Source organism: Halorarum sp. SLYT50 (genome assembly GCF_059821265.1).
Map to the genome: position 1 here is coordinate 113654 of NZ_JCAMRW010000006.1, position 55288 is coordinate 168941.

Consider the following 55288-nt stretch of genomic DNA (forward strand, 5'->3'; position numbering starts at 1 on the left):
AACTGTCTGGCCCGGTCCCGTTGTGTGGCCGACCGCTGTGCGGCTCGGATCGCACGCTCGGTTCGGTCGATGAGTTCGTCGGTCATCTGTGCTGGTGGGTCCGAGAGCGCGATGTAATCGGTGACGCCGGCTTCGATGGCCTCGCTGGCGATGGCTTCGCTTCCAGCAGTAGTCCCGAGCAGGACCGGGAGCGCAGGCGATTCCTCGCGGATTTCTCGGAGGAGGTCGAGTCCGGTTGTCTCTTCGAGCACGTACTCGGTAATGAGGCAGTCCGTGGGGTGCGTCCGGATGGTGTCGATTGCCTCCGTTTTGGTTCGAACGTGTTGTACACTGGCATCAGTCCGTTTCTCGAGCGTCGTGGCGAATTGCGTGAGCCAGTCGTCTGTCCCGACGAGCAACACTGTCGACGAATCCAGAATGGGTGGGGAAGCGGTCATTATTCGCCCATTGAGGGACGGCGAATGGTCCTCTCGGTGCCGATGCGAACTCGCCTCCAGCTCCAGTACTGGTCCGGCTCGGAATGTGCGTCCATTGCTAGTTAACTATCTAACTGCCCCGAGCCAAAGACGTTTGTTGTTTAACCCCCTGAGATAGGGCGGCGCGATACGGAATATGGAAACGCGAGGCCTTGTTGAAACCTATCACCGGTTGAGGGTTTCAACAAGGCCCAGTATTCCGCTATCCGACCAAACTCTCGAGGAATGACTACCCGACCTCCCACCACGCATCCCGAAGACACCACGAGCAACGAATCGCAACAGCAGTGCCAGTCGGCGTGGAGACTCGTCGCTGGAGCGAGTCTTATCTCGACGGGGCTCGCTGCCTATGAGATCGTCCCGGCGAGTGTTACCCCGCTCATTCGTGACGCACTGAATATTGGGCCGACGATCGCAGGGTTCCTGGTCGGGGTCATGTTCGGCACCGCAGTGATCGCAAGCCTCCCAGCTGGAGCGGTGCTCGACCGGGCGGATTCCAGGACTGCGATGGCACTCGCAGTGCTGACACTCGTTGTCGCCGGGACGTGGGGATGGATCGCTGGGGGGCGAGGGGATTATCGGTCTGTGATTGCCTCACGAGCGCTTGGTGGGGTCGCCTACGTCGTCGTCTGGAACGCTGGCATCGACATCGTGAGTCGAGCAGCGACCCGCGAGAATCGAGCGACCGCTGTCGGCATCTTCACCGCGAGTGGCCCGATCGGATTCGCGCTCGGTCAGGGGACCGGGCCACTCATTGCGCATCAGTTCGGGTGGCCCGCCATCTTTGTCGCATTCACCGGCCTCACGGTCGTCGGGCTTGTCCTATTCTGGCCGGCCAGTCGCGGACTTGGAACGAGCCGGGGAGACGCTCCGTCTCTTGAGGCGTTCGGTGCGGTCCTCCGGAACCGGGATGTCTGGTCGGTCGGGCTGCTCGGCTTTCTCGGCTATTCATTATACCTGTTCGTGAATAGCTGGGGCGCGTCGTATCTCACCGCCAAACTTGGCCTATCACTCGCAGTGAGTGGCCTCTTGGTGGCAGTGTTCCCCGCAATCGGGGTGGTCTCCCGGATCAGTAGTGGCCTCCTGTCTGATCGTGTCTTCGGTGGCCGTCGCCAACCCATCGTCCTTGGATCCTTCGCAGTCGCGGCTCCGCTCGTGCTCGTCTTTACTCGGTTTCGGTCTCTACCCCTGCTCGTCGCGCTCCTACTCATTACTGGATTTGCGGTCCAGCTGACGCTCGGCCTGTCCTTTACGTACGTCCGTGAGGTGGTTGATTCGCGGGTCGCCGCGACAGCGGTCGCGTTCCAGACGAGTATTGGGTTGGCAGGCGCGTTCCTTGCCCCGATTGCAGGCGGCGCCGTTGTCGATCTGACCGGTTTCGATATGGCGTTTCTCCTCGCTGGACTCCTCGCTCTCTGCGGGATCGCAGTCGCGTGGCGAGCACCTGAGCCAGCGCGTTTGTAGCAAACTCCCCGCTATCGAACGGCGTCGACACCCGAGAGCACAAATACAGCTATGACGACGTGACCCAGTCGCTACTGAGGCATTCGACTCCTGCCAATTCTTGAGATTAACCATCGGCCTGCCGGTGCCGACGTACCTGCTCCGGATTCGGCACCTACGGATGGGCGTCCCAGCAATGGAGAGCGTGCTCTCGTGCTGTGTCGAACAGCGCCTCACACGACCTGCACTCGTATGTCGTCTCGGGCCAGCGTTCGGTGACGAACATCGCGGTCACCGTCGTTCTGACCGGGACTGGGGCGGTCGCCCGCCGAACGTAGTCGTACCCAATCACCGTCCGTCGACGTAACGCTGACCGCGCCAGCCGTTCGGGCTTGTCCGCCGGGAGATACACCCAGCGGACGAACGCTTCTTCTGACGCTTTCGCCGAGGGTTGTAGAATGAGCCATCGGTCGTGCTCGTCGCGGAAGAGATTCCGTTCTGTGCCTCGATTCTGGAGATAAAGCGGGTCACCACGACCGGGGATCAGCCGAAGTCCCACGGACGGCGAGATCGGGTTGCGAAGTCGCTCTTCCAGTGCGAGCGAGCTGGATTCACCGGACAACGTCTCCTCCTCGAATTCGTCGAGGGTCACTTCGTTGATCATGAGTCGCCGGGACTCGTCTCGTCTGAGCCTTCCGCCGCTGTTCGCTCGTGCCGGTCGTTGTATCGTTCGAGTTCCCGGCCGATGCACTCCAGTGCCTCAACAGCACGTTCGATCAGCTGGTAGGTCGTTCGGGAGAGGCGAAGACTGTCCATCAGGCATCCTCCTCGTCCGGCTTGACGAGGTCGTTGCTCTCAGCGACGAGTTCCTGCACGGCGGACGCAGGATCCGCTTCGACTGGCAGCGTTCGATGATCGAGCGGAGCGGGATACGCGCGGTCGCCCTGCGAACAGAGTATGAGCAGCCACTCCTCGCTCCCGTCGCCGAGGACGACGTAGTGGTCAATGTCCTGACGCTGGAAGACTGTTCGACCTGTCCGGCTGACAGCACTCCAATTCGCCGGCAACGACGCCGACGGGACGCCACCGTCCGGCGTGAGGGCGTGATGTTCGTTGAACTCGGCGAGTGCGGCCTTGATGTCGTCACCGGTGAGATGCCAGCAGTCGGCCGGGCCATCACACACCAGCTGACTCACGACCGCATTGCGGAACTGGATGTAGTGCTGGTGGGCGACGCTCTCGTCGTCGTAGTAATCGAGGAGGAGTGCACAGGCGAGTTGCGCCGGGCCGCTCCCCGTATAGCCCCAGTCGAATCCTCCCGGACTGTGTCGCACGAGTTCGAGGCTCCGATCCGGAGTGAGGCGCTCATGACCGGTGAGCTTCAGCACCAGCGACGTCCCGTCGACGCGCAGCCCGACGTATTCGACGTGATCTCGATTCGCCTGCGACCGCGTCTGAGAACCAGACGCGTCGCTACCGCTCTTGTTTAGTGGAGTTCCCGTCATAGGTCGAACGCAGGGAGTTCTGTCCCCCCGCACCCCTCTCAGGGGGTAACAAACGAGCACTCGGACCACTCGGTCCGGCAGGCTTTTGCGTCGGCTCACCGGATTTGGATCTGTCACGGCTTCTCGCAGTCCCGGATATCGCTGCCATTCGTGGACCGTTCGATACGAAAGTGACCAGTCGTGCGTATCTCGCTGAATCAGCGCTCCCGCGTGGCTGCGTGAGATCGAGACACGAGACAACCCATGCAATCAGACGACATCCCCCCGATGGAACCGCTCGCATCGATCGTCGACCAGATGCGAGAGCTCGCCCAAGACGAACTCCCGTCGCCGAGAACCTGTAACATTCGGCTCTGGGACGACGACACGTTCGACGTCGTCATCTACCACTCGATGGGCGCCGACGAGAGACAAGCGCTTCGATACGAACGGACGACGGGTGAGATCCTCTGGGAGCACGTGCAGGGCGCCGACTGGAACGCATACTCACTCTCGGGGAACGAAACTCTCTATGAACCCACGTGTGAGGCGTCCGAGGTCCGCGTCGTCGCCATGGTTGAACCTCCGTACTCGAAGGAGGAGTAAGAGGGGCACTTCGGTCACTCGTCGTAGAGACACTGGGCGGCCGCATTCTCCCCGCCGAGCGTTTGCTGGTCTTCGGCTGTATCGGCGAAGAGGGCTGACTGCTCTCCGTTGGATGCTTGGTCTGCTTCAGGCCGATCGTCGACGCCGAACTCACTGGCTTTAGGGCGATCGAGCCGTGAATCTCGGTCGCGATGATCGACGTCTGCGCCGAAGTCCTCGAGCGAGGTCTCGACGCTCGTCTCCGTGACTTCGAGCTCACCATCCTCTCCGAACGCGGTCTGTCGTTGAATCTCGATCTCGGGTCGGTCGCTCATCTATTTCGAGCCTCCACCCGTGACGGCGCCGACAAACAGCCAGCGAGCGTCCCGTCAGGTATCATCTGACCGAAGCTCGCTGGCCCGGTCTTCGAGCCGGCGAAGAATCTGGACGCGTTGCTGGTGGGTGTTCTCGTAGGCGACGCACGCTCGCAGCGTCTCCATGTCGTTAATCGTCGCGATGCCGGCGTTGATAAGTCGTGTATTCGGTGGGTCGAGGCGCTGTTCCGGGGATAGGTCGCTCGAATCTGGATCGTGCTCTCCTGTGTCGCTCACTGCGGTCGCCTCCACGCCTCCTGAGGCGATGAAAAACAGCACCCGCCTGCTACTCGTCGTCTCCTGGTTGGATCTGGCGAGCGTCCTCGGCGAGGTCGTGGATGTACTCCCGAAGCGTTTCCATGTCCTCACGCGCGTCTTCGAGCGTCTTGCCTTTCGCCTTCGCGATCACCTCATCCTGATCCCTGGTTCCGGTTCCGCGTTTGAGCTTCACCGTGAGGGAGACGCCGACGTCACTTCGCTCGACGTATTCAGTAGGAGTCTGTCGCGCACTGTTGTCGGTCGATTCTGCGTTCGTACGGGACTGCTGGGTGGGTTCTGACATAGATCGCTCTCTGTGAACGTTAGTTGACGGACGGTGCGACCGGTTCGTCGACTGTCTCACGAAGGGCTGCATCTATCTCACGCTCGGTGAGTCGCCAGCAGCCGTCGGAACCTGTACATTCCAGCTGGCTCACGACCTCGGTCTTGAACGCCATGTACTCCGCCAGTGCCACCTCCTCATTGTCAGTGTAATCGAGCAGGAGCGCGAGCGCAAGCTGCGCTGGACCACTCCCACCATATCCCCATTCGAATCCCGAGGGACTGTGGTTCGCTAGCTTGAGACTCCGATCGGGTGTGAGTTGTTCCTGACCGGGCTGTTTCTCGACGATGACGCAGCCTCGGCGACGGTAGCCGACGTAGACGACGTCGCCGTCATCTGAGGCGCCTCTCTGTACGTGCGAGTATGAGTCGTTGATTCCACTCATCGTTTTGTTCGTGGGATGCTCGTTTGAGCACCCCCGCACCCCTTTTTGGGGGTGAAAAACCGCTCACAATCACTAACCAGATGGTCGATGGAACGACGGTGAACTGTCTATCTCTCATAGCCGGTATCGTCGTTAGTTGGATCGACACGGGCGAACTACAAGCCTAATACGCTCATGGGCGGACTGGGAGCCCGCAACAGCTGGTATAACCCTTGGACTCGTAGTTCGTCTCGCCGAGATACTATCCAATACAGATGGCCTCGTCCCGATCGAATATCGTCGTATTAGCCACCCTGCTTGAGAGATGTCTCAAGGTTTCTACCCACATTGGAATGCGAGGAGCTCTCTTTGTTGGAAGCTGGTTTGCTCTATATCACTGCAGGTCTCATAGGGACTCTATTGGGCTGGTTTCGCCCTCCATTCGCCTTTCTTTCCCTTGACTCGGACCCCTTCTTCGTTTTTGGAAGCGCGCTTATTGGGCTGTTTATCGTCCAAGGTTCGAGCTCATTACTCCTCTATCACTTTCTCGTCGGCTTTGAGGATGAGAAGTCACAATTTGCTGTGTTGATGGGATTTGTCAGCCTCGGATTCGGTGGGTCGCTCCTCCGGACGACTCTTCCTACAGCGATTCAGATCTCTACGACTTATCTCTGATTTTGCCCTTGATTGTCGGACTGATGCCGAGACTTCCTGACCGCCACCAGCCATAGAAGACGACAAAGAGGGCCGCTGAAAGCTGGAACCCTGTTTGGAGAACTCCTGCTTGCCCGATCAGCCACTCTGGCCCCTGGACGGCCAAGGGGGCGATGGAGACAGATGGGTCTTGATCGAGGGGAAAGACGTATCCTGACACGAAATTGAATCCCGCGTGAATACCGACCGGGAGTGCAAGTTGACCTGTTATCAGATACGCAAGACCCAGTAATAATCCTGCCCCAAGGTAGTGAAACCCGACGAGGAGTGTCGGTGCCGGGTGCACTACTGCAAATAGGAATGCCGAGATTCCCCATGCTGAAGCGATCGTAACTGGCGAAGAGACCAATCGCAGGTCAAGGCCTTCGATGGCGTTCGTCAGGATATACCCCCGATAGACGAGCTCTTCAACAAGTGCGATACAGACAGTGACCACGATTGCTAATCCAATATTAGCTAACGTACTGGCCGTCAAGGTGAACGTAGCCTCGGAAACTGCGAGCCATCCCATAGCAAGCCCTAGGAGTACTGCAGCTGTTGGAATTGCACTCCCGATTAGAGCGCCAGCAACACTATCTGTCAACCAGTACTGATCAATACGCAGACCGAAGCGGTAAACTGGTCTCTTATCGACAAACAGAGCCGCCGCAAACAGCAGTCCGACCGTACAGAGTACCAACAGCAAGCGGAGCCCAGCAGCTCGCAAGAGTCCCGTTCCAGACGGATCGATAAGCGCCGGGATTGCGAGGAAGACGACTGCATAGACCATCCAGAAGAGATAGACTCGAACAAACGCGCGTGGTCGTTGCTCGGTCTCGTTCCATGCGAGGAGTCGAAGCCGGCGAAGATATTCGCGCAAATATGGATGCATGATACTCTGAATGTGACGGTTACTGAATCAACTCATCTGCTCATTGAATTTCTGAATTCCCGCATCTGTTCCGGCGATAATGAGCTCGTCGTCCAGTTCGATACGGAACTCGGGCCCAACATCCGTAATCACCTCATCATTACGCTCAACGCCAACGACAGTACACCCTGTTTTTGAGCGGACTAATGCCTCTCCGAGAGTCTGTCCGGTCAGCTTTGGTGCGGGGGTACGAATCACTTCGACTTGCTGATCCAGCGAAAGCACGTCTTCGTCTTCGAGGATGGTTGAGGCGATCATGCGACCGCTCACGGTCGCTAGTGATAACACGTAGTCTGCGCCGGCGCGATACATCTTTTGAATACTCTGGGCCTCTTCAACGCGAGCGATAACCTCTGTCTGTGGACTGAGGTCACGAATCACGAGGGTGGCGAACTCGGACGTTGTGTCGTCAGGAAGCGTCAAAATCACCGACCGAGCATCATTGATCTCCGCTTCTTCTAGTGTTTCGGGATCAGTTGCATCTCCAATAACGTCAACACCCTCCATCTCCGTCTGGTCAACGACCGTGTACGGGAGATTCGCTTCGGAAAGTGCATCAGTAATCGTCCGGCCGACTTGCCCATACCCCACTACAATCGTCTCACCGTGGTCAAACCGTCTGATCTCTGAGAGCGTGAGCTCTTTCAATCGCTCGAGTTGATCCTCACGGCCGGTCACGAGCAGTACGGTCCCGTTCGTAAGCGTCGCCGTCGGCGAAGGTGGACTCTCAAATTCACCTCGAAACCAGGCTCCGATAACGTTGACACCGGCTCGCTCTCGAATACCGCTCTCGGCTAACGTCGTCCCGATCAATCGACTACCACGATGAATCGGCAGTTCAGCGATTTCGATGTCTCCCCCGATTTCGATTGACCCATCCAAATCGCTGGTCACCGAGGTTGTGACTTTCGAGGCGAGACTCTTGCCAAGAAGTGGGCGTGGTGAAAGAACCTCATCAGCACCGGCGAGCCGGTGATAGGCCGTACGATTCGGTTCTTCGACGACGCTGACAATTGGGATCTCCTCGGCGACCTCCTGGGCCGTCAAGACGATGCTCGCATCGACCTGATCTGAGACGTCAGCAACGAGTGCCCGCGCTTCAGGGAGCCCTGCTTGCTCGAGTCCGTCGACCGACTCTGGATCCTCGTGGATAATTGTGTACTCGTTCTCGTAGAGATCAGTTGCTCGCTCCCGGTCTGGTTCAACGATGACGTACTCTACATCCCATGATTCGAGTTCGGCGATGAGGGCATCGGTTCGAGGAGTAAACGAACAGATCACTACGTGGTCAGAGAGTCCGTTCTCGATCGATTTCGGAACAGTCGTTGAGAGCACATCTTCCAGGAGAGGAAACACCAACACGGGGAGGGCCATGAAAATCAAGGCCACGCCTGTGAGGTCCATCACGATGACGAACGCGTTCATTTCCGGACTCTGCCATGGGGCATCCGATCCAAATCCGGTAGTCGTGAACGTCTCAACGACGACCTGCAACGAGTGAAGGAATGAGAGACTCTCTCCTTCATAAATACGCATCCCGTGGTGATAGAGGACAGCGTACAGGAGAATGAGCCCAGTCAAGAGAACCGAATAATAGACAGTTCGTCGCTGCCACTTATCCATAACTGAGCAGAGTCACTCAACCACACTAAACCATGTGGAGTCGCATACCCTTCAGTGGCTCTTACTCTTCGAGCGACGTAGTGAGCGTATATCCCACATCGGAAAGCGCGGCAACGATGTGGGACTCGTGTTCGGGTTCTATCTCACCTTGTAAGCGAATGGTAGCGTTCTGGATGTCCTCGAAGGTGAAGTGATACGAGACAATCGCGAACTCTCCCTGTTCGTCGGTTCCCATGACCTCGACGACGACCTCATTAGCCCATTCGTATGTTTTTGTATCAGTTACTTCCTCCATCGACACTCTCTATTAGAGTTCGTGGGTTCGGTATAAGAGAATCTCGGCAGTCCGTCCACTCGCAAGAATAACTTCACAAACGGACTCTGAACTCTCTGATTTGGATTGAGTGAATCGAGACCACACAATAGAACTGAGGAAACCCTACTCTTCTCAGGGTTACAGGATCTGGCGGCCACATTCCTCACAATTCTCTAGACGGGGGTCCACCTTCGCACCACAGCCAGGGCATACGAGATCTACGTTGGAAAAGAGGAGGGTGTTGTTCCTAAAGCGTTGATAGTATTTCTTCCAATCAACCATACCTCTCTCGTTATCTAGGTTCTTATGGGTCTTTTGGGACTCCGACGGAAATCATCGATAACACGCTCTATGACCAATCCTGAGCGAACCTCAACTCACACCCCTTTCTCAAGAGGAATAGCGGGGTTTATGGAATTTACCCGTCTTCGTCCGAGCATGGTCATTTACGAGGCGGATGTTCCGGGTGTCGGAAAACGCTATGAGGTGGAAACTGGTGATACTGAACGATTCGTAGTCATCGTCCACCACGATGGCAAACGAGAGATTTTCCGTCGTGATCACCCAGATGCCGATGCTGAGAAACTCTTCGAGTTCCCGGCTGGTGTGTCGCGAGAGATTGTAACTGCACTTCAGGGTGTAGACTTCCAACCGCTCGATCTCGATGATGTCGATATGCCACTCGGAAACGCAATTATGGAGTGGGTCGAGATCCCCGATGACTCTCCACTCGCTGGTGAGACTATTCAGGAGGCACAGCTCCGCCAGAAAACTGGCGCAACCGTTGCTGCCATCCAGCGAGGAGATGACACTCTCGCCAGCCCGAAAGCGGACACCGTTCTCCAGCCGGGTGATATCCTCGTTGTTATCGGAACTCGGCCCGAACAGAAATCGTTCGAATCCCTGATCAAGACTGGATCTACAGAGACATCGAACTGATTTCTCTCATGGCTGGTGCACTACTCTTAGAGGTCGGTATCGCGCTCATTACGCTTGCTCTCGTTGGGGGCCTCGCCCACCGATTCCGGCAGTCAGTCATCCCTGGCTACATCGCTGCTGGCATCCTCGTTGGGCCGTACGTACCGACAGAGATCGGCGGTATCTCGCTTCGACTGGTCGGGAATAGCGAATTCGTCAGCACTGTTGGCGAACTGGGGATTATTCTCCTCCTGTTCTTCTTAGGATTGGAGTTTAATGTGGGAACACTGGTCGCAAACAAGACTCGACTTGCAAAGCTCGGAGGGCTCGATCTCGTTCTCAACGGGATCGTGGGGGTCCTCATTGGGTACCTGTTCGGCTTTGGAGTGACCGGTATCATCCTTATCACGGGGATTGTCTACATCTCGTCGAGCGCGATTATCACGAAGTCGCTCACCGATGCCGGGTGGCTCGCGAATCCCGAAAGTGACGTTATTCTCAGTACGCTCGTTGTCGAAGACATCGTCATTGCCGTGTACCTCGCGGTCGTTTCTGCACTCGTGTTGGGTGGGGGGACGTTCGCCGAAGCAACGATGACGGTCGTCCAGGCGTTCGTCTTTTTGGCCGCGCTTGCCGCTGTTGCCTATCTCGGAACAGACTACATCGAACGGATCTTCGACGTCGGGCCGGACGAATTGTTCGTCCTTCGTATCGTCGGGGTTGCAGTGCTGATTGGTGCAATCGCCCTCTCGATCGGTGTGAGCGAAGCGGTGGCTGCCTTCTTTGTCGGCACTGCCTTCAGTGAAACTGACCTCATCGAACGAATCGAACATCTCGTTACGCCACTTCGAGATATTTTTGCAGCAGTGTTCTTCTTCTCTATTGGGTTGTCCACCGACCTCCGAGTCGTCGCTGGTGTAGCGCTTCTGTTACTCGTTGCCGTCATTCTGACAACTGGAACGAAACTGATCAGTGGCTATGCGAGCGGGAGAGTATATGGGCTGAGCACCCTCCGATCAACTCGTGTCGGAATGGGATTAGTTGCTCGCGGTGAGTTCTCACTCATCATCGCGACACTAGCGAGTACGAGTGCAATTCCCGTGATTAGGAACACAGTTCCTGCATTCGCTGTTGGATACGTCCTTGTGATGAGTCTTCTTGGAACGCTGTTGATTGAGTATGAGGATACCATCTCTTCGGTGCTCGGCATCTCTCCGTAAGGATTCTAGATCGAAATCAACGGTCACCTCCTCATGAAACCCTCTCCTGCACCAGAAGAATTAGGACGTCAGCTGGGTCTGAGAGTTGCTCAGAGGCGGTATCTGATGTAAAATCATTACGCCAAGTGTGAGACCTCCTCGGACTCGTCAACGTCGTCGAATTCACCGCGCTCGACCGGCTCCCAGCCGTCGCCGGGGTCGGGACTCCACCAGTCGACCTCGTAGGCACCCGGTGCGCCGAGGATCTTCATCCTCGCCGACCCGTCAGGCAGGTCGCGACGAAGTTTTTCGTCGACGTGGAGGTTCCAGGTCGTGCCGGTATCGAAGTAGACGAGGACAGCTTCCTCGTAGCCACGATCCTCTTGCGATTCTTGGAGTTCCACCTGTGTGTTACAGTGCTTGCAGAACACGCCCTCGAAGGGGATGTGGCTGAACACCTCGTGCCCGCAGACCGGACACCAGAGGAACTCGAACAGTGCCTCACTGTGTCGGTCAAGTACTTCAAGGGTCATTGGTTGACTAACCCGGCCGTCCCGGGTCACCACCTCGTGCCCGGCCGAAAAACAGCGCCCAGCGCTCACTCACCGTTCGGCGCCGTAGACGATGCGTGAGGGGGCTTCGTACCCACAGTCGGGACAGTCGTACCACCGCTGGACCTTCGCCCCGTCTGCTGCCTTCTCGCCGACGCGAACGTCGTCGTTCGGACACTCCGGACAGCTGAGGTCCGGAGCCGGTTGCTCCCGGAGCTCGTCACGGAACGACGTCGCGTCCTTCGTCTCATACCCCCGCGACCACACCGGGTAGCCGTCGACGAGGATTGCCCCGCGCCACTTGTACCGGTAGGAGTCCGGAGTTCGATGCAGGACAGCTCGCGCACTGGTCTCGGTGTTCCGATACGCGAGCGTCGGCGAGCGGCTCTCGCGTCGCCAGTTGGTGATACGGGGCATTATTCAGAAATGGACGTCAGCGGGCACGATCCAGAGCTCCTCACTCTCCTCGAGGAGTCGATCCAGCTGTCCACGGTGACGAATGCCGGTTCCGTGTTCGGTGTACAGGAAGATCGTCGGGCCGTCGTACGCACCGACCTGGTGGAAGGCGTGTCGGGCGAGGTCCTCGTCGCGCATGATCTCCTCGTCGGAGAGCTCGTCGATGGCCTCCTTCACCCGGTCGAGATTACGCTCGAATTCCTCCTTCGTCGCCTCCCAGCCACGCTCGAGCAGGTCCTGGCCGTCATCGGAGTCGACGGGGGCTGCCGTCGGCAACTCCCCCCATCGTGCCTTCCCCGCAACGGACGTGTCCTCCTCGTCGAAGGTCACATAGTAATCGAAGACGGCGCTGGCGTGTGGGTCCGCGCCGACCAGGCGGTCGAACACCGAATTTCCGGTGGCCAGTGCGTCGTCGTGGGTCGATTCTTCTACCAGAGCGTAAATTACCATGTGCATCTCGAACACCTCGAAACGCCGACGCACCGGGAGTGATTGCTCGCTCGCTCCAGCTGCGCCGGCACCCATCGCCGGCGCTCGAAAAACCTGATCTAGCGGTCGATTTTTAGGACTCGTTCGCTCGGTCGACTGTGATGGTTAGATCGCCCGACGCGTAGTCGGCCTCGAAGTCGACCGCGAACGCGTCCGCCTCGTAGGCGGCGTGGTAGGCGCGGTGGCGTTCGAGCGAGCCTGTCGCCTTGAAGTGGAAGAACGCAGCCGACGTGTAGGGCTTACTCTGCGTCTCGATTTGCGTTTCGACTGACGCCGGAAGTGCGATCTGTGGCGTGTCGGTGTCAACACTCGCAGCGAACTCCTTTGCCTCCTTGACGGTCGCCTGCGAATGGGCGGGCGTCTCACCGGTTAGCACGTTCATCGGCGTCTCCGTGTCGTCGGTGAACAGGACATCGTGGAAGGTGCGCGTCCCGAGGACTGCGTCAGGACCTAACTCGCAATCGTGGAATGGATCGTCGTCTGGATTCTCGGGCATCAAATCACGAGCCCACGGTGGGGCTCAGTCCTTTCTGCCCCAGACAAACCACAACTTGTCTCGATGTAGCGGAGGTAAGTCCCGAAAAAAGAGCGTCCTGCCCGCACTTCCCGCCGCAGAATCAGGCGTCGATGATTCGATCGGGCTCAATCCGGGACAACCGCATCGCGTTCCCGGTGACGCCGAGGCTCATCCCCATATCTCCGACAACGACTGCCAGCGCAACGCTGACCAGGCCCAGCGGCACGCCTAGCGCGAGTAGGAGCTTCACGCCGAGGCTGGCCCAGATGTTTTGCCGGATCACACCGTTGGCCGTATGCGACAGATCGTACAGGTACGGGAGTTTCCCGATGTCGTCGCCCATCAACGCAATATCAGCCGTTTCGAGGGCGGTGTCGGTGCCCGCCGCGCCCATCGCGATGCCGACCTCCGCAGTGGCGAGCGCGGGGGCGTCATTGATGCCGTCGCCGACCATCGCAACCTCCCCGTACTCCGCCTGTAACTCTTCGACTGCGTCGACCTTCTCGTCGGGCAGGAGTTCGGCGCGATACTCATCGACACCGACCTGCTCGGCGATGGCGCGGGCGGTGCCCTCGTTGTCGCCGGTCAGCATCACCACGCGCTCGACGCCCAGCTCGTGCAGGCGTTCGACAGCCCGCTTCGAGGCCGGGCGAACCTCGTCGGCGATGGCGATCGCACCCAGCAGTTCCGACTCCGTCCCGACGATGACGACCGTCTTGCCCTCCCGCTCCAGCGCGGAGAGTGCATTCTCGGCAAACGCCCCGTCGTCGGACTCTGACGACTCTTCCGCTACGACGCCGCCGTCCGTCTCGCGGCGTGCTCGAGCGAGGTCGAAGCCCAGCTCCTCGAAGAGCGCGGGCTTGCCCGCATAGTACGTCTTGCCGTCGATCTCGCCCCGGATGCCCTTCCCCGTGAGGCTCTCGAAACTCGTCGCATCGGGCAGATTACCCACGCCCGTCTCCTCAGCACGGGCGAGAATGGCCGCAGCGATGGGGTGCTCACTGCGACGCTCCAGTCCGGCGGCGCGACGGAGCAGATCGTCCTCCGTGGTGTCACCGACCGGGACGACGTCGGTGACGGCGAGTTCGCCCTTCGTGAGCGTCCCCGTCTTGTCGAGCGCGACGGCATCGACTTCGCCCATCGCCTCGAGGTAGTTGCCGCCCTTGATCAGGACGCCGTTCTTCGCGGCGCTCGTAATTCCCGACACCACCGAGACGGGCGTCGAGATGACGAACGCACAGGGACAGGCGATCACCAGCAGGGTGAGCCCCCGGATGAACCACGTCTGCCAGTCGCTCGCGAAGGTGAACCCGTACCCGGCCAGGTCGACCGAGATGGGGTCGGCGATGACCAGCGGCGGGATTGCGGCGGTCAGGATTGCCAGCACGACGACGAGGGGTGTGTAGTAGCCGGAGAAGCGGTCGACGAACTGCTCAGACTCGGTCTTCTTCGCCTGTGCGCCCTGGACCATCTCGATGATGCGCGAGAGCGTCGAATCGCCAGCGGTTGAGGTGACCTCTACCTCGAGGTACCCCTCTTCGTTGATCGCGCCGGCGTAGACCTCATCGCCCGTCTGCTTGTCGACGGGGACGCTCTCGCCCGTGATCGGCGACTGGTCGACTGCACTCCCGCCTTCGATAACCGTTCCGTCGAGCGGAATCTTGTCGCCGGGGCGGACGACGACGGTCTCGCCAACGTCGACCTCCTCGGCGGGAACGGTCACTTCCTCACCGTCGCGAAGGACGGTCGCCTCGTCGGGCGAGAGTTCCATCAGCTCGCGCAGGGAGTCCCGTGCCCTGTCCATCGCGTAGTCCTCGAGCAGCTCGGCGATGCTGAATAGGACGGCCAGCGTCGCCGCCTCGACGAAGTAGCCGATACCGGTCGCCGCGATGATCGCCGTTCCCATCAGCAGGTCGATGTCGAGGCTTCGGTTCTTCGCGGAGTAGTACCCGCTACGGACGACGGGGATGCCGCTGGCGGCGACGGCGCCGAGGAACAGGACATCTGCGATGTGGAGCGGGTACTCGAGGACGCTCGCCACCGTGGCGTTCTGTCCGGTGAGGAGGAACTCAAAGAGGAGGCCGAGCGTGACGAACGCCGCGCCGAGCCACGTCTTCTTCGCGCGAGGACTCGTCCAGACCTCCGATGGTGGCGCGATGTCGACGCCATCGGCCGCCTGGTTGTCCTCATCATCGCCCTCGGCGTCCGAGCCCCCGACGACCTCGTAGCCGGCGCCTTCAATCGCCTTGACTACGTCGGCTTCGCTAGTTCGATCAGGGTCGTACGTGACGTTGGCCGTGCCGGTGGTCGGCTGGAGCGTGACGTCAGTAATGCCGTCGACACGCTGGAGGCTCTTGTTCACCTTTTGGGCGCAAGAGGGACAGTCCATCTCGGGAACGGCGAGGTGGGCGGTCAGCTCACGTCGCTGTCCGCCGCCGCTCGTTCCTCCTGCTGCGTCCGGATTCTCTGTCATCACGTCACGGTAGGAGCGGGAGTTCGATATGTCTTTGTTGGAATATTCCAACTACGGCCCTCAGTGGGATGCCAGCCGTTCTTCCGCTACCCGCTCGCCGGCGACATGTTGCTTCGCCAAATGTTCTTCCGCCCGACGGAGTCGGTAGGTGAGTGTTGACCGTGGCACGTCGAGATGCTCTGCGAGTTCTCCAACATCGACCTCGCGGGGTGATTCGTAGTAGCCGTGTTCGACGGCGGCCTGGAGAGCAGCCTCTTGGGCTGGAGGCAATCCACTTGGTGTTCCGTCGCTTCCCCTAGCTGATGTTGTGTCCGCTGTGCGGAGCATCTCCATCTGGGCGCACTCCCCGACGGCGACTTTGAGAGCGTCGAAGAACGCCGCCACGTCGCCATCGCCGGAGTGGATGAGTCGCCACGTGTAGTGGCGGCCCTCGTGACGAGTCTCGAACAGCACGCCGTCGCCGAGGTGGTCGCGAGCGATGTGGGGGACTGAGGCGCAGGTCGGAGTGCGCTCCCAATCTGAGTAGAGGATGAGCGCGTCGTCCGTGCGGTCGAGGACGCGGGTGGTCTGTGTGGCGTTGCAGTCCTCGGTGGCGAGACAGTCAGCGTAGTAGTCGCCGTTGAGAAAGGCGTCCTCGATGGCGTTGAGCGCCTCAGGCGTACCGGTGGCATGGTCGACCCGCCAGAGACGCTCGGCAGTGGCGTGCAGCGAGAGCGAGCGAACGCGAGCGTCGGGGTGGTCGGCGAGGGCGTCCGCCACCCTGTTGCAGCCGGGCTCGTATTCGAGAGCGAAGACGAGTTCGCGCATACCCCGTCTAAGGCCTGCTACGACATAACCCATGGCCTGCAGCGTTGTCGACCAGTAGATCTCAGATTACGTCGTCAGGGTCGTGAACTTCCTGCATTCGCTGTGCTTCGGCCGCGTATTGCTCCTGGAGGTCGGGGTCATCGACCATGCCAAGATTGCCGGGTTCAGCATCGACTGCTGCTGTCGTATCTCGGACGTCGGTGAAGGACGTGAGTGCGCGTTCCTTCCGATAGTACTGTTCTCCATCGGGTGTTGCGTAGGTGAGGATGATCAGGTTCTGCTCGTCATCGGAGTACGTCCGTTCGACAAGCCAAACACGAACGTCATCTTCAGACTGATTTGACATACTTAGACATCCCCCGATATCCACTAAGGGATTGGTGTTACGGCTTGCCGAGACTCGCTGTCTCGAAGGGTGATTCTCCGGTCGGAATGAGGAGCTCCTGTCGGTCTCCGACTCGCTCGGCCAGCTTCTGTTTCAGGTACTGTCTCGCCGTCGACGGCGTGAAGACGCCCTTGTCGAGCATGTCGCCAACGACGTCTTTGAGGGCCGCGAACTGTCCCTGCAGGTGGCCGTCGCCGACCGGCTCGCCGTCGTACCAGCGCACCGTCGCGAGCGCGCCGTTCCCGACCGTCTCTCCCTGTTCGACCGTCTCCGAGTCGTACTGGAGCCCGAACCACAGCGTCCGATAGGCGGTCGCCTCGAACGTCGTCGACACCACGAAGAACGCCTCGTGGTGGAGGTAGTCGAGATGGTCCGCGACGATCTCGTCGAGGGTGAGCCCGGTGGCGCGGGGTTTCGGCTCGACGACCGTCGACGGTCGATCCTCGCCAGCGAGGTAGCCGTCGACCGCATCTGCCTCAAGGCCATCGGCAAGCTCTGCGAGGAGCTGTTTCGCCCACTTGGAGTCGGTGTCGTCGCCACCGAACGGCGACTCAGCCGAAATTCGGTGCTTGAGCTTGAGGTTCGCTGCGCCCCAATGGCTGTAGTGGAGCGTGTACTGTCCGTCTGTGCGTTCGTACGCAACGAGTGCGCGGTGTCCCATCGAGCAATCACCTCACGGGGCGATCGCGACTGGATCTCCCCGCACCCCTCCCGGGGGAAGAAAAACAAACAGCTGTGACCGGTTCGAACAGCCTACTGGGTTAGTTCTGTCCCGGCGATTATTCATAGTCCTGTACTAATAGTGGGGCAATGTCATTAGAGTCGGAAGAAATTCACCAGCTGCTAGAATGGGCAATTGACTGGCAACACGATATCAGCCGTAATTCGACACCTGATGCGTTTGAAGCAAGCGAACGCTCGTCGTCACCGTGGGCTCGCCATCGTTCAAATTATGCGTTCGAGAAACTAGCACAGGAGACTTTCCCGCTCTATGACTTGGGAATTGCTCCATCTGATATAATGTCAGATGTGATGGGCATCATCCAAGACCTGGCATTCGAATCGGACGCTGAGGTAGACTGGGACGAATATCACTATCCCGTTGAGGAATCGATTGAAGAAGATGGACTGGTATCGACGTACGAGGCAAAAGTCAATCAGGTCATTGCTGAAATCGGGCAGGGTGAGCAACTGGAAACTATCTTCTATTTCCCGTTGAATATACAATGGGCTGGCTCTCCGCCAGAAATTGAGATTTTCGATATTACCTTCCAGCCAATCTCTGAGTCTGAATGGTCTGAGCAGCTTTCAGAATTTAGAAGGTATCCCGACACATTCGGAACTGGGACGGTGGAGTCGCTGTGTGAGGATACAGATTATAGCTATTGGACGACGACTATTCAGTCGAAAGGACGTAGCTATGCAGCGAATAAGCTCAATACTGCTCTGAATCTGTTGTGTGCGAAGATCAATCATACACTCTATTGTTGGGAAATTCAGCGATTGAGCGAGCGGGACCAGTCCTCGCCAGGGAACCCACGGTGGTCATGGATACAAGAACCGATGGCTGTCCTTACAGCTGGCACTGACCATCCATTAGAGGTCGCCATCACCAATAGGAGTTCACCTCGCACTGTGGACTTGGATTGGACTAATGGAGATCTGCCGGAGCGGTTTGAGGAGATCCCGTCCTTCAATTATGGCGCTGATGGACTTGCAGGGATATTCCAAGATGCTCTTTTAGAGTATCAGCGAGCAATGCTCGAGACAGAACGTCAGAATGCATTTTTCGGATTTTGGCGGTGTATTGAAGAACTCACATTAGCTGGGCACGGTGAAAAAAGCGAAATCGTTGACCGGGCGATGTGGGCATATAGTGTCAGTGCCAGTGAGGCCCACGAAATATTTTTCAAAACCATCACTGAGCAGCTCTATGACACACGGAACAAATGGGTCCACGAAGCAAACTGGGGGGACATCTGGGAAATCCATGAACGCGTGGCCAAGTACTTAGCTGATTCATTGATTCATTATATAGACGATTTCTATGGGCTGGATCAAAACGTGGTGGCAGAGGCCTTCCGATATGCCCGTATGGAAGAGCCCCAGCGAGAAAAGAAGCAACGCCAGGCCAAACAACGTCTGGAGGCACTAAATGAACTCAATAATATCGAGCAAGACTGTCCATAGTTGATTTGGCGGTTTACAGGTTGGGCAAGTAGTGTGCGAAGCTCTCCGGCGGAGTCCTGAGCTAGCGAAGGTCTCGGAGAACTTCGAACCTCGCGATTCCGATGTCGTGGTCCGTAAGGTCCTAAACTTTCGTAGACCTCAAAGTCATCGTAGCCGTTCTAATTTTCGGCAGGATTTGGAAGCACCTCGTGGGAATCGTTCGTGCTGACGAGCAAACACTGCCTCGTAATGCTCCCGCTGGGACACCGCAGTCCCGTCTTCCTGCTCTGATTTTGTTGCAGTCCTTCCTCTGCCCGGCTTCGTGTCGTAGTGAGGGACGAAGAACGGTACTCGGACAATCGGGTCTGACGGCCACTCGCCGGGTCCTGTTCACTGTTGGCCGCGGACTGAACGCCAGGCACCGACACGGTTTCTGAATCCTCCGTGCCGGCCTCAGAACGGACACGCTCGCAGGTGGGGCGTGATGGAAAGCTGGCGTGATTTCCCCGCGCCGTGTAGACACAGGGATTCGCCGTTTCCATCCGACTCCCAGAGAGGTGTTTTCGTCCGACATTGACCGCGCCGACCACATCTCGGTCGCACTCATACTCACAGCTGGGACAGTAGAAGTGGCCGCCGTTGCGTAACTCGGTGTGATCTGTCGGGGCCTTCACGGTCTTGCCGCGTTCGCCACATCGCGGACAGTAGCGTGATGTCCCCCAGGGATTCACCGTCTCGACGTCGAGCCCGAGGAGGTCACCCTTGTACCGGAGCCGCTCAAGTAACTTCCCATGGGCCCACGTCGAGATGCTCCATGCCGTCACGCCACCCGTCTCTTCGGCCTCAAACTGCCCTAGCGACTCGAGGACGATCGTCTCGCACTCGTGAACGGCCGCGAGCCACACCAGCTGATTTGCTACATCGTGCTGGATCTGGTCGCGGAGACGTCGCTCCTTCCGTCGCGTCCGGCGATATTCGCTGAGGAGGTGAGCGAACTGCTCGGTATGGCTCTTGCCCTGTTGGCGGAGTTCGGCAAGGCGGCTGTCTATGCCCTCGGCGTCGGCTTTCACTCGAAACAGTTTGTCCTTCGCGTGGTGGTCGACGAAGTTGGGTGGCGCGATCTGGGATTCCTCCTTCCCGTCTTCAGATCCGTCTAACACAACCGCAGTTGCCTGCTTTTTCACGCCGAGGTCCACAGCGAGAACACGGTCGGAAGTGGTGTCTACGGAGGTCTCGGGAACATCCACTGGCACGTCCAGCGTATAGCCGTATTCGGAGGAATGCAGTGTCGGCGCTTTCAGCTCCCCTGCCTCAAGCATCTCGTTGAACCGTTGGTGGGCTGGGAACCGTATTTCGTGCTCTGTCCAGTCGGCATACGAGTTGGGCGATAGCGAATCCGGCGCCTTCAGCATCACCACGACTTCTCCGTCCGCGGCTTGGACCTCGTGGATGTCTCCACGACTGTCCGGGCCGAAGGGAACCGTGTCGTCGGGCTGGGGACAGTCGACGAGGTCCGTGTATGCTTCAGGAAATCGGCCATTCCGGTCGTAATGATTGTTTAGCTGCTCGACGACGGTTTCGATATTGCTCCACTGGATGTACGGTGAGTCTCCACTATCGAATAGGCGGCTTCGAAGCTGCTGCCATCCAACCCGCCTGATTTTTCGTTCCTCGACAGTTTCGACGATGAACTGGAAGGCACGGTACTTCTCACGATGAGCTTTTAGAATCCGAGTAACACGATGGTAGATACATCGCTTGAATCGGTTGTAGAGGTATGCGTCTGTGTCCTCGAACGGCTCGTACTCGTCGTCTCGGACGTAGGTGTGGTCGTTGCTATCGCGGGACTGAATCGCTTCGAGGTGCCTGTCTCGCCAGTATTCTTCCTTGAGCAATCGACGGAGATGGCGTTGCCCGAGCTCTAGGATTCGGGAACAGGCAGCGTGATACTCTCGGGGAATATGGAATTGTTCAGTGAGGTGGGTCATTTGTTGGCCTCGTGGTTCTCTCCCCCGCACCCCTTCTGGGGGGCAATAAACAGCCTCAGGAGCGAGACATCCGGATTCATCGTTATACCGCCGCTCAGGACTCGATCTGTGTTCCGGCGTCCCCGCTGTCTTCCGGCTGGGAGAGCAGACTCACGTCTTGCAGGAGAGCTCTCGCTGCCTCTATCCGCTCCTGATCTGCGTTGTCGAGTCCGGCCGTCTCGATGCGTTTGAGATTGGTGAGTGAGCGATGCAGTCGATATCCGGGTGTGTTGCGTGGGTCCATTTGAAGCGCCTCGCCGATTCACGGCGCAGAGAAACCTCTCCGGCTGCGGGTAGCTGTCGGACGGGGCCTGCTCGTTAACCAACATTGGTGTGTTTCTGTGTCGCTATGTTGGTTAAGGCGAGTCCTGACCCGCTTTGCTGGGTCCGTAGCGAGCTGAGCCACACACCCGGCACTCCCAGATCGGTTGTCCCGTCCACGCCTCATCCGAGACCGATTCGTGGATCTTGAACCGATGGTCGGTCGCCCGTCCACAGTTTTGACAGTCGAGTTCCTGCGTCGTCGATACCGCCGACACCTGGCGAGCAGCCGCAGCCTCGCCAGTGGATTCGCTCAGCGCCATCGCTGGAACCAGCCACATCGTGTCGTCGGCGTCGTCGAGGACCTCAGTGAGCCGCGACGCGTTGCGGATGCCGTTCCCCCGCTGGTCGTAGAGGCGCGTCGGGGACTGCTCATGGCGCTCCGACGCTCCCTGTCCGTTCCAGCCTGTCCGGTCACGGGCGTCCCTGAGAAGCTGCTCTCCCTCCTCTGACGACACCTGTACCGCGTCGGGGAGTGAGGGCCATTGCTCGGCCAGCTGGCGCGCCGGCGCCTCGTCGAGGTCGTAGATGAGCGTGTAGTCGTCGACGGCCGGCTCCGCGTCGTTGGCAGTGAGGAGGTTCGCCGCGGCGCCGCCCTTCGCAACGGCTCCGTAGAACGTGGTCGACTCGACGACTATGTGAACGATCCCGAGAAGCGTCGCGTCTTCCGTCCCGTCCGTACTGGTGCCTTCGTCACCAAGATGATTGGTGAGACAGAACCGGCATTTCGTCCGGTCAACCGGGATCGACGCGCCACAGGACTGGCACTCCCCGCTGGCTTCCGTCGGTTCGTCGGGGTAGCCGCCCGTAGTCGTCGCGACGCGTTGCCGCCGGGGATCGCCATCACAGCCTTCGGTGAGCTTCTCGTCTGGAATGTGGGACGCCTCGCCGGTCGGCCGTAGCTCCTCAAAGTCAGAATATCGGTTGTACATCGATTGGCTCGTAGGTTCTGCCGGGATGCTATTTCAATGTCAGGGTGACCGTGCTCGCGACTACTTCTTGATTATGCGCGAAGACACAAACATATATGGGAGCGAATCTCGAACACTGTTGTAAGAGGTGCCAAGCATGTCCGAATCCCCACGGAATGGCGTCCAGTCGTGGACTGAGTCGATGAGCGCCCGTGACCGTATTCGAGCCGTCGCCGAGACGCTTCGTGAACCCCGGTCGGTCAACTGGATCAGCGAGCAGGCCGACGCCGCCTGGAGCACGACCAACGAGGAGCTCCAGGATCTTGTCGACCAGGGGCAGCTGCGTCGCGTCGAGGCCGGCGAGACGACGCTCTATCAGCCGGACTATACCCGACTGCTCTTCGAGGAGATCCGCACGCTCATCGAGGAGAACACGCGCGAGGAGCTTCGGAACGAATTGGCCGCGATCACGGAGGAGATCGAGGAGTGGCAGGCGACCTACGACGTCGAGACGTGGGAGGACCTCGAACAGTCGCTCGCCGACGGCGACCTCACAAGTGCCGAGATCCGAGAACGCCGCGACGTGATCGCGTTCTGGCGCGAGAACGAGGAGGATCGCCGCCTCATCAAGCACGCACTAGAACTCTATTCGGATGTCGAAGCCGCTCGCGAACAGATGTCCGACGTGGTTGACCGCGCCACAAGCTAATCCTCTCCTCACACAGCATGATCTTTCTCGCCGGTCGCGACCGCTATACACAGCGGACCCTCCTTCGAGACGTTCACGACCGATTGTCGAAGCAGGCTGGGTGTGAGGACGTGCGCTATCGCCCGTCTCGACGACGCCCTCGGTACGTCATCGTGGATGTTGACCCGACGACGTTCCTGAGTGACTCCTACGATGCGGAGACCGCACGACTGGAGATTCGCTTCTGGTACCCTGCTGGTGTCGGCTACGAATACTACCGCATCAACTGGGTCGAACCAGAGCGGAACCTCATGCTCGGCTTCCACCAGGACGCCGATCATCCGGATCTCGGGCCCTGCCACATCCAGCTCAATTACGAAGACACGCCCGTCGATCGACATAGTGCATCGTTTCTCGATGCGCACCCACTCGCTGTCCTCGATGACCGACTCCAGCAACTGCCTACAGCACTGGAGTCGATTCGCTGGCAGGACGGGCAGCCATCTCTCCCGACGTGGTTAGATTGAATTGTGGCTCGAGAACTGCGGCTACGACGCTTTCCATAGTGCAATTCACGAGAGTGAGACCCCCTTCTACGACAATAATGCGGTCTCCATCTGGTCTACAGGACGGATTATTCGACCCGAATTCGGATCTCAATTTCGTCGGGGTCGTGGATGACGAGACCGTCATCCGTCTCTGTGACTGGTATTTCGCTGCTTTCCAGTCGCGATTGCACAGTGGTGAGCGTACCCTGATCCGGAACGATCACCTCGAACCACGCCAGCCCACGACCGTTGACAGGGGATGTTCGGTGGTGCCACGTGTTCGCCCCGATGTGATGGTGATACCCTCCCGCGGACACGAATGACGCGGCGGGCACGGTCGTTTGTACCTCGAACCCGAGGGTATCCACGTAGAAGTCCCTGAATGCGTCCAGCGACGAGACCTCGAGATGGATGTGTCCGATATCCGTTCCGGGCGGAGCCTGGGCGTCACCTGTGGCCGCGGCTTCGATTGTATCGAGATCGAGCGGTTCGGTGCTGATCCGAACTCGACCGTCGTCGCTGCGGGGCCACTCGTCGCGTGGGAAGTCGCGGTAGATCTCGATCCCATTCCCTTCCGGGTCAGTGAGGTACAGCGCCTCGCTCACCCAGTGGTCAGATGCGCCGCCGAGCTGCCAGTTGTCCCGTATCCGAGCCAGCGCGTCACCGAGCGCCGCCCGTGAGGGGACTCTGAAGGCAGTGTGGTAGAGTCCGGCGCTCGATCGGTGTCGTGTGGGTGCGTCTGCATCGTCCTCCAGGACGAGCAGCGGGGTGTCAGCAACACCGAGCACCGAACGGGTGTCGGTTTCGTCGAGTACACTGAGGCCAACGACGTCCCGATAGAACCCGGTCAGCTCGTCGAGGTCGTTGACGCGGAGTGCAGTTCGACCGATGTGTGTCCCCTGCGGGAGCGTGTCTGTATCCGATGGCGTGGTCATGGTGGACATCTTAGAGACCGATGTTGAGCGCGTACGGCCAGGCGGTGCCACTAACTGCAACCAGTACGAGCGCTGCGCCGAAGAGCGTGGCGTTCTTCAGGAAGTCCGTCATCTCGGACTGGCGCTGTTCGGGGTCATCCACCGTCCAGAAGTCGTGCATGACTGGCGTCACGCCGAGGAAGAACAGCGCGATCGCTGCCGCACCGACGAGTGGATAGACACCGAGCGCGATGGCAAGCCCGCCCAGGATGAGCATGAGGCCGGATCCGATGACGGCAAGCCGGGGGGCTGGGATACCCTTGGCCTTGGCGTAGCCGCTCATCCCGTCGAGGCCCGTGAAGTGATTGAGCCCCATGAACCCGAGGAGGACGCCGAAGACGAGTCGACCCACCAGGAAGGCGAGGCCGCCAGCTGTAGTCTCCAGGACCATCAGACCGCGCCCTCCGGCTGGCCGCCGGTCATCTGGACGATCTGCCCCGTTATGCCGCCGTTCGAAAGCAGATGGATCACTTCGTTGACGATGGCTTCGGGGGCCGTCCACGCCGAGAAATCAGCGTCGGGCATCGCCTCACGGTTTCCGGGCACGTCGATGAGGAACGGGGCGATCGCGTTGACGCGAGCATCGAGTTCGACGTCAAGCGATTCGGTCAGCGTGCGAACCGCGCCCTTGCCGACATCGTACGCGAGCGTACTGCCGACAGGGTTGATGGCACGGTCGGAGCTGAACAGAACGACGCCACTGTGCTCGTCGAGGTGGTCTGCGAAGGCCTTGACGGTCAGGAAGGCAGTCGTGGCGTGGCGATTGAGCGCGGCTTGGAATGCATCGCCGTCGGTATCGGTGACGCCGCCCATCGAGAATCCGCCAGCGAGGCCAACGATGTGATCAACGGACCCGTGTTCGTCGGCAACAGTCTCAGCGAAGGCTTCGACCGCCGCCTGATCGGTCAGATCGACCTGATGGTACGATACCTCGTCAGCGTGCTCAGCGCGGGTCGCTATCTCTTCTCTCGCCGTTTCGGTAACGTAGGTGCCGATGACGGTGGCGCCGCGGTCAACGAGCGAATCCGTCACGTACGGGCCCATATTGCCGGTCGAACCGGTTACGAGGACCGTCGAGTTCTGCAGTTCCATTACATTACCTAGTTTGTTTCCAAACCTATATAGCTCAGGCAACAATAGTGTGACCAAGTAATGGCGACCCAACCACCATCGGCTGAATCCGACGACGACACCGAGGTCGAACGACGGAATGCAGACGTCTGCAACGTCGTCGGGGCTGTCGAAGAGATGGGGGCGAAGTGGAAGCTCATCGTCCTCAACGACCTGCGTGATGGCGAAAAGCGGTTCAACGAACTCAAGCGCTCGACGGGCGCGAGTTCCTACACGCTCTCGCGTGTGCTCGATGACTTGGAGGAGCAGGGATTCATCGAGAATCGCAAGGAGTTCGAATCACCGGTCGCGAGTTATTACACGCTGACTGAGAAGGGGGATGCCCTCTGTCCCGTGTTCGAGTCACTCGACGCCTGGGGCGAGGACTGGCTGTGAGTTCGGCGATCAACTCGCGCCAGACGACAAGCCATTAGGCGATCTCAATGTGCGATTGAAACTCGGGTCAGTTCAGACTTTCCTGGGCTGAGTGGCTGTTCAGTCGAAATACAGGTCGCCCCCGACCGACCACACTCAGCGAGGAGAAGCCCGACGATTTGGCTGGGCAACGTTGATGACAATCACTTACGAGATCTGGTCGACATCTGCAGGCGTATCGAAGTCGTGGAAGTGCTCCCCTTTCTCTTTCGTGAGGATGTTGAGCGCAGCAGCCGCACCGTCGCCGGCGGAGATGACCGCCTGCCATTCTTCTGCCCGCACCATTGCCCCCGTCGCATAGGCGTTCTCGACACTCGTCTCCATCGTTACGTCCACGTCGACGACGTCGTCGTCGGTGAATGCACACCCGAGACTTTCGGCGAGATCGCGGTTCGCGCCCGTCGCGAGGACCACGTACGGTGCCTCGTACTCGTCCTCGCTCGTGGTGACCGTGAAGCCGCCATCACCCTGCGCGACGTCTGTAACCTCCTCACTGTCGCGGAGCTCGACACCGTGATCCTTCGTTGCCTGCTCACGGGCGCGTTCGAGGAACACGTCACCATCCATACTTCGAATGCCGAGGTAGTTGAACAGATGGGCCTTATGGAGCCACGTCTTGTCGGTATCGAACACGGTCGTCTCGAGACCGTTCTTGCTGGCGAACAATGCAGCGCTAAGGCCGGCTGGTCCCCCGCCGACGACGATGACGTCTGACATACGTTCTCACTACTCTCCCCCACCAAATAAAATCGGCTTTTCCAGGGTCGACGAAGCGAGGCTTGATACGCCATCGGAAGGTATTGATCAGCCGATCGAATTCGAACTACAAGTACAAGTTCATGAGTAAATGGGGGTGAGGGATAGATGAGCTGGGGGATTGTCTAGGGACTCTCCGTTAGTCGTCGTCGGCCGTCTCGATTTAACCGGCGTTCAGGACCTCGACACCGCCGGAGAGTTCGGTGTTGGGGTACGGCATGTCGAGTCCTTCGACGTCGAAGCGTTCCTTAACGGCCTCGACGAACCGTGCCCGACTCACTCCGTAATTATTCTCTCCTTGGAATCTGTTCAGATCGCCGATTCCGCCGAGCAGCGAAATACCCGTGAACAGGACATCGTTGAAGATGTCTTGTCTTGGCAGGTACGACAGAGGGAGATGATGGATCCTGCCGAGATAGTGACCGTCTTCACGTTCGGTTCTCCTAGCACGCGACGTATTTCGACGGAGGACCTCCGTTTCATAACAGACTCACGCTAACCTACAAGTGAACGGGTATCGTGACGGGCTGCGAGACGTGTGCAACCGGCGGTAGACGTCGATACTGATCGAATTCCTCGAACGACTCGAACAGCGATGACCCACGCGCCATCTATCTCCGTTTTCTGAACGTTGAGCTCCTCTATTCGCGTGTTAACCCCAGTACCTGTGCTGTTGGAAGCGACCACCCATAGATGAGTGCACCAATCCGTGTTCCAACGACCATCGCTGCACACAGCGCTGCAGCGATTCCGTCTGAACCGCCGACAGTGACGACGAACCAGTACGTGCTGCCGCCCAGCACCGCACAACTGGCGTAGAAGTCGTCAAGCAGGATGAACGGTGAGCGGTCCAGCAGGATATCCGCGACAGCACCACCTCCCACGGCGTTAATCGTCGCGATTGCAACGACGCCGAAGGCGGGGATGTCGGCCTGGGTCGCAACGATAGCGCCGGTCGTGGTGAACGCAGCGAGCCCGATCGCATCTGAGAGCAATGTCACTGGATGAGTATCAGCTGACTCGAGTGCAGCACTCACCCCTATCGCCAGCCCAACACCGAGCAGGCCGAGACCAATCTCGATGGGTGAACTGAGTGCGAGCGGGATCCGGTTGACGAGGAGGTCACGGGTCATCCCGCCCGCGAATGCCGTGGCGAGGCCGACCACGGTGACTCCGAACATGTCGAACTCCTCGCGGATCGCCTTGGTGGCGCCGACGAGCGCGAACGCGACGAGCCCAATCGTGTTCATCACGGCGAATGGATCTACGAACAGTGCGTCGACGAACTCCTGCGTCACTAGTTTAAAACAGGATAAGGTGTCTGATGAGCGCTTCGCCTCCGGTATCTCCCGCCTCGCTACTACGTTACACATTACAGGAGATCTATGCGACGACAGGAGTACTCGATCATCTCCCACTCACGACAGGCCCGCAACTCAGAATTGACGAGATCCTTTGAATACGATGATTCAGGTGGCTAACTCGCACAGTATGTCTTGATGGGATCGGATGGTTGGTGCGGTGACGCTCGCCGCCGCAGCGACCTCCGCCTGCGTCAGCCATCGTCCCTCTTCCCGACCCGCCTTGTACAGACACGCGGCTGCGAACCCTGATGGCTTGACTCCCGACGCCACGCCCGTCGATTCCGACTGTTCAGCCAATCTCCGAGCTCGCTGTCGGATGTACGTTGGCACATCGAGATCTGACGCGAGACGGGGGATGAATTCACTCGGGCGAACCGGCTGGGTCGGCAGCCCGAGTTCTGTATTCAACGTCTTGTACGCATTCATGATTCTCGATTGGTCAACGCGTGCCGCGTCGACGACATCGTCGAGCAGTCGTGAGAGACCGTTACAGCGAGAAGCCCCGTAAACGCTGGCGGCGGCCATCGCCTCGATTGATCGGCCTCGAAGCAGGTCTTCAGTTTGAGCACTCCGGAACAGCTGGCATGCTTGATCACGAACCGACTCTGCGAACTCGAGAACGCTTGCGATTCGGCGAACTTCACCCAACCCGTGTGCGAGGTTGCGCTCGGCTTTCGACTGGAATCGCCCGCGAGACTGCTCGCGGCGCATTCGAGCTACTTGACGTCGCTTCTGGCCGGAGAGTTCGTTGCCATTCGCATCGGTTTTGCGACCGATCTCGGTTGACAAGCCCCGGTCGTGGCGTGCCGCGGTGAGTGGTGCGCCCGTTCGTTCTCGTTCGTCATCCTCGTAGGCCCGCCACTCCGGGCCGTGGTCGATTCGATTCTCGCCGATCACGAGACCACAGTCCTCGCAGACGGTTTCGACCGTGTTGGTGGTGACCCGACCATCGCACTCGGGACACTGGTTAGCGCTTGACTCCGTCTGGATGTCTTCGTCGAAGCCAGTTTCGTAGATCTCTCTGGTAGCCATGATGTTCACGAGGGGACGAGGCGTTGCTCGGGACGCCCCTCAGCCACTCTGGGGGCAAACAAACGCCGTGCAGTACGGCAACGATGGAGTCCCACTGTGGCGAAAGCCCGGCAGCACAACGTCGCCTTAGCGCCGTGAGCAGCCCGGACCGTGGAGGTGGTGGGAGGTGGCGGTGACCGCTACACACCAGCAAAAAAAGAGGCGCGTCGCTCCGGCTATTCCCACCAGCGACCGCGCTCAGGGAAATGCACGGTGCTCCAGCCGGTGAGCGCTATGGAGACGCGCCCGTTGTACCAGTTCTTCGCAGCCCCATAAATGCGAACTCGTTCGCCTTCTTCGATCCAGGGTTGGTCACTCGCAACCCACGACGTCAGCTTCGTACGACCGCTCTCGTCTTCGATGAGCCCCACCTGAGAAATGGCTGCACTCGACGGCTCCCACAACTGTGTCACAGTACCTTCGATGCTCACCTCTTTGCGATTGACGTCCTCGAGCTTCCCGATGGGAACCACCTGTCCCGGCGCCGTCTCTAGCTCCTCGAACACGCCGACGACTGCACTCATCAGGTCTTTTCCACCGACGACGGCTTCACCCAGCCGCCGACCAATCGCTGCTCGCGACCAGCCATCCAGCTTTTCGGCCAGCCGCATCGACTGCTTGTTCACCGCCGCCAACTGCTCTTGCGCGAGTTCTGCACGAGGATCGTCCCGCTCCGGGTCCGCCATCGGATTCACGCTCGCCGCTCGTTTCTGGAACTCTGCACGCCGCTCAGCGCTCCGCCTCGCCGCGATGTCTCGCGTCCGCTTTTCCCGACCGTCTTGCGTCCCCATCTCTGCTTGGGCACTGATGCGCTCCAGCTCAGCCTCCCGCGCCCGAATGCACTCTTCCTGTTCGAGGGTCGCCCCGTAGATCCGCTCGTCACTGGTGTCGACCATCCCGTCCGGGTGGTTCGCATCGACCTTTGCCTGCACCTCCATCTGCACCGTTGCCTGGAACTCCGGCGTCTCATCGACGACCTCGAAGCCGTCTTCGTCGACCGTCGCTTCGTCCGCCTTTTCGAATGCCTGTTCATCGACCGAAACTACATCAGTGGTAACGTTCTTACTTGACATTGGAATCACTTACAGGGTGATTTCCGACGAAGGCGCTCACGCGCCGACACCGCGATGCTGCTACATCGCGGTTTTCCGACGACAACGACCGACAGACTCGTCTGCGCGCTCTCGCTCGCGCCTTCGTGAGCGCCCCCTGGGGCGCGAGCGAGAGCGCGCCATAGGGAGGCCACCCAACCAGCACCGCGCGTCGACCCGCCCGGAGCGAGCGTCCAGCTTTAAGCCGTTTCTCGTGTCCGGCCCGGACTGCGGGTTCGTGTCCAGGGCGACGGTCGTGAGCACGGCGAGTCGTGGTGTGACTCGCCGCGCGGAACGGCCCAAAGCGCTGGAACGCGAAAGCCCGCGAGGGGCGCAACCGAAAACGCGCTTAATGCTGGCGTCGAGACCAGATTCACTTTAGCCCGGAATGGGCGCGGGCGGTGCGGAGAGCGCCCACACGCCCGGAATGGTCGGTCGCGAGCGACGCGGAGGGCGGAATGCGGCGAGCGGTGCGTGCCGTTCGTACCACACCAGCCAGCCAGCCGATGGAGATCGCTGGCTCACCAACAGACTCCGGGCGGGACTGAAAGGGGCCGGGCACTCGACGGCCCCGACGACGCAAGCACCGCAGGAACGAGGCGCGCAGCGAGTCGCGGCCGTCGAGCGTCCGGGGGCTTTCGAGATAACCACAACTGATGCTAACAGCTGTTTGTCTCTCCAGAAGACGTTTCACACAGCGTTGACCACCTAATCATATGGTCCCGCTGACGCGTCGCCAACTCCTCCTCCAGACTGTAGCTGCCGGGAGTCTACTGAGTTTAACTGGATGTACCACCCCAAACGTTCCCGGTTTCTCACGAGGGAAGTCGGTGCCGAAGCCGTTCACGAACGACACGTACACCACGAGCTACACGACGTCTGGTCGCTGGCTGATGGAGGGACATGATGGCGGCCGAACCGGCCACGCGGCCTCAGCAGTTCCAAACGGCGACGTCGACGTCGCGTGGCTTCGCCGTCCAGGGAACGATCCACATGGCGCAACGGCGCCGATCGTCGGCCCAGAGCGTATCTACATCGCCTATGTCGAGGAGCCGGATGATACCGAATATTCGGAGGTATACCTCGCAGGGTTCGATGCTGAATCCGGCGAGCAGCAACTCGACGTGAACCTCGAAACAGGTCGTGCCGTCGGACTTGCACTCGCTGATGAGACGATCCTTGCTGTGACTCGCGGGCTGGACTACGAGCAGACGACGCTGACAGCCCTCGCCCGCGACGACGGATCGACCCAGTGGACGGAGACAATTCCAGACGTAACTGGCTCGCCAGCAGTCGTGGACGGAACGTGTTACTTGGCGACGCGAGACGAGGACAACACGGTGTACGCCTACGCGCTGGATGGCACCCAACGGTGGCGCACACCCATCGACGGGGAGTGCTACACGGCGACCTGTGCGGACCGCGACGGCGTCTACGTCGGGTTAACCAACGGGCGTATTGCAGCGCTCGACGCGACGACGGGTGAGCTACGCTGGAGCGAACAGATCGCTACGCCTGACGAGTGCTGTCCGGACATTCAGGGCACCCCGACGGTCGCCGACGGCCGCCTATACGTCCCGGGAATCGCCGAGGAACTCGTCGCCGCCGATACCGCCGATGGAACCGTGCTGTGGCGGACGACCGTCGTTGACGAAGACTACGGGAACGCGATCCCCTCACCAGCGGTCACAGCGGACACTGCGTACGTGAATACGTATCACGGAGGGCTCGTTGCAATCGATATTGCAGACGGGTCGATTCGCTGGCGGTCAGCCGAGAGTGGGTACAATCAACCCCCCGCTGCCGGTGACGGTGGCGTAGTCGTGCCACAGAACGACTCCGTCATTGCCTACGAGACGAGTGACAGCCAAGCGTGGAGAATCGATATCACCGTCCCAGACATCGGGATGGCAGGCTACATCATGGACACGGAAGTCGCGCTAGCGCACGGTATGTGCTACGTCGGAATCGCTGATGGCCGAATTTACGCGATTGGTGCCAGCGAGGAATAGAACGTCCTAACTGACTGAGCGGCTTGACTGAAGTTGCAACTAGCAACTCGGAGTGGCACCCTCACCGAAACGGTGTTTCGAACTAGTGTTGTTACGGATGATGGAAGATTGACCCCGTCAACTGTATCGCTGCAACGGAGTACGGTACAAGCGAACAGAACCCGGACCTGCGCCTGGATACTTCTTGTATCAGTCCGCTCTATTCGGTTGAGGTGTGTCACGTCCGATGGCAGTGCGGATATCGGAGACGGTGTGTTCAACGAGTTCACGAACGCTTCCCGAACGCGTGAGGAACAGTCCGACACCGAGCAGGGTATAGACGGCGGTGTAGGCGTACAGAATGAGGAGACTGATCTCTGCAGATGCTGGTTCGGCATACGTTTGGATGACGTAGAACTCAGCGACGACTTGCGAGACGAACAGTACGAGCAGTGTCACTGCCTCACGGGTGCTGATCTCGAAATTCATTAGGATAGCAAGTGCAAAGAGGCTCTGGGCGGCGGTGATCCAGATCTCGGCAGCTTGTTTCTGATCGAACGAAAGCGTCCCAATGTGGCCGGCAGCGATGGAGTACACAACCGCAAGCGTTCCGATAAGCAGCGTCCATTGGTTGAGCTTCGAAGAGATGAGCGCGTTGAACCCGGCGGTCGAGCGTGCCTTGTTAACGAGATAGGCAACGACGATGAGTTCGGGACTCTCACTCGCCAGCGGCGCAAGCCACTGAATCATGAAGAATGGCGGAACACCGAGGGCAGTGCCGAGTTCTTCGAGACCCAACGCGAATGGGTGGACTGCCTCGAAGATGATCACCCCGGAGAACGCGAACAAGAAGAGGACTACTCCGATTCGCGGTCCCTTGGAGTACGCCTGGAAATACGCGGGAACACCGACGTGTGCGTCCGTCTCCTCGATATCACCGCGGATGACAATGAGGATGTAGAGGGCGAAGAGCCCGACGAGGACGATCGTGTCAATGATGCCGATCCCGTCGCCGAGCGGGATGAAGAAGGCGTACGCTGTGGCCGCGAGCAGAAACGTGATTTCGAGAGAGATGTCACGGTCGATGGCGACCGCGTCTGTGAGGAAGCCAGCGCGGTGGCGAACTGCTGAGTCGCCGGTGCGTTTCGCTCGGTAAATCGTGAACAGGGCGATACCGGACCACCCGAGGCCGATGAGGATTCGGTTCGCTCCAGTCATATTCGCGATGGCGAGGTTGGCTGCCTCCATGCCACGTGCGGTCCCCTCAAACGCACCGGCGTTCCATGCGTACAGCGCGTCGACAGCGTACTCGGGGGCAACGGCAAGAACTGCGAGTACTGCGATAGCGAATGCGGTGGGGACGTCCTTTTCGGCGGTTTCAGCGCCCCACGCGAGCAGGAACGCCGCACCGAGGATGGCAAGCCCACCGACAAGCACTGCCATCGCGGGGGAGATGTTCGTATGCGGGTTCGCTGGGGTCGAAGCAGGATCGAGGTGATACCCGTTCGTTACGAACAACGCGATGAACGGGACTGTCAACAAGAGTGCCGCAGCGACAGCGATGAGTGGATGCCGAAGACGACCGATCATCGCCCTGGTCGGCTGATCGACGTCTCTCGTCCACTCGTACGATCGCCTTCTCCGGTGGATGAGGGGATCGCGTCGACGGACTGAAGTAGTGAGACTCGTGTCGCCTGATCTGTCCGTGTTCTCATGTATACCGTAACCACGCGATAACCCATCAAAAACCACAAGATAACACGCTAACTGTCGAAATCCGCGGTGTGACGGTATGAGTGGTCGTTCTCGGGGGAGTAGCGGAGGAACGGATGTTTCGCCTGTAGAATACCTAAGACACCCGTTCTGAAGCGCTATGGGGTTAGCGAGTACTATGGCTGATCTACGGTTACTCTGAAGTGATTATTTGCGCATCTGGTGCACTTCGTTTCACGCTCTGAATTCCACGTTCGGCTCCTTGTTTTGACGAATATCCCTCACCACTATCTGCAATAATATTCCCGTTCGAAACAACTAGTCGCCACCGCCACTCGTTGGCACCATCTTGGTAGATCTCGAACCTCGGCTCTCTCGGCATATGGGCTACTTTCGTAGTTGTGCAGTAATAATTTGTACATGCTCAGATACTGTCGTCGTACAAGAGCAAAATTGACGCGAAGGGCGGCAGCAGCGAGCGGGGCGTGCCGTAGAGAAACACCATTCAATCGGACTCGACGCTCGGTGACACAGTCGATATCCTGGTGGACTTAGAAAGGGCGAGGCCGTCTCGGTCGTCCCCCGATCCCGCCAAGCACCGAGTGAAACGAGGCGCGCAGCGTGGGTCGCGGGATGCCGAGCGGCTGAGGGCTTTCTGGCGTGAGGTCTCAGTTGTCTTACTCCGCGTTCAATTCCTCAAGGAACCAGCCAGCCGTCGTGCCGATTCGAACGCCATCGATGTTGCGCATATCGAGGTTGACCGTGGCTGTCCGAAACGGGTAGTGTTCGACGAGTACTCGATGGATGACGGTTCGGACGGTGTCGTCGCCATATCGATCAACGACAGTAGCCATGGCCTCATCGAAATGGGCGTCCTGGTGATCTTCTCGCTGGTTCCGTGCTCGCTCGAACACGAGTTCGCAGACATCGTCGACCGACGCGTGGGCTGGATTTCCCGTCCGTTCACGAACGTCGTAGAGGGCGTCGGTATCGATCATGAGTCGAACCTATCCACCGTCAACATCCTCAGGCGAGCCAGACGCAGTCGTCTCGAGACGGCGCTGACGGCGAATCTCCGCCAGAGCATCTTCGAGCGTCGCAAGGTCGTCAATCGCTGTCGCCTCACTCATAATATCATCGAGAAGCGCGGCTCGCTCGACAGCGTCGGCATCACCCTCGGTTGTCTCGATCGAATCGATGACCACTGACCGGTCCTCAGTCCAGCCACACGCCCAGCAATTTCGGGCAATGATGATCTGCTCGTCTTCGTCGCCAGCGAGTAGTGCATCCGTCACTGATGCTGAGAGCGGCTGATCCGGCCCCACTTCCATCGTTACTGGGCCACCACACGCCGGGCACTCCATACCGACACCGAGTACCGCTGTCGCTTTCAATATGTGGCGTCAGTGCCATTCACTCACACGATGTCGAGAGGACTATCGTAGCAAGACCGCTCATCTTCAGAGATCCTCACGAATCCGGCCCGTACACCTGATCGGAGGTTTCCTTACGTGCCTCTTCGACGGCTCGTTCGAGGTCGTCCGCATCGACGGTCTCTCCGAGTGCTGCCAACTCGGTGTCGATCTCAATCGGGAACTTGACGCTGACACTCGCGTATCTCATGGTAGTACCATCGTGCTACGGAAACGTAACAGCCGGGGTCACCGGACTCGGACCGGAATTCTACTCCAAGAGAGCCAATAATTGGGCGACGTAGGGGCTATTCACCCAACTCCGATGCGGGCTAATGGTTACGATGAGCGTTCGCGCCTCTTCATGGGTCATGTGGTCATTGCGAGCGTAATCACAGAGCAACCGTGGTGTCGGGACGATACGCGGACCCTGCAGGACGGCATGAATGAGTGCGAAATTCGTCCCGCCGAACTCGTCGGTCAGAAACCCGTCGACGTCGAGGGCGTTCGCGAGCACGATACCGTCCGTTTCGCCGTCGTCGAGGCCGAATGTCGGTCGTGACTCGGGCGTGTCGACTCGTTCATAGGGGTCGTCGACCGTGTAGTGAGTGCGGGCGGCGAGGACATTGGACGCTGCAGCGCCGTGGATGTCCTGGTACTGAGCCATGTCACGGAGTTCTGCAACGACTTCCGGTGGAACGGAGACGTCACATGAGGTGAGGAGATACTGGAGAGGGTCCGGCGCGGTGTCGGTGTCGTAGGCTGCGTCGGCTCGTGGGACGGCGAGACTGACCAGCGCACTCGTGTCGGCAACGACTGTCCGCAGCCGCGGTCTGCTCATCGCTCGTCGCCGTCCGCGGTATCGACCGTCGTCGCGTCGTCGCCGTAGATGTCGACGTCAGTCGGCGCTGCGAGATCGAGCGGTTCACCCTCGAGATCTGCTTTGAGGAGCCGGAGCCGTTGGGCAGTCTCGGCACCGACAAGCTGCTTGACCGTCTCGAACTCGAGTTGGTCGTCGTAGTATTTCGTCGCCACCAGTTCCTGGAACGTCTCGCTGTCGGCGGTCTCTTCGATGTACTCGCGGATCGCTTCGACGAGGACATCGGTCCGATCTTTGTCGAAGAGGTCCGCGATTGCGTCGAGACGCTCGACGAGGTACTCCGGGGACTGGAAGTGGACCCGTCGGGGCTTGTCACTCGAGCTCATTCTATGTGCAAGTTCTGCACACAGCCGGATAACGGTTCTGGTGTATGCACATAGCTTGCACATCGATACAGAACAATGGTTGAACGGGCTGTTCGACGCTACTGCGACGTGGCGTCACGAACAAGATGTTCGTCGAGGTCGCGCGTCCAGTACGTTGTGAGCCCGCCAGGACTACAGCGGACACAGAGGTGTAGTGTCCCCTCGAGATGGCCGAGCTCCACGCGAAATCGAGTGAGCGCTGCGAGCGTGTCGACGACGAGACCACACCCATCGCAGGCGTGGTGATCTCGGTCGTCGGGGTCGGCCCGGGTTTGGACGGCGCAGTCGACACAGATCGGATGCGAAACCCGCTCATCTTTACCCCAGGTGAACGCGTCGCCACGCTCCGACCCAGGAAGCGCATCGCAGAACGCACATCCTGAAAGCGTCTGCTGCATTACGACGTCTCCTCGGCGGCATCCCGGCCAGCCGTCCATCCACGATGGAAGACGGCGAGCTGTCGAATCGCGTTGAACGCTTCGTCACTCGGTTCGTGAACGAGGACTCGCTGCTCGGCGACCGCCGTCACGACACCGTCGTCGACGAGGTCACTCACGAGCTGTTGCGCCGTCGTCTCGTCGATGTCCGCCGTCAAGGGGCGGGCCACATCCCGGTCCTGTGCGAGGAATTCGGTTTCGAGCCGTTCGTAATCGGCTGCCGTATCATCGAATGCGTCTGGATCAGTCATATGATGTCACGCTCCGGCACGCTCGCAGGCGCGCCTCGCGTCTCTTGGTGCTGACCAACTTGACCGTATTCGCCTAGCTCTCACCTTCTGATTGGCAGAGAGGGACCGCCTCGCTATACGTTCTGATGATATTAACCAACAAAAAGCAGGAAACCCTAACCTCTGTTGGTTAATACAACTGACAGGCGAAACTGCTCTAGATGAAAATTCCCGGTGACCGCATCTTATATTTGACTCCACGTTTTCGTTCAGATTGCACTATGATACCACTGCAACAGGGGCTCCCAGTCGACCCCCAGCAGTATATTCCCCCACTCGTCAGCGCCATTACGACGGTGGTGTTGTTCGTCGTTGCGTTCGCGCTCATCTACTGGCTCGGGAAGTACTTCATGTCCCGGACAGTCGAGCGTAGTCTCGAACACCGCAACTTCGATCGAACTCTCATCGATCTCGCGGTGAGCACGACCGTCATCGTGGTCGCCGTTGTCGCTGTCGCGTTGGCTGCAACGGTCGCCGGCTTCGGCGTCGTTCTCGCGGCGTTCGCGACTCTTGCCGGTGCGCTCGCCCTCGCCGTCGGCTTCGCTGCCCAGGACTTGATCGCGAACTTCGTCGCCGGCGTGTTCATCATTCAGGACAAACCATTCACAACAGGCGATTGGATCGAGTGGAACGGTAACTCCGGTGTAGTGCGTGAAGTCCAGCTTCGGGTGACGAAACTCGATACGTTCGATAACCAGCTCGTCACAGTCCCGAACAGCGACCTCGCGAGTGCGGCGCTGATTAACAACGAGGCGAACGACGAGCGTCGCGTGTCGGTCGGATTTGGCATCGGCTACGAGGACGATATCGAACAGGCACGGAAGGCGATTATCGACGAGGGTGCTCGCATCAAGGGCGTGCTCAATGAGCCCGAGCCGACTGCCCCCGTGACGGAACTGGGTGACTCGGCGGTTGTACTCGACGGGCGGATCTGGATCGACCCAGATCAGAGTAGCTATGGGGCGGTCCGCGCACAGTTCGTTGAGGCGGTCAAGGAACGCTTCGACGCCGAAGGACTCGACATGCCCTACCCCAACACCGAACTCTCCGGCGGTGTCGAGGTGACGAACGTCAGCGAGATAGAAGCTCCCTCGGACGACTAACTGCGTCCCTGCCATCAATTGGGCTCGTACCGATTCCTGGTGGTCAGGGAATCAGCGCCACCTGTTCGACGTCGTTAGTTTCGACCTGTTCATATTCGTTGCTCGAATGATATGGAGTTGCCAGAGGCTCTTACACGCTCGTAGGTGGACTCCTTACTCGCAAGCGGTACCAACTCAGCCAATGCTGACAGAGAGTATCCCCCGACGCTCCCCAATCGTCAAATCCTGCGACACCAATACGGTACGTAATGGAGAATTCGCGGACCCCGATCAACTCCAGTGAGGAAGCTGCGCTCGATCAGCTCGAGCAGTACTTCGACAGAGCGGGGACTGACGAGACGCTCACGCGAGAGGACGCCGTCGCCCACCTCATGGATCAAGGCGTCGAGCGTGCCGACGCGCGAGCACACGTCGAGCAGTTGCTGTTGAAGGGTTACCTCTACGAAGTCGAAGACGAACTTCGGCTGCCATCACGACTCTGACGAGGGTTGACTGCCGTTCCCTGCGGCCAGATGTTACAACCAGATAGTCGCGACGATTACCACGAGGGCCACGAGCGCGCCCCACGACTTCATGGCCCAGAACCGTCGCCCGACTCGCCGACACAACTGTCGGAGCTGATCTCGGAGGGCTGCACGGCGTTCCGCTTCTAGAACGTTGACCTCGTCGTAGTAGTCGCGTCGATCCGCAGGCAGCCTCCGGAGTGTTGTCTGACACTCGCTGCAGGTGTACTCGAACTCCGCCCGGACGTGTTGCCGACGGAACTCTCGCTCACCGCCTTCGTCGAAGCTCGTCACCTCGTACACCAGCAGTTTCGAGACAAAGCGGCGTGCTCCGCACTCCGGACACCGATCCATCTCAAGCGTTGGTGTCCCGTCGTCGCTGCTCTCTTCGTCTAGCCATCCAGACTGTCGAGATTGCTCGCCGGAATCTCGTGGACGCGCATTGTTCTCTGAAGACGATGCTGTCGTGGACTCGGAGTTACTGAACGTCGGCATGGAATCACTCACTGACCGCACTCAGCTGACCGGGCCCCTTCGCACGCCAGGGATCAATCCGAATGATCGTGACTACTGAGCGCCGTCACCCTTCGTCGGCGCGAACAACAGCTCCGTAGGCACACTTCTCTATTTCGCGTTCGTATGGAGACTGACACAAGACGCGAAGAACCCACCCTCTCATTGAGAACCTCATATGTTCGCCACCCCCGTCACACCGCCGGCTCACACCCCGCCTTCACGAATGGGAATATCTAGACCTATCTCCCAAATTCATGCGCGATTTGAAAAATCAATCTCCGCAAATTGATTGACCTCAATCAGCCCTGTCCAGTCCTCGTCTCTCTGCCCACTCCCGACTGATACATCATCACCTGCCTCTCTCCAGCTCACCACTCGGCCAACGCCGCTCGCCGTGTTATCCGCAGCTGATAACTTTCCAAGTTCCGCCCCTACTCCGACCTTCCCTGAATCCCCTCCTTGCAACACACCGGATTCACACCTCGTACCCCACCCTTCCTTTGGACGAATATCGAGGTACGAACTCCGACTTGACGGCTACAGAATTGCATAGGATAGCGGAGGACTGTTTTGAGGGCGTTATTTGTTATATGAAAACGAGCCTCGGGACTCTCGTTGATATATGCAACGTGTGACGGCCGCTACCCGCTGAATATCAGCGAAACGGGAAAATAGGCGAATAAAGTTACCTATCCTATATGAAATCAAGTCCCGACGATAAATGAAAACCGAGGGGGCAGAACCGCTAAGACTGCTCAATTACTCACGGAGAACCCCTCATTCGTATTTGCAAACCGCAGTCCTAAACGTTCTCGAAAGACCGGCGGATGGATAGATACGTGAACTGACAACGGAGACCGTGTCCGCTCGACTCGATAAGTTACTGTGATGGAGACGCTCCTTGGTCATCGATCTGCTCGTACATCTCATCGGGGAAGGGGAGGCTTCCATAGATCGAGTACGGGCACTGGTCGCGCCCGATGCAGTACCGCTGCATATCATCATTCGCACAATTCATCGGGAGGGGGATTTCGCCGTCGATGTCGTTATCGAGTTCGTACCGAATCTGGTACTCAGTCTCCTCCTCGTCGTACCAGGGCCACCGCGAGAACAGGTCTTTCACATCGCTGATGAATTCCTCCGTACTCGCGTCCCCGTACTGGGGAAGCCACCACGCCATCCGCACCAGATTGAACAGGTCCTTCCGAACGGGTTTCTTTTCCTGGAGGCGCTCGTCCATCGCTGCCATGCAGGGCAACTCGAATAGATCTTCGAGCTCGTCGACGTGGAGGGGTTGCGCACCGTCGCTGTATTCGGTGAGTGTGTACCGATTCAAGCGCGCGTTCTCGACGGTGACGCTCGCGTGATCGCGGTTCCGCGAGAGCACCGTGCCGAGACTTCGCGGCGAGGAGATGGACTCACAGACTTGTCGCTCCCACGTTCGGTCCGGGTCGTATGCGTCAACTGCCTCATAGAGGTCGCGGGCAGTCTGCGTCTCACCGAGTTGGGCGACGTCGTCGTCTGCGGCGGAGACGGCGTTGATAATCGTCAGCAGGTCACGTTTCTGTCGGCTCCAGTTTTCCCATACGCGGTGGGTCTGTCCGGCCTGGAAGAACCGGTCGATGCGGTCAGTGATTGCGGATTCGTTCGCGGTGAGCCAGCTCCGTTGGTCTGCGGTCAGCGCCTCTTCTTGAACTGCGAGCAGCCGGCCAAAGGCGTCCTCTGCGTACTCACGGTACTTCGCCATGAAATCCGAGACGGGGACGTACAGGTGGTTGTCCGCGATGTGGGCCTGGATCTCTCCCTGCTGGTTCTCATCCCCCTCCGAACGAGCGAGGCACTTTCGTGAGGCGGCGACGAGCGGAATTTCGAGGTAATACCCCTCTCCGAACTCGGGGCGTTCGGTGATGTCCGTACAGACACGCCCCGGATGGACACCGTCCTTACCGGGATCTTTCGCGTAGAGGGTTTCGGCGATTTCCTGGTGGAGCGACCAGTCTTCGTACTCGCGAACGAGTGAGGCGATATTGTTGACGTAGAGTTCGCGGAGATCACCGAGGAGCGCGAGATGACGGGGTGGCGTATCCTCGAGTTTCGGATGGTCCATGATGCAGACCGCCCCAAGCGTCGTGAGGGTGGCTAGCGCTCCCGGATCGTCGACATAGGGGCGCTCCGCCGCCTCCTCCCGTGTGCTCGGCGCGAACGCATCGGTAGTGAACCGCTCGATGTCTGCGAGCATCTTCTCTGTTTGCTGCTCCCCGTCGACTGTCCACCGCTGATACCCGCGTTCGAACAGCTGCGTCAGCTGTAACTCGCCCTTGTCTCGTGGGAGTGCTGCAACTCGATACGCCGTGTACTCGTCGTCTGTGGGCGTGTCTCGGCTCATGATTCGAGGAAGTTGGGCGTCGCTTCGGTTCGGAAGTCGAATCCCGGATCGTCGATGGGCTGGACGACACGCGAGACGTCGGCGTGGAGCGAGTACGGCAGCCGCATCACCCGACGCCGGTCGGCCGTAACGACTGGATCGATAGGAATCTCGTACTCGTCGAGGAGCAGATCGTTGATGACCTCGCGACTTTGCTCGTCGTAGTGGTGCTCGCGGTCCGTATCGAGCAAGTAGACGTGACAGCCCTGCCCCGAGTAGACGACCATCGTCTCGTCGGCTGCGAAGTCGTCCTCGAAGATGTCCCGGACGGCAAATCCGTACTCAAGGACCTGCTCGATATCGTCGAACGCGTAGGGATATCCCTCAGGCGGGCTGTCAAGGATACCTGTGGCACGAAGCTGTTCAGTCCCGACATCGTCGGCTTTCCCATCGCTTGATTCACTGGAAGCGCGCTGTGCGGCGATGTCCTTCGCGTCGATATCGACCGCGAGGACCCATGATCGCTCCCAGTGATCGAGCGCGTAGTAGACTGCGTCAGGGCGTGGTTCTGGTCGTTCTAGGAGATCCGGGTCTGCGAGCGCGTAGGTGCTCCCTTGAGCGGGGTCGTAGCGTGCGGGGTACTGGATGAATTCGACGAGGTCCTCCACCGAGCCGAACTGCTGGATGGTTCGCTCGCCGGAGTCGCTGGTCTGCCAGGTATCGCGGCGGATGAACGACCGATCGGGAGCGTTCTGCTTCCGGATCGGGTACGCCTCGCGGAAGGCGATAGCGTACTGCTTCGGGCCACTGGCTGTGAGGAATGACGGGAGGGCGTCGAGTTGGTCCGGAAACGTCTCTGTGTAGTAGGTGTGCAGTTCCTCGCGAGTCGCTTCTCGCCATTCCCCAGTCATGGGTCTTGGTCGACCTCCGTTTTCAGGCTCCGGAACGTATGGAGGGCGTCCATCCCCGACAGGTCCTGGTCGTTGATCGCTGCGCGAAGCGAACTGATCGTCCGGGTCTGCGTAGACGTCAACGAGATATCGACTGTGTCAGTGTCCGTGAGCGACTCAATGATCTCCAGAATGAGGTCCTTGTCTTCACACGCCCAGACAGCAGCCGCGTCGACGCTCCCAAGCTTCTCGTAATCCGAGAGCAGCGCGTCGGGATTGTTGCTCGGGGTTTCGACTTCACCTACCCAGACGAGTTCGTCAGCGGCATCGAACCCCGCAACGTCAAACACGACATCCTCCGAATGCTGATGGTAGACGACCGTGCGAGCAACGTCTTCCTGTTGGGTGAGCCATGCTTCGAGGAACACAACGGCAGCCTTGTGTGGCGTTTTCTCACCGAGATCGCCGATACCTGGGCTGGCGTCAAGCGACCGATCGAGGAACCGTCGCCCGGCGGGGAGGACTGTGTAGTACGTCTGCCAGAACGAGCGGTGTTCTTCGATGAACTCCTTCTCTTTGAGCGTCTCGAGGTCGAGATTGGAGAATGGCTCTTTGAGCACGGTCATGCTCTCCAGCAGCGAATACTCCTCGACCTGGTGGTTCATCGCATCCAGTACGAGACCGAGGAAGGCGGCCTCGTCACGCGTGATGCCTTCCTCGCGGAGTGTCTCATCCGGGATGGTCGTCGTTGCGTCCTTGAAACGGGTCGAGTGTGACGCATCTGGGTTCTGACTCTCCTCTGAATCTTGTGGGTGCTTTGACCCACCGTTGGGTGCGGTGGACTCCTCAGAAGCGTCATCTAGCGATGCGAAGTCCTGAATAGTTACCTCGATGCCGTACGATTCGGCGTGCTCGGTGATGGTTCCGAGTCGAGTGAAGAGTTCACTGGACGTCGAAGCGGTAGAGCGAGCGCGCTTGGCGGCAACGAACACGTCGTCTTTGGACGCGAATTGACAGCAGGCACTGGCCTTCCGCTCCTCGGACGTAGTATATTCGGATTTACAGACGTCGCAGACGTAGCACTCGGTGTTCGCGTCGTAGCTCACCTGCTCGGGCAGCGACTCCTCGCCTGTCGTTTCCGCCGAATCCTCTGTGTCCTCGTCGCTATTCGTGGTTTGTATTTCTGAAGCCTCGCTGCGCTCCTCACGGTGTTCTGACGCTGCCTGTCCCGCAGCCGAGAGTTGTTGGCTTCTCTCGGCTTCCTGTTGCTCATCTGCAGTAGCGCCGAACATGGGCGCACTCCCGATATCTCGCTCGTCACTCGATGAGGTGTCGGGGCCGTCCGCTGTGCTCGTTGTTTCGCCCTTCGCAGAGACGCCTGTGTTGTCGCTCTCGCCATCCGCGCCGAAGAATGGTGCATCCGATGGGCTACCGCCGCCAGCGGCCCCAGCGGGCGCTGTGCCCTCGCTCGACGGTGCAACCTCTGCGTCGGTGTCATCGCCGACCTCGTCGAGAGTTTCTCGAACCTCCTCGCGGGCAAATTGATTCGTCCGGCCCGGCAAACTGCATTCGTCCTGCGTTCGCCGCATCACCCGGGGAATCTGCTGTTTCTCGAAGAGATGCCGGTCGTCACCCGACAGCGGCGCATCGCTCTCGGGATGGCCGTCGGGAATCGGCAGCGATGCAAGTGAGAACGGTGCCGGACCCGTCTGTCCGAACTGTGGACTCGGTAACTGGGCGATCCACTCACCGGCTGGCAGGCGACTCACGCGATTACGGAACTCGGTCGTACTCAGATTCTCGTGGGCCATCGACTCGGCGAGCTTCGCGTCTGTCGCGATATTCCCGACGAGCTTCGTCTTGACGTTGTTCAGAATCTCCGTATACGCCCGGTCCGACGTGCTGTACTGCGCGACCTGTTCGGGGTACTGCAGGATCAGGCCGAGACTCACGCCGAATGCTCGGCCTTGGGGGATGAACTGCTCGTAGACCAACGAGGACGTCGCGACAGCTGCCGCCTCCTCGATGATCATATTCACAATCGTGTCGTCGGCGTCGCTTTCGCTCTGACGAGCCCCACCGTTCAGCGACCGCCCACCGCCACGACGGCCCTGGACGGCGTCCCAGAGATTGCTCAGCAGGATCATCGTCAGGGCGTGCTGGGATTCAGCCCGGAACTCACCAAGGTCGAATAGGATGACGGCGTCGTCGTCGACGAACTCGCGGAAGTCGAAGGCGTTCCCGACGTACTCCTCGGCCTCGTCGTCCCACTCGGGGACGTGGGTGAACATCTGGTAGAGGTGTTCGTGTTCGACGAGCTTGTCGAGTCGATTCGCCGCCGCACCCATCGTCTGCTGGAACTGACGCTCATCAACCTGGCACTTCTGGACCAGCGACTGCTCGATATGCGCGTTCGCATCACAGAGTTCGGGGAGCGTCTTATCTCGGCTCATCCGGAAGACGGCCTGAATCAAGTCCTCGAGGCTGAACGCGTCCTGGCCGTACTCCCGGTCGAACAGTGCCTTGATCAGGAAGGTGAGGATCTCGTTGGCGACGTACGCCTGTTCGTGGCGTTCCTCACCGAGAATGAGCCGCATGATCTCGTGGAAGTGCTCGACTTTGTCCTGAACGGCGTCCTCACGCGACCGCCCCATCGCGAGTGCGGGCCGAATATCGAAAAACGAGACGGCAGGGAGGGTATCTGGCGCGTTGAAATAGTAGACGTCGTCCAGGTTTCCGTTTGTGGCGTAGTGGGCGTGGAGATAGTTCTCGGCCATCCCATCGCCCTTCCCTTCCAGCAAGACGGTGGGGCCGTCGACGTGCTCGTGAAGCGAGAGCATCTCGGCCTGTGTAGCCGTTGACTTCCCACTCCCCGTCGACGCCGCCCGAATGTAGCTCGTCGTCAAGAGGTCCGGCGGAATACGAATCGGTTGGTCCAAGGGTTCGTTCCGATTCCGGAGCGGCTTCCCGACCGCCATGCCTGGGCCCGAGAACTCCTCAAGGAGATCCGGGTCGGGCAGTGGTAGTGGCTGACGGAGTCGCTCTTTCCCGCGAGCGCCACGCGAGCCCTCGGTGGTGAGCGTCTGGGCACTCGGCACAGCCACGAAATTCGCGAGTTCGTCCGCGTTCAGAATGAGTTGAGGGCGGCGCTTCCCCATCGAGGACTGGTTGAACGACCGATTCAGCAGTCGGCTCAACTCCTTCCGAGCTGGATCTCGAATGTTCGTCAGGCTCTTCGAGACGCGACTGCCGTCGAGGTGATAGAAGTAGCCGTCGAGGTGGTTGAACGCGTTCGCGAGCGTCTCGATATTGTTCGACGCCTGTGTCCTATCTACGTCATCGGGGTCCTCAGGCAGGACGGAGACGGTGCGGAGGTTGACGAGAAACGTCTGTGAGGGGCCTTTCTGGTCGATGAGTGCCTGCCGTGACGCAACCTCGCCGCTGGCCGCACTCGACGTCTGCCGGGTACTCTCACCGACGTGGGGCGGGTCACGACCACGTCGTCGGTCTCGAATCCGCTCTTCGTCGGCCCCATAGACCATATCAGCCAGACTCGTTCGAGCGGACTGGAGGGCACCGTCGTGTTTCGTCTCAATCTGCTTTTTGCGGCCTTCAGCGAACTTCTGCCAGCTGCTATACCGCGTGAACAACACCTGCAATGCGGTGGGTGCTGTGGCCTCTGTGAGTCGTTCAACGGCCGTCGCGAGTGGCGCTCGTGCTGGGTTTCCCGAACTGGTGCCTTCCTCTTGGACCTGCGAGTACTGCTTGATCGGCGTCATCCAGTCGCGGCTCCGCTCACCGACGCCGCTCCAGCGAGCAGCGATTGGCGTGCGTTCAGAGAGTGACACCTCCTGCTCCTCTGTGTTGGAGTCCTCTGCTGGGAGTTGGGACTCCTCCTCGTCCGTGTCTGGACGATAGAGTTCTGCAGGGAGGTCGACCGTCTCCTCGTAAATCTCGTAGCTGGCTGGGTACGCAGTCTGCAGCTCGGACTCGACCGTCGGCAACATCTCTTCGTCGTCGACACCGAGATAGAATCGTACCGGCGCGTCTTCGCCTTGCGTGAGTGCGAGGAACTCGAATGTGGGCGGACTCTTCCGTGGGTCGTATTTGACCTTCCATCCTGTGCGGAGCTTCCGCAACCCAGCAAGTCGGGACACGATATCAGCCGAATCGACGCGTTCCCGCGCTGGTTCGATGCGGACGTAGCGACGGGTCTCAGTCATCGGCCTCTTGCGGTGCTGTCGAGACACCGGCCTCAGCGAGCAGCGAGTCCGGGATGTCGTAGTCATCGACACGACCCTCCTGGGCGAGATACTCGACGTCACCAGCGTCGATGTACCGTTGACCGACGAGATACTCCCACGGGTCCAAGTCGTCGTCGAGGACGTGAATCTCGTAGTCGTTCACGTGAAGGGCGAGTGACTTTGTCCAGTCGTTGACGGCGAGTAGACACTCTGAGTAGCCGCCGTCTTCGCCGGTCTGCGCGGTCGCGATGAAGTTCTGCTCGGAGGCCGTCAACCCATGGAAGTCGATCATGGCGTCGCTGACCGACTCGTGGTGGAAGATCTGCTTGATGTCACAGAGGTTGTAGACGTTCCGGGCCTTCTCGACGGCCTCCTCGGATTTCTTATCCGATTTCGCGATGAACTCGTCGACCGTCTGTGAGATGAGCGTAATTGCCGTGTTGAAGTGGCGACTGTGTCGGATGAACAGGTCGATCATGTCCGTCGTTGCTGCCCGCCGCAGGAGATAGTGAGCTTCGTCGATGGTGACCTGGGTACGGCGGTCGCTGCTCTGGGCGCGCTGGTAGATCCAGTCGAACATGACGTGCATGAACAGCGGCGCCTGCCCCGTGTCGGCGAACATCGACATGTCGATGACGACGAGGCGATTGTCGAGTTCGACGTTGGTTCGCCCGTTCAGATTGTCGTTCTCGCCGCCGTGCTGGAACGCTTCGAGACCGAGGAGGAGCTGGTAGGCGTACTTCTCGTCGGCCTCTTTGAATCGCATCTCCAGCTGTTCGATCTCCGGACGTACTCGCTCCTCGTCGGCGTCCTCGTGGAGGTCGATGAACTCCGACGGTTGGTCGCCGTCCGTGAGCGCGTGGAGGATGTCGAGGACGTCCTGCATCGTCGGGCTCGTATTCTCGTGCGTCGCCGGGTCGGGGGTAATTCCGTACTTGAGATAGGCGAGACGAACAGCCCGACGGAGAATTCCCTCCTGTTCCTTGCTCAGCGACTGGTCGGCGACGGCCGAGAAGTGCGTGCGGAACAGCTCCATCACCGAGCGGAACTTCTTCTTGAACGGGTCGTCGGCGACGTCGTCGATGCCACGGCGAATCTCGAGCGGATTCACCGTGTTCTGGCCGCCAAAGCGGATGACCTGCCCGCCGAGGTCGTTCGCGAAGTCGACGAAGTCCCCGAGCGGATCGAGGACGAGCATCTCGATTTCGGGGTCCATCATCAGCCGATGGTACATCTCGTGCTTCTCGGCGAACGTCTTCCCAGACCCCATCTTTCCGGCAATCGCCTTCGAGTACGATGAGAGCCGGTAGCGGTCAAGCAGAACGGGCGTGTTTGTCCCGTCGAACCCATAGAAGACGCCTTCAGGGTCCGCAACCGCGGGCTCGATGAATGGGAACATCGTTCCCACCGCGGTCTCCTGCATGAGTTGGGTAGCCTTGATCGGGTCATCACCCAGCGGCGCGAGTGCGTCCTGAGATTCGATTTGGCGTTTGTCGAGGGTGACCGCTTTGGCATTCGCAGCGCCAAGCGTTTCGACGACGCGTTCGGTGGCGTCGTCGAGTTCTTGCTCGGTGTCGGCGATGATCTCGATGTAGATCGCGAAGTCGAAGAGCTTCGTCTCACCGAGGATGATGTCCCAGATGAGGTCTTTGACCATGTCGCGGTCGGCCTCAGCCTCGTGGGTGTCGGTCTGGTTCTTCTCGTGTTTCTTGTGAAGACGGGCTCGCAACTGCGTGAGACGTTTCTGGAGTTTCCGGAGAACCGATCCCGTGTCGCGAGGCTCGATGTGCTGGGTAACGCGGACGTGGTCGTTCGTCGTGTACAGGTTCTCAAGCCACCCGAGGGGAACGCGTTCGGGATAGCCGTGGATGGTGAGGGTGCGGACGAACTGGTCGTTGCGAACCATATATCCCGACTCGAAGAGGTTCGAGACTTCCTGGAGCTGGCGCGGAGCAATCACATCCCGGTCGGCAAGCGTCTGCTCGGTCTCGTCCTGCACGATGCCGAGTCGGAGTTCTCCCTCGTCGACGTCCTCGACCTCAAGCAGGTACTCGGCTTGTTCGCGGATGTTCTTCTTCGTGAGGTCGTCCCCATTCGCTTCGAGGATCTCCGCAGCGCGGTCGAAGGTCTCGTCGTCAATGTCGTCGATGTTTGGCTCACTACTCCCCACGGGAAGCCACGAGCGAAGGCGGTCGAAACGCCCCGCCATTAGTGCTCACCCTCCGTTTTCGTCGCGTGAGAGAACTTCTCGAACTTCGGGTCGACGTGGTTGTAGTAGTGATAGAGGATCTCCATCGTCTCTTGGCGGTCGGTGACACGTTCGATGGACACGTCTGTCCGGCCGAGTTTGTTCGTGATTCGGCGCTGTCGCTGCCGGACTTCGCGGATACAGAGTTCGGTTCGAGCCTCCTCATGGGAGTCGCCCAGTGGTGTTCGATCGACGATCCCCGAAAAGACCGTCCCGATGACCGGAAGCGTTCCTAGCTGGCTCAACACACTCCCTGAATCGAGGTCCTTGTGTACCTGGTCTGCGTCGACGCGTGTGACGATGTAGAAATCGCGCTGTTTGAGGTCCTCGTCTTCGATGTTCGTGTTGGCCCACTGGATGTAGAATTTGCGCCCGTACTGGAGGATGGGTGTCTGGCCGCGTGAGGCCATGCTCGCGCCGGCTGTGTAGAAGCGTTCGAGATGACCGGTCAAATCGAAGGTCTTCGGATAGCAGGGCACCGCAACGCTGGACTCCAGCGACATGAGGAACGACATGTACGCGCTCATCGTGTCGCGTTTCGCCTGGTCACTGAGCGAGAGCCAGTTCTGCGGATGGACTTTCAGGAGTCCGATGTAGCTGTTCTCGTCGACAGCGATGCCGTCGTCACGAACGTAGTCAAAGCCGAGTTTCTCCTGCGTGGTCGTAGACTCGCCGAGTCGATTCTCGAGGTCAAAGTGGTCGCGAGCCCGAGCCCGTTCGCGAGCAGTCGGGAGATCCTCGTCGATATCGTCGAGGAAGTTATCGAGTGCGCGGAGGACTTCGAGGTCGGACTCAGGCGTTCCGTTTTGAGTCGCAGCGGTCGGCTGGGTACCGTTCTGTAGCTCGGAACCCGGCGTTGAGTGCGACTCGGTCGCTGACGCACTCGTCGTCGATTGTCTAGCTGAGGTATTGGCTGAAGAGTTCCCGTTCGTTGTCTCGTCTACGTCGTGTTCCCCATCACTATCGGCGGCTGTTCCGTCGGTGGTCTCGTCGGAGGAGGCAGAGCCCATGGGTGGTCACCTCGATTCGGTCTCCTGCTCGGCTTCGATCGTTTCGACGTCAAGACCCTCCTGCCGGACGCCGACGACGTCCTGGACGACAGGCGTCTCTGCCTCGGGTCGTGTGCGGCGATTGTAGTACGAGTTCGATGAGAGATAGTAGTCTGCGGCGGCCCGGGCGTAGCTGATCGGTCGCTGGCCAGCGGGCGCAACGAGGAGGATGAGGATGCCGAGGGAAAGCCCGATGCCGCCGGCAATCAGGAAGAGCGTCCCGGTGAATCCGAGGCTCTGGGCGATGCCGAGGGCGAGGAATGGGATGATGAGGACCTCGCCGACTTCGCGGGCAGTGAGACCAAATACCAACTTCGTGTTGATGATCCGGCCTGCGATGGGAAAGGTCTCCATGTAATTATTTCCTTACAAAGATAGGTAGTTAATAGTTTTCCCGGGGTATCGGTTTTCCATAGTATTCGTGATTTGTTAGGTATTTGTGTCTGTAGAGGAGTCCGGGAACGATTCGTGAAGATCATCGAGTGTGATTGCCTCTGCATCACGCTCGGCGGCATGCATTGCAGCGTCGTCGACGATCCCCACGATGTCAGCACTACTGAGCCCGTCTGAGCGGTCGGCTAACTCGTGGTAGTCGTCCTCGTCGAGGGCGGTCGGAAGTTCGCGGAGTCGGACGCGGAAGATTGCCTCACGAGCGTCGTGGCCGGGGAGGCCGATTTCGTACTGCTGGTCGAATCGCCCTCGGCGTGTGGCAGCCTCGTCGAGGAGGTCGGCCCGGTTCGTCGCTGCAATCACGAGGAAATTCGGATCTTCATCGTCCAGGTGCGCGAGGAACTCGTTGACGACCTGGGCGTGCTCACGATGGAGCTCATTTCCGCGGCCAGCGAGGAGGGCGTCGATCTCGTCGATAAAGATGACACACCGATCGAACTGCTCGGCTTCGTCAAACAGTCGGTTGACCTGCTCGGTCGACTCGTTGATCCACCGGGACTTGATATCCCCTGCGGACAGCTCGAGGTACGGATGGCCGAGTTCACCGGCGATTGCTCGAGCGAACAGAGTCTTCCCAGTTCCAGGTGGACCAAACAGGAGAATCCCATTCGGTGGGGAGACGTTGAATCGTTCGTAGGCTTCGTCGATCCGAGTTAGTGGTCGGAGTACTGAGCGCTCGATCTTCGTTTTCAGCGACTCCATCCCGCCAATATCTGTAAATCGCGTATCTGGTGCAGGTTCCCATCTGTACATCAAATCCTGCAGATCCGACTCATGGGTTTTCTCACCGGTAATATGTGGTCCATCTTGGCCCGTCCTATCTGCGGAACCAGTTGACTGGTTAGTGCGATTTGTCGAACTCGGCTGCCTCTTCTGCTTTGATTTTGAGGAGTCGCTATTTGTATCGGTATCCGTGTGAGCAGCGAGGTCAGCGTATGTCATCACGGGAACGGAGACGACCCAGCTGAGAGCCATTAGCCATGTATCATCGAACATTCCTGGCGCTCGGAGTACTTGGACAGTCTCTGAAACGTTGGGGAAATCAGCCCCCCAAAGAGGAAGAAACCAAACAGCGGTCAAGATGGTCGATCCGCCAATAATTCCGAATACCCAACCTCGCTCTATATCCTCGTCATCCTGCCCTGCTACCAGCTCCATAGCCGTCACTAAGCCAATGGCAGTGAACCCTGGGAGGAACCAGATAGAAGGAATGCTGACAACGGCTGCGAGCCACCCAAATGAGGAAGGAGCTTTCGTGGCCACCCAAACCACGCCTATTGGGACGAACAGATAGCATCCAGTCAGTAGGATTGCCGAGACGAGGATTACAGCAATAGTCCTGAAGACCTGGCGGTACCCTCGCGTATCGAACGTCTGCTTAATTGAGGACGTGGTGGATTCTCGGTCGTCCATGTCTGTATTAACCTACGAAATTATTTTTGTAGATGCATCGGGCCGAACATCCTGTCATTCTGATCGACCCTTGTTTGAGGCCGTGTCTGTCCAATCATCCAGGTTCTGCTGCTTTGACCCGGAGTCATCAGCGGGATCTACGACAGGGTTCTCACGGTAGCGTTCGAGACCTGCCTCTGCCCAATCGACAGGCGATTGGTGAAGATTTCGTGTAGCGTAGTCCGCTCCCGCGTGTGCATCCTTTGCCGTACGCTTTCCTCCCTCCTTGATCGCTCTTCCTTTGCTTTTACTCCAGTCTCTCTTACCTTCCGGGATGTTGTTTGCGACGGCTCCTCCGACCGCGCTCTTGGCCCGACTAGTAGCAGAACCCGCTTTTCCAACGGCGGCACCACCTGCCCCGCGAGTGATGTGTTTGTCGATTCCTCGCAACCCCTTTGACGTTCCATGCCTCGCCTGTTCCATCAGGGCGGTACGAGTCGATTTTTCGCCAGACTGGTTCGTTGACGAACCCTGAGAACTCGATTTACTTTTCGCACCCTGACGACCGGAGATCCGACGCGGCGACAACCCGGCCATCGCCGCTGATTTGATGCCCACGAGTGCGGGAGCGACGAGTCCGATCAGCCAGAAGAGGTACGCCTCGAGGACTTCCCCGAAGCCAGGGTCACCAGCTTGCTGAGCCTGTGCTGCTGTTGCTCCCTGTCCGGCCATGTCCGCGTACGCACCGGCAGCCGCGGCGCCCGTCTGTAAGAGACCGGCCATCACGATTCCGGCGAGGAGCATATACGCCGTCGCCCGGAGGGCGGTTTTCGCAATCTCCGAGGTGTAGCGGAGCGGCCCGAAGTCCAGGAAGAGCATCGCTCCGAGGACTGGCAGGAGGATGAACGTCGCATTGAACAGGAACTCCCGCAGGACAAAGACCCCGAGCGCCAGCAGGATACCTGCCACGGACACCATACTCAGGATGAGCGCGCCGATGATCACTCCAGCGCCCGACGCCGCAGCTCCGTCTAGACTGGATTTCAGAACTTCAGGTCCGAATGCGGCGCCGTAGTTGGCGGTGAAGATGTGACGAATGATCGCGTTCGTCAGCAGGAGTCCGAAGTGCATGATCTGGCGGGCGACGGCGACAAAGATGATCACCTTCAGCGCCTTCCAGACGAGCATGAAGTTCGTCACCTCGCGCTGGTCGGCGAACGGTTTCGTTGCGACCCCCGCCATGAACATGATCACGAGCAGCTGCGGGAAGATATCGAGATTGTGCTGGAAGGCCGCTTGCATGGTGGGGTCGGAGTAGGGGCTGTCGAAGATGATGAACGTCCGCATCCCGTTGGCGATGAGCTCGCCGATGAAGCCGAGAATCCCGGTGAGGATGTAGGTGAAGAAGTTCGCGATCCAGTCGGTGAAGACGGCGGCGAGCGGAACCAGCGTGGCGTCAGTCGGCAGCGTCGCGATGCCGTGCTGGACGGACGCCAGTGTATCGGGACCGATGCTGTCGTGGACGACGTCGAACGGGATGTGAAATCTCGATCCAGTCATCGTTTGTTCTGAGTTTGATGGTATGAGTTTGTTGCGTGAGCTTCAGAGTGGAAACCCAAGTACGTGCATCACGAGTACTAGCCTGTTCCCTGCCGCATGTACGCGAACGGTGCGAAGAAGACGAGAAACGCCGCCACCGAGACGAGCGCACCTGCGAGGCTGGTCAGGAGTTGGTAGATGTTGAATGGCTCCGGCTGGAACGCGACTCGCGTCTGTGCGGGCCCGTAGTAGACGTTCTCGGAGACGTTGGTCGCGCCCGTGAACGAGGCAGTGACGTAGAGATCACGCCGCTCGACGACGACTGCGCCGTCGACGTTCGTCATCACTCGTCCTTGGGCAGCCCCGCTGAGCCAGAGGGTTCGACCCGCTAGTGGTTGGCCAGTACTCGAGTCGGTGAGTTGGATCCGGGCGTGCGTCTCGTTGAGTGTCGTCGCGGAGAGACTCGCGTTCTGCTCGCGAACGGTCTGTGTAGTCACCGGAATCGAATCGTTGTGGATGTCGCGAACCTCCGTAATCGGCTGGTCAACGTTCGTAATGACGATCGTCGTGTAGCCACGAGGCGGCGCCGAAGAGAGATTCACACGCCGGTCGAGCGGGGCCGCGCTGCCAGACATATTGAAGCCGTTCAATCTCGTGATCTCCGGAGCAGCGGTGACACTCGTGTTCTGCGTCCAGCGGAGCGTGGGCTGCCGACTGCGAGCGGTGAGCCGCAGTTCGAGGACGTTCGGGAATGGGACGGTACGCTGCCGTCCGTCTGTGACCGCAAGTTGCTGTGCGAGCGTCTGGTTGAGTCGAGTCGTGTTACTTGGTGAGAGGGTGGTGTTCGACGTCGTGAGAAGCCGTCGACCCCGTGTCGCATTCGTGTACCGGCGCTGGGAATAGACGCCCCAGACGTTCTGAACGCGCCCAGCCGACCCCTTGAACCGAGCATCGCTCCAAAGTCGGCGGTCAGACAGCGTCTGTGGCCCTTCGAACCGGAGGATGATTCGGTCAATCCCGTCCTCGGAGCGGACGATCGTTTGTGTGACGCTGAGGTCCTGATTCGTGGTGACGACCACAGGAGCGCTGTCCTGGACCGTGTGCGAGAGGGTGAGCGTCTCATCGGCAGTCGTATTCGACGGCTGCCAGCCACCGCCGTCGCGGACGTAGGTCTTCGTCGTGACAGCGACGGTTGAGTTGATTGTCGCGCGGACCTGCATCGTCGTCGGCTCGGTTGCGCTCGCCCCGTCGTACTCTAGTTGGCGAGGCGGTGCTGAATCACTCTCCCAGGTCTGATTCCCGATTCGGACGCTTCGGTCGACCTGCTGCTCGAGGAGATCGTACGAGAGACAGGTCTTGGTGTCGCCGGCAACGGTACACGTCTGATTTGGAAGGAGCGTCGAGTAATCGAGCTGCGTCAAAACCGTGCCATTCCGGGGAATCAGCAGTCGGTCACTTGCGTTTTCAGATCGATTGCCCTCGCTGGCTCCCATGCCAGTACGCACTCCCTCGTTTGTCCCGAGAATCGTGATATGGGCGTCTTTGACGACGGTTCCGTTCGAGCGCTGCGAGTCGGGGAGCCAGAGACTCGTCGAATCGTTGCGCTGAATCGAGTTCAGCTGGGCGAGCCGATACTCACGAAGCGTCTGTTGATTCGGCCCGACACGATACGGTGGTTGAGTCGTTGCGTAGGAGAAATCGCGCATCCGACTGATGTTCGCCACAGAGACGTTCTCCGCACGGACGACATC

Annotated in this window: 59 protein-coding genes and 1 pseudogene (2 of these 60 cut by a window edge); 11 read left to right on the forward strand and 49 right to left on the reverse strand. The window is 59.3% G+C overall.

What is annotated here, in order from left to right; translation table 11 throughout:
- Positions 1-437: the 5' end (the start) of a bacterio-opsin activator domain-containing protein gene (locus AC6RUA_RS20235; RefSeq protein ID WP_499816270.1), read on the reverse strand. It extends 2446 nt beyond the left edge of the window; only the first 437 of its 2883 coding nucleotides appear in the window; the start codon lies at positions 435-437; its stop codon lies beyond the left edge, outside the window.
- Positions 438-701: 264 nt separating this feature from the next.
- Between AC6RUA_RS20235 and AC6RUA_RS20240 the strand changes: the two genes are divergently transcribed.
- On the forward strand, positions 702-1940 hold the full coding sequence (locus AC6RUA_RS20240; RefSeq protein ID WP_499816271.1) for an MFS transporter: 1239 nt from the start codon (positions 702-704) through the stop codon (positions 1938-1940).
- Between the two features lie 154 nt (positions 1941-2094).
- Here AC6RUA_RS20240 and AC6RUA_RS20245 read toward each other — a convergent pair whose 3' ends face one another.
- The 3 genes from AC6RUA_RS20245 to AC6RUA_RS20255 are packed head-to-tail and all read right to left on the reverse strand — an operon-like array spanning position 2095 to position 3424.
- Positions 2095-2583 carry a hypothetical protein gene (locus AC6RUA_RS20245; protein WP_499816272.1) on the reverse strand — a complete coding sequence of 163 codons (489 nt, stop codon included), beginning with the start codon at positions 2581-2583 and terminating at the stop codon, positions 2095-2097.
- Positions 2580-2735, reverse strand: a complete 156-nt coding sequence (locus AC6RUA_RS20250; protein WP_499816273.1) for a hypothetical protein — start codon at positions 2733-2735, stop codon at positions 2580-2582. The genes AC6RUA_RS20245 and AC6RUA_RS20250 overlap by 4 nt, the downstream gene beginning before the upstream one ends.
- Positions 2735-3424, reverse strand: coding sequence for a DUF6166 domain-containing protein (locus tag AC6RUA_RS20255; RefSeq protein WP_499816274.1), 690 nt, complete (start codon positions 3422-3424; stop codon positions 2735-2737). Before AC6RUA_RS20255 ends, AC6RUA_RS20250 begins: the two co-directional genes overlap by 1 nt.
- Before the next feature lie 267 nt (positions 3425-3691).
- Between AC6RUA_RS20255 and AC6RUA_RS20260 the strand changes: the two genes are divergently transcribed.
- Positions 3692-4009, forward strand: coding sequence for a hypothetical protein (locus tag AC6RUA_RS20260; RefSeq protein ID WP_499816275.1), 318 nt, complete (start codon positions 3692-3694; stop codon positions 4007-4009).
- Between the two features lie 14 nt (positions 4010-4023).
- Here the strand turns inward: AC6RUA_RS20260 and AC6RUA_RS20265 are convergent, their stop codons facing one another.
- The 7 genes from AC6RUA_RS20265 to AC6RUA_RS20295 all read right to left on the reverse strand — a co-directional run bounded on the left by AC6RUA_RS20265 (position 4024) and on the right by AC6RUA_RS20295 (position 8875).
- A complete protein-coding gene (locus AC6RUA_RS20265; RefSeq protein WP_499816276.1) occupies positions 4024-4323 on the reverse strand; it encodes a hypothetical protein in 300 nt (99 codons plus the stop codon).
- 54 nt (positions 4324-4377) lie between these two features.
- Entirely contained in the window at positions 4378-4599 is a 222-nt protein-coding gene (locus tag AC6RUA_RS20270) for a DUF8129 domain-containing protein (RefSeq protein WP_499816417.1), read from the reverse strand.
- A gap of 49 nt (positions 4600-4648) precedes the next feature.
- Positions 4649-4924 carry a DUF7389 domain-containing protein gene (locus AC6RUA_RS20275; protein WP_499816277.1) on the reverse strand — a complete coding sequence of 92 codons (276 nt, stop codon included), beginning with the start codon at positions 4922-4924 and terminating at the stop codon, positions 4649-4651.
- A gap of 19 nt (positions 4925-4943) precedes the next feature.
- The gene (locus AC6RUA_RS20280) at positions 4944-5348 is read right to left on the reverse strand and encodes a DUF6166 domain-containing protein (RefSeq protein ID WP_499816278.1); all 405 of its coding nucleotides are present in this window, start codon (positions 5346-5348) and stop codon (positions 4944-4946) included.
- A 637-nt stretch (positions 5349-5985) separates the two neighbouring features.
- Positions 5986-6810, reverse strand: coding sequence for a CPBP family glutamic-type intramembrane protease (locus AC6RUA_RS20285; protein WP_499816279.1), 825 nt, complete (start codon positions 6808-6810; stop codon positions 5986-5988).
- 129 nt (positions 6811-6939) lie between these two features.
- Positions 6940-8574: a potassium channel family protein gene (locus AC6RUA_RS20290; protein ID WP_499816280.1), complete on the reverse strand. Its 1635-nt coding sequence runs from the start codon at positions 8572-8574 to the stop codon at positions 6940-6942.
- Between the two features lie 61 nt (positions 8575-8635).
- Positions 8636-8875 (reverse strand): hypothetical protein, encoded by a 240-nt coding sequence (locus tag AC6RUA_RS20295; RefSeq protein ID WP_499816281.1) that lies wholly within the window; start codon positions 8873-8875, stop codon positions 8636-8638.
- A gap of 453 nt (positions 8876-9328) precedes the next feature.
- On the opposite strand from AC6RUA_RS20295, the gene AC6RUA_RS20300 reads away from it, so the two are divergent.
- Entirely contained in the window at positions 9329-9829 is a 501-nt protein-coding gene (locus AC6RUA_RS20300) for a cation:proton antiporter regulatory subunit (RefSeq protein ID WP_499816282.1), read from the forward strand.
- Between the two features lie 8 nt (positions 9830-9837).
- Positions 9838-11028 (forward strand): cation:proton antiporter, encoded by a 1191-nt coding sequence (locus AC6RUA_RS20305; RefSeq protein WP_499816283.1) that lies wholly within the window; start codon positions 9838-9840, stop codon positions 11026-11028.
- 116 nt (positions 11029-11144) lie between these two features.
- Here AC6RUA_RS20305 and AC6RUA_RS20310 read toward each other — a convergent pair whose 3' ends face one another.
- The 8 genes from AC6RUA_RS20310 to AC6RUA_RS20345 form a co-directional block, all read right to left on the reverse strand.
- The gene (locus AC6RUA_RS20310; RefSeq protein WP_499816284.1) at positions 11145-11540 is read right to left on the reverse strand and encodes a DUF7567 family protein; all 396 of its coding nucleotides are present in this window, start codon (positions 11538-11540) and stop codon (positions 11145-11147) included.
- Positions 11541-11609: 69 nt separating this feature from the next.
- On the reverse strand, positions 11610-11975 hold the full coding sequence (locus tag AC6RUA_RS20315) for a DUF7568 family protein (protein WP_499816285.1): 366 nt from the start codon (positions 11973-11975) through the stop codon (positions 11610-11612).
- Positions 11976-11978: 3 nt separating this feature from the next.
- On the reverse strand, positions 11979-12470 hold the full coding sequence (locus AC6RUA_RS20320; protein ID WP_115862222.1) for a DUF7995 family protein: 492 nt from the start codon (positions 12468-12470) through the stop codon (positions 11979-11981).
- Positions 12471-12576: 106 nt separating this feature from the next.
- Positions 12577-12999 (reverse strand): DUF8025 family protein, encoded by a 423-nt coding sequence (locus AC6RUA_RS20325; RefSeq protein WP_050051690.1) that lies wholly within the window; start codon positions 12997-12999, stop codon positions 12577-12579.
- Between the two features lie 121 nt (positions 13000-13120).
- Positions 13121-15493 carry a heavy metal translocating P-type ATPase gene (locus tag AC6RUA_RS20330; RefSeq protein ID WP_499816286.1) on the reverse strand — a complete coding sequence of 791 codons (2373 nt, stop codon included), beginning with the start codon at positions 15491-15493 and terminating at the stop codon, positions 13121-13123.
- A 60-nt stretch (positions 15494-15553) separates the two neighbouring features.
- Entirely contained in the window at positions 15554-16300 is a 747-nt protein-coding gene (locus tag AC6RUA_RS20335; protein WP_050051691.1) for a helix-turn-helix domain-containing protein, read from the reverse strand.
- Between the two features lie 61 nt (positions 16301-16361).
- A complete protein-coding gene (locus AC6RUA_RS20340) occupies positions 16362-16646 on the reverse strand; it encodes a DUF7967 family protein (RefSeq protein ID WP_006183450.1) in 285 nt (94 codons plus the stop codon).
- Positions 16647-16683: 37 nt separating this feature from the next.
- A complete protein-coding gene (locus AC6RUA_RS20345; protein ID WP_251344734.1) occupies positions 16684-17346 on the reverse strand; it encodes a DUF6735 family protein in 663 nt (220 codons plus the stop codon).
- 149 nt (positions 17347-17495) lie between these two features.
- On the opposite strand from AC6RUA_RS20345, the gene AC6RUA_RS20350 reads away from it, so the two are divergent.
- The gene (locus AC6RUA_RS20350; RefSeq protein WP_499816287.1) at positions 17496-18875 is read left to right on the forward strand and encodes a hypothetical protein; all 1380 of its coding nucleotides are present in this window, start codon (positions 17496-17498) and stop codon (positions 18873-18875) included.
- Positions 18876-19033: 158 nt separating this feature from the next.
- Here the strand turns inward: AC6RUA_RS20350 and AC6RUA_RS20355 are convergent, their stop codons facing one another.
- The 3 genes from AC6RUA_RS20355 to AC6RUA_RS20365 form a co-directional block, all read right to left on the reverse strand.
- Complete coding sequence (locus AC6RUA_RS20355; RefSeq protein ID WP_499816288.1) at positions 19034-20842, reverse strand: zinc ribbon domain-containing protein; 1809 nt, start codon at positions 20840-20842, stop codon at positions 19034-19036.
- Positions 20843-20936: 94 nt separating this feature from the next.
- Positions 20937-21125, reverse strand: a complete 189-nt coding sequence (locus AC6RUA_RS20360) for a DUF8012 family protein (protein ID WP_008526032.1) — start codon at positions 21123-21125, stop codon at positions 20937-20939.
- A gap of 112 nt (positions 21126-21237) precedes the next feature.
- Positions 21238-22134 carry a biosurfactant protein 1 gene (locus AC6RUA_RS20365; RefSeq protein WP_499816289.1) on the reverse strand — a complete coding sequence of 299 codons (897 nt, stop codon included), beginning with the start codon at positions 22132-22134 and terminating at the stop codon, positions 21238-21240.
- A 136-nt stretch (positions 22135-22270) separates the two neighbouring features.
- Between AC6RUA_RS20365 and AC6RUA_RS20370 the strand changes: the two genes are divergently transcribed.
- Together AC6RUA_RS20370 and AC6RUA_RS20375 are read left to right on the forward strand one after the other, a co-directional pair.
- Entirely contained in the window at positions 22271-22822 is a 552-nt protein-coding gene (locus AC6RUA_RS20370) for a DUF7342 family protein (RefSeq protein ID WP_499816290.1), read from the forward strand.
- 17 nt (positions 22823-22839) lie between these two features.
- Positions 22840-23328, forward strand: a complete 489-nt coding sequence (locus AC6RUA_RS20375) for a hypothetical protein (protein ID WP_499816291.1) — start codon at positions 22840-22842, stop codon at positions 23326-23328.
- Between the two features lie 107 nt (positions 23329-23435).
- Here the strand turns inward: AC6RUA_RS20375 and AC6RUA_RS20380 are convergent, their stop codons facing one another.
- Genes AC6RUA_RS20380 through AC6RUA_RS20390 form a run of 3 tightly spaced genes read right to left on the reverse strand, consistent with a single transcriptional unit; the run spans position 23436 to position 25415 of the window.
- Positions 23436-24284 carry a VOC family protein gene (locus tag AC6RUA_RS20380; protein WP_499816418.1) on the reverse strand — a complete coding sequence of 283 codons (849 nt, stop codon included), beginning with the start codon at positions 24282-24284 and terminating at the stop codon, positions 23436-23438.
- Positions 24285-24294: 10 nt separating this feature from the next.
- Positions 24295-24714, reverse strand: a complete 420-nt coding sequence (locus AC6RUA_RS20385) for a DoxX family protein (protein WP_499816292.1) — start codon at positions 24712-24714, stop codon at positions 24295-24297.
- Positions 24714-25415, reverse strand: a complete 702-nt coding sequence (locus tag AC6RUA_RS20390) for an SDR family NAD(P)-dependent oxidoreductase (RefSeq protein WP_499816293.1) — start codon at positions 25413-25415, stop codon at positions 24714-24716. The genes AC6RUA_RS20385 and AC6RUA_RS20390 overlap by 1 nt, the downstream gene beginning before the upstream one ends.
- Positions 25416-25475: 60 nt before the next feature.
- Between AC6RUA_RS20390 and AC6RUA_RS20395 the strand changes: the two genes are divergently transcribed.
- Positions 25476-25829, forward strand: coding sequence for a winged helix-turn-helix transcriptional regulator (locus AC6RUA_RS20395; protein ID WP_499816294.1), 354 nt, complete (start codon positions 25476-25478; stop codon positions 25827-25829).
- Positions 25830-26015: 186 nt separating this feature from the next.
- On the opposite strand, the gene AC6RUA_RS20400 is transcribed toward AC6RUA_RS20395, so the two are convergent.
- The 5 genes and pseudogenes from AC6RUA_RS20400 to AC6RUA_RS20420 all read right to left on the reverse strand — a co-directional run bounded on the left by AC6RUA_RS20400 (position 26016) and on the right by AC6RUA_RS20420 (position 30132).
- Entirely contained in the window at positions 26016-26585 is a 570-nt protein-coding gene (locus tag AC6RUA_RS20400; protein ID WP_499816295.1) for an NAD(P)/FAD-dependent oxidoreductase, read from the reverse strand.
- A gap of 202 nt (positions 26586-26787) precedes the next feature.
- Positions 26788-26916: pseudogene (locus AC6RUA_RS20405) on the reverse strand (mechanosensitive ion channel family protein); the annotation flags it as partial.
- Between the two features lie 349 nt (positions 26917-27265).
- Entirely contained in the window at positions 27266-27922 is a 657-nt protein-coding gene (locus AC6RUA_RS20410) for a trimeric intracellular cation channel family protein (protein ID WP_499816296.1), read from the reverse strand.
- A 171-nt stretch (positions 27923-28093) separates the two neighbouring features.
- Positions 28094-29020, reverse strand: coding sequence for a transcription initiation factor IIB (locus tag AC6RUA_RS20415; RefSeq protein WP_499816297.1), 927 nt, complete (start codon positions 29018-29020; stop codon positions 28094-28096).
- Positions 29021-29235: 215 nt separating this feature from the next.
- Positions 29236-30132 (reverse strand): DNA-binding protein, encoded by an 897-nt coding sequence (locus AC6RUA_RS20420; protein ID WP_499816298.1) that lies wholly within the window; start codon positions 30130-30132, stop codon positions 29236-29238.
- An 848-nt stretch (positions 30133-30980) separates the two neighbouring features.
- Between AC6RUA_RS20420 and AC6RUA_RS20425 the strand changes: the two genes are divergently transcribed.
- Positions 30981-32162, forward strand: coding sequence for an outer membrane protein assembly factor BamB family protein (locus tag AC6RUA_RS20425; RefSeq protein ID WP_499816299.1), 1182 nt, complete (start codon positions 30981-30983; stop codon positions 32160-32162).
- Between the two features lie 189 nt (positions 32163-32351).
- Here the strand turns inward: AC6RUA_RS20425 and AC6RUA_RS20430 are convergent, their stop codons facing one another.
- The 9 genes from AC6RUA_RS20430 to AC6RUA_RS20470 form a co-directional block, all read right to left on the reverse strand.
- Positions 32352-33731, reverse strand: coding sequence for a calcium:cation antiporter family protein (locus tag AC6RUA_RS20430; protein ID WP_499816300.1), 1380 nt, complete (start codon positions 33729-33731; stop codon positions 32352-32354).
- Positions 33732-34047: 316 nt separating this feature from the next.
- Complete coding sequence (locus tag AC6RUA_RS20435) at positions 34048-34236, reverse strand: HVO_2922 family protein (RefSeq protein ID WP_499816301.1); 189 nt, start codon at positions 34234-34236, stop codon at positions 34048-34050.
- Between the two features lie 295 nt (positions 34237-34531).
- Positions 34532-34852 (reverse strand): DUF8158 family protein, encoded by a 321-nt coding sequence (locus AC6RUA_RS20440; RefSeq protein WP_499816302.1) that lies wholly within the window; start codon positions 34850-34852, stop codon positions 34532-34534.
- A gap of 9 nt (positions 34853-34861) precedes the next feature.
- Entirely contained in the window at positions 34862-35218 is a 357-nt protein-coding gene (locus AC6RUA_RS20445) for a DUF8105 family protein (RefSeq protein ID WP_499816303.1), read from the reverse strand.
- A gap of 106 nt (positions 35219-35324) precedes the next feature.
- Positions 35325-35477 carry a hypothetical protein gene (locus tag AC6RUA_RS20450; RefSeq protein ID WP_499816304.1) on the reverse strand — a complete coding sequence of 51 codons (153 nt, stop codon included), beginning with the start codon at positions 35475-35477 and terminating at the stop codon, positions 35325-35327.
- 60 nt (positions 35478-35537) lie between these two features.
- Complete coding sequence (locus tag AC6RUA_RS20455) at positions 35538-36107, reverse strand: hypothetical protein (RefSeq protein ID WP_499816305.1); 570 nt, start codon at positions 36105-36107, stop codon at positions 35538-35540.
- Entirely contained in the window at positions 36104-36472 is a 369-nt protein-coding gene (locus tag AC6RUA_RS20460; RefSeq protein ID WP_499816306.1) for a hypothetical protein, read from the reverse strand. The genes AC6RUA_RS20455 and AC6RUA_RS20460 overlap by 4 nt, the downstream gene beginning before the upstream one ends.
- 98 nt (positions 36473-36570) lie before the next feature.
- On the reverse strand, positions 36571-36909 hold the full coding sequence (locus AC6RUA_RS20465) for a DUF7558 family protein (RefSeq protein WP_499816307.1): 339 nt from the start codon (positions 36907-36909) through the stop codon (positions 36571-36573).
- A complete protein-coding gene (locus AC6RUA_RS20470; protein ID WP_499816308.1) occupies positions 36909-37199 on the reverse strand; it encodes a DUF8069 family protein in 291 nt (96 codons plus the stop codon). Before AC6RUA_RS20470 ends, AC6RUA_RS20465 begins: the two co-directional genes overlap by 1 nt.
- Positions 37200-37459: 260 nt before the next feature.
- Here AC6RUA_RS20470 and AC6RUA_RS20475 point away from each other — a divergent pair, with 260 nt between their 5' ends.
- Both AC6RUA_RS20475 and AC6RUA_RS20480 read left to right on the forward strand, forming a co-directional pair.
- On the forward strand, positions 37460-38341 hold the full coding sequence (locus AC6RUA_RS20475) for a mechanosensitive ion channel family protein (protein WP_499816309.1): 882 nt from the start codon (positions 37460-37462) through the stop codon (positions 38339-38341).
- Positions 38342-38589: 248 nt separating this feature from the next.
- Positions 38590-38823: a hypothetical protein gene (locus AC6RUA_RS20480; protein ID WP_499816310.1), complete on the forward strand. Its 234-nt coding sequence runs from the start codon at positions 38590-38592 to the stop codon at positions 38821-38823.
- Positions 38824-38856: 33 nt separating this feature from the next.
- Here the strand turns inward: AC6RUA_RS20480 and AC6RUA_RS20485 are convergent, their stop codons facing one another.
- The 10 genes from AC6RUA_RS20485 to AC6RUA_RS20530 form a co-directional block, all read right to left on the reverse strand.
- Positions 38857-39339 carry a hypothetical protein gene (locus AC6RUA_RS20485; RefSeq protein ID WP_499816311.1) on the reverse strand — a complete coding sequence of 161 codons (483 nt, stop codon included), beginning with the start codon at positions 39337-39339 and terminating at the stop codon, positions 38857-38859.
- Positions 39340-40240: 901 nt separating this feature from the next.
- The gene (locus AC6RUA_RS20490; protein WP_499816313.1) at positions 40241-41746 is read right to left on the reverse strand and encodes a primase-associated protein; all 1506 of its coding nucleotides are present in this window, start codon (positions 41744-41746) and stop codon (positions 40241-40243) included.
- A complete protein-coding gene (locus AC6RUA_RS20495) occupies positions 41743-42636 on the reverse strand; it encodes a bifunctional DNA primase/polymerase (protein ID WP_499816314.1) in 894 nt (297 codons plus the stop codon). Before AC6RUA_RS20495 ends, AC6RUA_RS20490 begins: the two co-directional genes overlap by 4 nt.
- Entirely contained in the window at positions 42633-46838 is a 4206-nt protein-coding gene (locus AC6RUA_RS20500) for an ATP-binding protein (RefSeq protein WP_499816315.1), read from the reverse strand. Before AC6RUA_RS20500 ends, AC6RUA_RS20495 begins: the two co-directional genes overlap by 4 nt.
- A complete protein-coding gene (locus tag AC6RUA_RS20505) occupies positions 46831-49029 on the reverse strand; it encodes a VirB4 family type IV secretion system protein (RefSeq protein WP_499816316.1) in 2199 nt (732 codons plus the stop codon). Before AC6RUA_RS20505 ends, AC6RUA_RS20500 begins: the two co-directional genes overlap by 8 nt.
- A 38-nt stretch (positions 49030-49067) precedes the next feature.
- The gene (locus AC6RUA_RS20510) at positions 49068-50117 is read right to left on the reverse strand and encodes a TraC-like domain-containing protein (RefSeq protein ID WP_499816317.1); all 1050 of its coding nucleotides are present in this window, start codon (positions 50115-50117) and stop codon (positions 49068-49070) included.
- 6 nt (positions 50118-50123) lie between these two features.
- Positions 50124-50510: a hypothetical protein gene (locus AC6RUA_RS20515; RefSeq protein WP_499816318.1), complete on the reverse strand. Its 387-nt coding sequence runs from the start codon at positions 50508-50510 to the stop codon at positions 50124-50126.
- Between the two features lie 75 nt (positions 50511-50585).
- Complete coding sequence (locus AC6RUA_RS20520; protein ID WP_499816319.1) at positions 50586-52019, reverse strand: ATP-binding protein; 1434 nt, start codon at positions 52017-52019, stop codon at positions 50586-50588.
- A gap of 54 nt (positions 52020-52073) precedes the next feature.
- The gene (locus AC6RUA_RS20525) at positions 52074-53558 is read right to left on the reverse strand and encodes a TrbL/VirB6 family protein (protein WP_499816320.1); all 1485 of its coding nucleotides are present in this window, start codon (positions 53556-53558) and stop codon (positions 52074-52076) included.
- Positions 53559-53635: 77 nt separating this feature from the next.
- Positions 53636-55288: the 3' portion of a DUF8186 domain-containing protein gene (locus tag AC6RUA_RS20530; protein WP_499816321.1), read on the reverse strand. Its footprint extends 180 nt past the window's final position; only the last 1653 of its 1833 coding nucleotides appear in the window; the start codon falls outside the window, past its right edge; the stop codon is at positions 53636-53638.

Excerpts from the sequence above, each read along its gene's own strand:
- AC6RUA_RS20240 (WP_499816271.1), top strand. The coding sequence starts at position 702 with ATGACTACCCGACCTCCCACCACGCATCCCGAAGACACCACGAGCAAC.
- AC6RUA_RS20245 (WP_499816272.1), bottom strand. The coding sequence starts at position 2,583 with ATGATCAACGAAGTGACCCTCGACGAATTCGAGGAGGAGACGTTGTCC.
- AC6RUA_RS20250 (WP_499816273.1), bottom strand. The coding sequence starts at position 2,735 with ATGGACAGTCTTCGCCTCTCCCGAACGACCTACCAGCTGATCGAACGT.
- AC6RUA_RS20255 (WP_499816274.1), bottom strand. The coding sequence starts at position 3,424 with ATGACGGGAACTCCACTAAACAAGAGCGGTAGCGACGCGTCTGGTTCT.
- AC6RUA_RS20260 (WP_499816275.1), top strand. The coding sequence starts at position 3,692 with ATGGAACCGCTCGCATCGATCGTCGACCAGATGCGAGAGCTCGCCCAA.
- AC6RUA_RS20265 (WP_499816276.1), bottom strand. The coding sequence starts at position 4,323 with ATGAGCGACCGACCCGAGATCGAGATTCAACGACAGACCGCGTTCGGA.
- AC6RUA_RS20275 (WP_499816277.1), bottom strand. The coding sequence starts at position 4,924 with ATGTCAGAACCCACCCAGCAGTCCCGTACGAACGCAGAATCGACCGAC.
- AC6RUA_RS20280 (WP_499816278.1), bottom strand. The coding sequence starts at position 5,348 with ATGAGTGGAATCAACGACTCATACTCGCACGTACAGAGAGGCGCCTCA.
- AC6RUA_RS20285 (WP_499816279.1), bottom strand. The coding sequence starts at position 6,810 with ATGGTCTATGCAGTCGTCTTCCTCGCAATCCCGGCGCTTATCGATCCG.
- AC6RUA_RS20290 (WP_499816280.1), bottom strand. The coding sequence starts at position 8,574 with ATGGATAAGTGGCAGCGACGAACTGTCTATTATTCGGTTCTCTTGACT.
- AC6RUA_RS20300 (WP_499816282.1), top strand. The coding sequence starts at position 9,329 with ATGGTCATTTACGAGGCGGATGTTCCGGGTGTCGGAAAACGCTATGAG.
- AC6RUA_RS20305 (WP_499816283.1), top strand. The coding sequence starts at position 9,838 with ATGGCTGGTGCACTACTCTTAGAGGTCGGTATCGCGCTCATTACGCTT.
- AC6RUA_RS20310 (WP_499816284.1), bottom strand. The coding sequence starts at position 11,540 with ATGACCCTTGAAGTACTTGACCGACACAGTGAGGCACTGTTCGAGTTC.
- AC6RUA_RS20315 (WP_499816285.1), bottom strand. The coding sequence starts at position 11,975 with ATGCCCCGTATCACCAACTGGCGACGCGAGAGCCGCTCGCCGACGCTC.
- AC6RUA_RS20320 (WP_115862222.1), bottom strand. The coding sequence starts at position 12,470 with ATGCACATGGTAATTTACGCTCTGGTAGAAGAATCGACCCACGACGAC.
- AC6RUA_RS20325 (WP_050051690.1), bottom strand. The coding sequence starts at position 12,999 with ATGCCCGAGAATCCAGACGACGATCCATTCCACGATTGCGAGTTAGGT.
- AC6RUA_RS20330 (WP_499816286.1), bottom strand. The coding sequence starts at position 15,493 with ATGACAGAGAATCCGGACGCAGCAGGAGGAACGAGCGGCGGCGGACAG.
- AC6RUA_RS20335 (WP_050051691.1), bottom strand. The coding sequence starts at position 16,300 with ATGCGCGAACTCGTCTTCGCTCTCGAATACGAGCCCGGCTGCAACAGG.
- AC6RUA_RS20340 (WP_006183450.1), bottom strand. The coding sequence starts at position 16,646 with ATGTCAAATCAGTCTGAAGATGACGTTCGTGTTTGGCTTGTCGAACGG.
- AC6RUA_RS20345 (WP_251344734.1), bottom strand. The coding sequence starts at position 17,346 with ATGGGACACCGCGCACTCGTTGCGTACGAACGCACAGACGGACAGTAC.
- AC6RUA_RS20350 (WP_499816287.1), top strand. The coding sequence starts at position 17,496 with ATGTCATTAGAGTCGGAAGAAATTCACCAGCTGCTAGAATGGGCAATT.
- AC6RUA_RS20355 (WP_499816288.1), bottom strand. The coding sequence starts at position 20,842 with ATGACCCACCTCACTGAACAATTCCATATTCCCCGAGAGTATCACGCT.
- AC6RUA_RS20360 (WP_008526032.1), bottom strand. The coding sequence starts at position 21,125 with ATGGACCCACGCAACACACCCGGATATCGACTGCATCGCTCACTCACC.
- AC6RUA_RS20365 (WP_499816289.1), bottom strand. The coding sequence starts at position 22,134 with ATGTACAACCGATATTCTGACTTTGAGGAGCTACGGCCGACCGGCGAG.
- AC6RUA_RS20370 (WP_499816290.1), top strand. The coding sequence starts at position 22,271 with ATGTCCGAATCCCCACGGAATGGCGTCCAGTCGTGGACTGAGTCGATG.
- AC6RUA_RS20375 (WP_499816291.1), top strand. The coding sequence starts at position 22,840 with ATGATCTTTCTCGCCGGTCGCGACCGCTATACACAGCGGACCCTCCTT.
- AC6RUA_RS20380 (WP_499816418.1), bottom strand. The coding sequence starts at position 24,284 with ATGACCACGCCATCGGATACAGACACGCTCCCGCAGGGGACACACATC.
- AC6RUA_RS20385 (WP_499816292.1), bottom strand. The coding sequence starts at position 24,714 with ATGGTCCTGGAGACTACAGCTGGCGGCCTCGCCTTCCTGGTGGGTCGA.
- AC6RUA_RS20390 (WP_499816293.1), bottom strand. The coding sequence starts at position 25,415 with ATGGAACTGCAGAACTCGACGGTCCTCGTAACCGGTTCGACCGGCAAT.
- AC6RUA_RS20395 (WP_499816294.1), top strand. The coding sequence starts at position 25,476 with ATGGCGACCCAACCACCATCGGCTGAATCCGACGACGACACCGAGGTC.
- AC6RUA_RS20400 (WP_499816295.1), bottom strand. The coding sequence starts at position 26,585 with ATGTCAGACGTCATCGTCGTCGGCGGGGGACCAGCCGGCCTTAGCGCT.
- AC6RUA_RS20415 (WP_499816297.1), bottom strand. The coding sequence starts at position 29,020 with ATGGCTACCAGAGAGATCTACGAAACTGGCTTCGACGAAGACATCCAG.
- AC6RUA_RS20420 (WP_499816298.1), bottom strand. The coding sequence starts at position 30,132 with ATGTCAAGTAAGAACGTTACCACTGATGTAGTTTCGGTCGATGAACAG.
- AC6RUA_RS20430 (WP_499816300.1), bottom strand. The coding sequence starts at position 33,731 with ATGATCGGTCGTCTTCGGCATCCACTCATCGCTGTCGCTGCGGCACTC.
- AC6RUA_RS20435 (WP_499816301.1), bottom strand. The coding sequence starts at position 34,236 with ATGCCGAGAGAGCCGAGGTTCGAGATCTACCAAGATGGTGCCAACGAG.
- AC6RUA_RS20440 (WP_499816302.1), bottom strand. The coding sequence starts at position 34,852 with ATGATCGATACCGACGCCCTCTACGACGTTCGTGAACGGACGGGAAAT.
- AC6RUA_RS20445 (WP_499816303.1), bottom strand. The coding sequence starts at position 35,218 with ATGGAGTGCCCGGCGTGTGGTGGCCCAGTAACGATGGAAGTGGGGCCG.
- AC6RUA_RS20450 (WP_499816304.1), bottom strand. The coding sequence starts at position 35,477 with ATGAGATACGCGAGTGTCAGCGTCAAGTTCCCGATTGAGATCGACACC.
- AC6RUA_RS20455 (WP_499816305.1), bottom strand. The coding sequence starts at position 36,107 with ATGAGCAGACCGCGGCTGCGGACAGTCGTTGCCGACACGAGTGCGCTG.
- AC6RUA_RS20460 (WP_499816306.1), bottom strand. The coding sequence starts at position 36,472 with ATGAGCTCGAGTGACAAGCCCCGACGGGTCCACTTCCAGTCCCCGGAG.
- AC6RUA_RS20465 (WP_499816307.1), bottom strand. The coding sequence starts at position 36,909 with ATGCAGCAGACGCTTTCAGGATGTGCGTTCTGCGATGCGCTTCCTGGG.
- AC6RUA_RS20470 (WP_499816308.1), bottom strand. The coding sequence starts at position 37,199 with ATGACTGATCCAGACGCATTCGATGATACGGCAGCCGATTACGAACGG.
- AC6RUA_RS20475 (WP_499816309.1), top strand. The coding sequence starts at position 37,460 with ATGATACCACTGCAACAGGGGCTCCCAGTCGACCCCCAGCAGTATATT.
- AC6RUA_RS20480 (WP_499816310.1), top strand. The coding sequence starts at position 38,590 with ATGGAGAATTCGCGGACCCCGATCAACTCCAGTGAGGAAGCTGCGCTC.
- AC6RUA_RS20485 (WP_499816311.1), bottom strand. The coding sequence starts at position 39,339 with ATGCCGACGTTCAGTAACTCCGAGTCCACGACAGCATCGTCTTCAGAG.
- AC6RUA_RS20490 (WP_499816313.1), bottom strand. The coding sequence starts at position 41,746 with ATGAGCCGAGACACGCCCACAGACGACGAGTACACGGCGTATCGAGTT.
- AC6RUA_RS20495 (WP_499816314.1), bottom strand. The coding sequence starts at position 42,636 with ATGACTGGGGAATGGCGAGAAGCGACTCGCGAGGAACTGCACACCTAC.
- AC6RUA_RS20500 (WP_499816315.1), bottom strand. The coding sequence starts at position 46,838 with ATGACTGAGACCCGTCGCTACGTCCGCATCGAACCAGCGCGGGAACGC.
- AC6RUA_RS20510 (WP_499816317.1), bottom strand. The coding sequence starts at position 50,117 with ATGGGCTCTGCCTCCTCCGACGAGACCACCGACGGAACAGCCGCCGAT.
- AC6RUA_RS20515 (WP_499816318.1), bottom strand. The coding sequence starts at position 50,510 with ATGGAGACCTTTCCCATCGCAGGCCGGATCATCAACACGAAGTTGGTA.
- AC6RUA_RS20520 (WP_499816319.1), bottom strand. The coding sequence starts at position 52,019 with ATGGACGACCGAGAATCCACCACGTCCTCAATTAAGCAGACGTTCGAT.
- AC6RUA_RS20525 (WP_499816320.1), bottom strand. The coding sequence starts at position 53,558 with ATGACTGGATCGAGATTTCACATCCCGTTCGACGTCGTCCACGACAGC.